Annotated in this window: 50 protein-coding genes (1 of these 50 running past the window's edge); 29 read left to right on the top strand and 21 right to left on the bottom strand. The window is 62.6% G+C overall.

Annotation, left to right across the window (positions count from 1 at the left end; genetic code table 11):
- From recF to NKJ26_RS23695, 7 genes are all read right to left on the bottom strand, one after another.
- On the bottom strand, nt 1-605 hold the 5' portion of the coding sequence (gene recF, locus NKJ26_RS23725) for a DNA replication/repair protein RecF (RefSeq protein WP_352697500.1). 541 nt of this gene lie to the left of the window's left edge; only the first 605 of its 1,146 coding nucleotides appear in the window; the start codon lies at nt 603-605; the stop codon falls past the left edge of the window.
- Between the two features lie 177 nt (nt 606-782).
- Nucleotides 783-1,901, bottom strand: a complete 1,119-nt coding sequence (dnaN, locus tag NKJ26_RS23720; protein WP_027026589.1) for a DNA polymerase III subunit beta — start codon at nt 1,899-1,901, stop codon at nt 783-785.
- A gap of 305 nt (nt 1,902-2,206) precedes the next feature.
- Nucleotides 2,207-3,754 (bottom strand): chromosomal replication initiator protein DnaA, encoded by a 1,548-nt coding sequence (gene dnaA, locus NKJ26_RS23715; protein ID WP_352605620.1) that lies wholly within the window; start codon nt 3,752-3,754, stop codon nt 2,207-2,209.
- Between the two features lie 847 nt (nt 3,755-4,601).
- Nucleotides 4,602-4,868: a 30S ribosomal protein S20 gene (gene rpsT, locus NKJ26_RS23710; RefSeq protein ID WP_027026587.1), complete on the bottom strand. Its 267-nt coding sequence runs from the start codon at nt 4,866-4,868 to the stop codon at nt 4,602-4,604.
- 180 nt (nt 4,869-5,048) lie between these two features.
- Complete coding sequence (locus NKJ26_RS23705; RefSeq protein WP_352697497.1) at nt 5,049-5,822, bottom strand: enoyl-CoA hydratase; 774 nt, start codon at nt 5,820-5,822, stop codon at nt 5,049-5,051.
- Nucleotides 5,823-5,854: 32 nt separating this feature from the next.
- Nucleotides 5,855-6,745, bottom strand: coding sequence for a bifunctional DNA-formamidopyrimidine glycosylase/DNA-(apurinic or apyrimidinic site) lyase (gene mutM / locus NKJ26_RS23700; protein ID WP_352697495.1), 891 nt, complete (start codon nt 6,743-6,745; stop codon nt 5,855-5,857).
- The gene (locus NKJ26_RS23695) at nt 6,738-7,979 is read right to left on the bottom strand and encodes a phosphopentomutase (RefSeq protein ID WP_352697493.1); all 1,242 of its coding nucleotides are present in this window, start codon (nt 7,977-7,979) and stop codon (nt 6,738-6,740) included. Before NKJ26_RS23695 ends, mutM begins: the two co-directional genes overlap by 8 nt.
- Before the next feature lie 196 nt (nt 7,980-8,175).
- Here NKJ26_RS23695 and NKJ26_RS23690 point away from each other — a divergent pair, with 196 nt between their 5' ends.
- Nucleotides 8,176-9,096, top strand: coding sequence for a phosphate/phosphite/phosphonate ABC transporter substrate-binding protein (locus NKJ26_RS23690; RefSeq protein WP_352697491.1), 921 nt, complete (start codon nt 8,176-8,178; stop codon nt 9,094-9,096).
- A 6-nt stretch (nt 9,097-9,102) separates the two neighbouring features.
- Here the strand turns inward: NKJ26_RS23690 and NKJ26_RS23685 are convergent, their stop codons facing one another.
- The 3 genes from NKJ26_RS23685 to NKJ26_RS23675 all read right to left on the bottom strand — a co-directional run bounded on the left by NKJ26_RS23685 (nt 9,103) and on the right by NKJ26_RS23675 (nt 10,902).
- Nucleotides 9,103-9,726, bottom strand: coding sequence for a TadE/TadG family type IV pilus assembly protein (locus NKJ26_RS23685; protein WP_352697489.1), 624 nt, complete (start codon nt 9,724-9,726; stop codon nt 9,103-9,105).
- A gap of 35 nt (nt 9,727-9,761) precedes the next feature.
- Nucleotides 9,762-10,343, bottom strand: a complete 582-nt coding sequence (locus tag NKJ26_RS23680; protein ID WP_352605607.1) for a TadE/TadG family type IV pilus assembly protein — start codon at nt 10,341-10,343, stop codon at nt 9,762-9,764.
- A 136-nt stretch (nt 10,344-10,479) separates the two neighbouring features.
- Nucleotides 10,480-10,902 (bottom strand): pilus assembly protein N-terminal domain-containing protein, encoded by a 423-nt coding sequence (locus NKJ26_RS23675; protein WP_352605605.1) that lies wholly within the window; start codon nt 10,900-10,902, stop codon nt 10,480-10,482.
- Nucleotides 10,903-11,257: 355 nt separating this feature from the next.
- Here NKJ26_RS23675 and NKJ26_RS23670 point away from each other — a divergent pair, with 355 nt between their 5' ends.
- The 9 genes from NKJ26_RS23670 to NKJ26_RS23630 all read left to right on the top strand — a co-directional run bounded on the left by NKJ26_RS23670 (nt 11,258) and on the right by NKJ26_RS23630 (nt 20,393).
- A complete protein-coding gene (locus NKJ26_RS23670) occupies nt 11,258-11,434 on the top strand; it encodes a Flp family type IVb pilin (protein ID WP_352605603.1) in 177 nt (58 codons plus the stop codon).
- A gap of 183 nt (nt 11,435-11,617) precedes the next feature.
- Complete coding sequence (locus tag NKJ26_RS23665; protein ID WP_352605600.1) at nt 11,618-12,136, top strand: A24 family peptidase; 519 nt, start codon at nt 11,618-11,620, stop codon at nt 12,134-12,136.
- Nucleotides 12,137-12,352: 216 nt separating this feature from the next.
- Nucleotides 12,353-13,165 (top strand): Flp pilus assembly protein CpaB, encoded by an 813-nt coding sequence (gene cpaB / locus NKJ26_RS23660; RefSeq protein WP_352605598.1) that lies wholly within the window; start codon nt 12,353-12,355, stop codon nt 13,163-13,165.
- Nucleotides 13,162-14,706, top strand: a complete 1,545-nt coding sequence (locus NKJ26_RS23655) for a type II and III secretion system protein family protein (protein ID WP_352605596.1) — start codon at nt 13,162-13,164, stop codon at nt 14,704-14,706. The genes cpaB and NKJ26_RS23655 overlap by 4 nt, the downstream gene beginning before the upstream one ends.
- 14 nt (nt 14,707-14,720) lie before the next feature.
- The gene (locus tag NKJ26_RS23650) at nt 14,721-15,458 is read left to right on the top strand and encodes a CpaD family pilus assembly protein (protein ID WP_352605594.1); all 738 of its coding nucleotides are present in this window, start codon (nt 14,721-14,723) and stop codon (nt 15,456-15,458) included.
- Nucleotides 15,459-15,490: 32 nt separating this feature from the next.
- On the top strand, nt 15,491-16,777 hold the full coding sequence (locus NKJ26_RS23645) for a CpaE/TadZ family protein (protein WP_352605592.1): 1,287 nt from the start codon (nt 15,491-15,493) through the stop codon (nt 16,775-16,777).
- Nucleotides 16,778-16,806: 29 nt separating this feature from the next.
- On the top strand, nt 16,807-18,315 hold the full coding sequence (locus NKJ26_RS23640; protein ID WP_352605590.1) for a TadA family conjugal transfer-associated ATPase: 1,509 nt from the start codon (nt 16,807-16,809) through the stop codon (nt 18,313-18,315).
- Nucleotides 18,316-18,344: 29 nt separating this feature from the next.
- Nucleotides 18,345-19,358, top strand: coding sequence for a type II secretion system F family protein (locus tag NKJ26_RS23635; protein WP_352605588.1), 1,014 nt, complete (start codon nt 18,345-18,347; stop codon nt 19,356-19,358).
- 9 nt (nt 19,359-19,367) lie between these two features.
- Nucleotides 19,368-20,393, top strand: coding sequence for a type II secretion system F family protein (locus NKJ26_RS23630; protein ID WP_352697485.1), 1,026 nt, complete (start codon nt 19,368-19,370; stop codon nt 20,391-20,393).
- An 82-nt stretch (nt 20,394-20,475) separates the two neighbouring features.
- Here the strand turns inward: NKJ26_RS23630 and NKJ26_RS23625 are convergent, their stop codons facing one another.
- Nucleotides 20,476-21,297 (bottom strand): tetratricopeptide repeat protein, encoded by an 822-nt coding sequence (locus NKJ26_RS23625; protein WP_352605649.1) that lies wholly within the window; start codon nt 21,295-21,297, stop codon nt 20,476-20,478.
- Nucleotides 21,298-21,423: 126 nt separating this feature from the next.
- Between NKJ26_RS23625 and NKJ26_RS23620 the strand changes: the two genes are divergently transcribed.
- The 5 genes from NKJ26_RS23620 to pdeM all read left to right on the top strand — a co-directional run bounded on the left by NKJ26_RS23620 (nt 21,424) and on the right by pdeM (nt 27,498).
- Nucleotides 21,424-22,788, top strand: coding sequence for a leucyl aminopeptidase family protein (locus NKJ26_RS23620; protein WP_352697483.1), 1,365 nt, complete (start codon nt 21,424-21,426; stop codon nt 22,786-22,788).
- 157 nt (nt 22,789-22,945) lie between these two features.
- Complete coding sequence (locus NKJ26_RS23615; protein WP_027026568.1) at nt 22,946-23,296, top strand: MarR family winged helix-turn-helix transcriptional regulator; 351 nt, start codon at nt 22,946-22,948, stop codon at nt 23,294-23,296.
- A 27-nt stretch (nt 23,297-23,323) separates the two neighbouring features.
- Nucleotides 23,324-24,184: a C40 family peptidase gene (locus tag NKJ26_RS23610; protein WP_352697529.1), complete on the top strand. Its 861-nt coding sequence runs from the start codon at nt 23,324-23,326 to the stop codon at nt 24,182-24,184.
- Nucleotides 24,185-24,250: 66 nt separating this feature from the next.
- Nucleotides 24,251-26,785 (top strand): ligase-associated DNA damage response DEXH box helicase, encoded by a 2,535-nt coding sequence (locus NKJ26_RS23605; RefSeq protein ID WP_352697481.1) that lies wholly within the window; start codon nt 24,251-24,253, stop codon nt 26,783-26,785.
- Nucleotides 26,782-27,498 (top strand): ligase-associated DNA damage response endonuclease PdeM, encoded by a 717-nt coding sequence (gene pdeM / locus NKJ26_RS23600; protein WP_352697479.1) that lies wholly within the window; start codon nt 26,782-26,784, stop codon nt 27,496-27,498. The genes NKJ26_RS23605 and pdeM overlap by 4 nt, the downstream gene beginning before the upstream one ends.
- Before the next feature lie 2 nt (nt 27,499-27,500).
- On the opposite strand, the gene NKJ26_RS23595 is transcribed toward pdeM, so the two are convergent.
- Genes NKJ26_RS23595 through NKJ26_RS23580 form a run of 4 tightly spaced genes read right to left on the bottom strand, consistent with a single transcriptional unit; the run spans nt 27,501 to nt 32,429 of the window.
- Nucleotides 27,501-28,433 (bottom strand): dimethyl sulfoxide reductase anchor subunit family protein, encoded by a 933-nt coding sequence (locus tag NKJ26_RS23595; protein ID WP_352697477.1) that lies wholly within the window; start codon nt 28,431-28,433, stop codon nt 27,501-27,503.
- 5 nt (nt 28,434-28,438) lie between these two features.
- Nucleotides 28,439-29,173 (bottom strand): 4Fe-4S dicluster domain-containing protein, encoded by a 735-nt coding sequence (locus NKJ26_RS23590; RefSeq protein ID WP_352697475.1) that lies wholly within the window; start codon nt 29,171-29,173, stop codon nt 28,439-28,441.
- A complete protein-coding gene (locus NKJ26_RS23585) occupies nt 29,170-32,100 on the bottom strand; it encodes a molybdopterin oxidoreductase family protein (RefSeq protein WP_352697473.1) in 2,931 nt (976 codons plus the stop codon). The genes NKJ26_RS23590 and NKJ26_RS23585 overlap by 4 nt, the downstream gene beginning before the upstream one ends.
- A 2-nt stretch (nt 32,101-32,102) precedes the next feature.
- Complete coding sequence (locus NKJ26_RS23580; protein WP_352697532.1) at nt 32,103-32,429, bottom strand: hypothetical protein; 327 nt, start codon at nt 32,427-32,429, stop codon at nt 32,103-32,105.
- On the opposite strand from NKJ26_RS23580, the gene NKJ26_RS23575 reads away from it, so the two are divergent.
- A complete protein-coding gene (locus tag NKJ26_RS23575; RefSeq protein ID WP_352697471.1) occupies nt 32,379-33,281 on the top strand; it encodes a LysR substrate-binding domain-containing protein in 903 nt (300 codons plus the stop codon). The genes NKJ26_RS23580 and NKJ26_RS23575 overlap by 51 nt on opposite strands.
- 5 nt (nt 33,282-33,286) lie before the next feature.
- On the opposite strand, the gene NKJ26_RS23570 is transcribed toward NKJ26_RS23575, so the two are convergent.
- From NKJ26_RS23570 to NKJ26_RS23555, 4 genes are all read right to left on the bottom strand, one after another.
- Entirely contained in the window at nt 33,287-34,543 is a 1,257-nt protein-coding gene (locus NKJ26_RS23570) for an Hsp70 family protein (protein WP_352697469.1), read from the bottom strand.
- 195 nt (nt 34,544-34,738) lie between these two features.
- Entirely contained in the window at nt 34,739-35,530 is a 792-nt protein-coding gene (locus NKJ26_RS23565; protein ID WP_352697467.1) for a TIGR02186 family protein, read from the bottom strand.
- Nucleotides 35,530-36,453, bottom strand: coding sequence for a sulfite exporter TauE/SafE family protein (locus tag NKJ26_RS23560; protein ID WP_027027593.1), 924 nt, complete (start codon nt 36,451-36,453; stop codon nt 35,530-35,532). The genes NKJ26_RS23565 and NKJ26_RS23560 overlap by 1 nt, the downstream gene beginning before the upstream one ends.
- 189 nt (nt 36,454-36,642) lie before the next feature.
- Complete coding sequence (locus tag NKJ26_RS23555) at nt 36,643-40,722, bottom strand: peptidoglycan-binding protein (protein WP_352697465.1); 4,080 nt, start codon at nt 40,720-40,722, stop codon at nt 36,643-36,645.
- Nucleotides 40,723-41,175: 453 nt separating this feature from the next.
- On the opposite strand from NKJ26_RS23555, the gene NKJ26_RS23550 reads away from it, so the two are divergent.
- The 9 genes from NKJ26_RS23550 (at nt 41,176) to NKJ26_RS23510 (ending at nt 51,251) form a co-directional block, all read left to right on the top strand.
- A complete protein-coding gene (locus NKJ26_RS23550; RefSeq protein WP_081689647.1) occupies nt 41,176-41,637 on the top strand; it encodes a MerR family transcriptional regulator in 462 nt (153 codons plus the stop codon).
- A gap of 286 nt (nt 41,638-41,923) precedes the next feature.
- Nucleotides 41,924-43,735, top strand: a complete 1,812-nt coding sequence (locus NKJ26_RS23545; protein ID WP_352697463.1) for an acyl-CoA dehydrogenase — start codon at nt 41,924-41,926, stop codon at nt 43,733-43,735.
- 46 nt (nt 43,736-43,781) lie between these two features.
- Nucleotides 43,782-44,954, top strand: a complete 1,173-nt coding sequence (locus tag NKJ26_RS23540; RefSeq protein ID WP_352605561.1) for an acyl-CoA dehydrogenase family protein — start codon at nt 43,782-43,784, stop codon at nt 44,952-44,954.
- 31 nt (nt 44,955-44,985) lie between these two features.
- Nucleotides 44,986-46,194: an acetyl-CoA C-acetyltransferase gene (locus NKJ26_RS23535; protein ID WP_352697461.1), complete on the top strand. Its 1,209-nt coding sequence runs from the start codon at nt 44,986-44,988 to the stop codon at nt 46,192-46,194.
- Nucleotides 46,195-46,198: 4 nt separating this feature from the next.
- Nucleotides 46,199-46,789 (top strand): cysteine hydrolase family protein, encoded by a 591-nt coding sequence (locus NKJ26_RS23530; RefSeq protein ID WP_352697459.1) that lies wholly within the window; start codon nt 46,199-46,201, stop codon nt 46,787-46,789.
- 10 nt (nt 46,790-46,799) lie between these two features.
- A complete protein-coding gene (locus tag NKJ26_RS23525) occupies nt 46,800-49,019 on the top strand; it encodes a 3-hydroxyacyl-CoA dehydrogenase NAD-binding domain-containing protein (protein ID WP_352697457.1) in 2,220 nt (739 codons plus the stop codon).
- A 65-nt stretch (nt 49,020-49,084) separates the two neighbouring features.
- Complete coding sequence (locus tag NKJ26_RS23520) at nt 49,085-49,630, top strand: thioesterase family protein (RefSeq protein ID WP_352697456.1); 546 nt, start codon at nt 49,085-49,087, stop codon at nt 49,628-49,630.
- Between the two features lie 115 nt (nt 49,631-49,745).
- The gene (locus tag NKJ26_RS23515) at nt 49,746-50,390 is read left to right on the top strand and encodes a S24 family peptidase (RefSeq protein WP_352697454.1); all 645 of its coding nucleotides are present in this window, start codon (nt 49,746-49,748) and stop codon (nt 50,388-50,390) included.
- A 9-nt stretch (nt 50,391-50,399) separates the two neighbouring features.
- Entirely contained in the window at nt 50,400-51,251 is an 852-nt protein-coding gene (locus NKJ26_RS23510; protein ID WP_352605551.1) for a thermonuclease family protein, read from the top strand.
- On the opposite strand, the gene NKJ26_RS23505 is transcribed toward NKJ26_RS23510, so the two are convergent.
- Nucleotides 51,217-52,863, bottom strand: coding sequence for a lysine--tRNA ligase (locus NKJ26_RS23505; RefSeq protein WP_352697452.1), 1,647 nt, complete (start codon nt 52,861-52,863; stop codon nt 51,217-51,219). The two genes, NKJ26_RS23510 and NKJ26_RS23505, sit on opposite strands and share 35 nt — an antisense overlap.
- 206 nt (nt 52,864-53,069) lie before the next feature.
- Here NKJ26_RS23505 and NKJ26_RS23500 point away from each other — a divergent pair, with 206 nt between their 5' ends.
- On the top strand, nt 53,070-53,483 hold the full coding sequence (locus NKJ26_RS23500) for a tellurite resistance TerB family protein (RefSeq protein WP_352697450.1): 414 nt from the start codon (nt 53,070-53,072) through the stop codon (nt 53,481-53,483).
- A 45-nt stretch (nt 53,484-53,528) separates the two neighbouring features.
- Here the strand turns inward: NKJ26_RS23500 and NKJ26_RS23495 are convergent, their stop codons facing one another.
- Entirely contained in the window at nt 53,529-54,380 is an 852-nt protein-coding gene (locus NKJ26_RS23495) for an ABC transporter substrate-binding protein (RefSeq protein ID WP_352697448.1), read from the bottom strand.
- 257 nt (nt 54,381-54,637) lie between these two features.
- Here NKJ26_RS23495 and NKJ26_RS23490 point away from each other — a divergent pair, with 257 nt between their 5' ends.
- The 3 genes from NKJ26_RS23490 (at nt 54,638) to NKJ26_RS23480 (ending at nt 56,864) form a co-directional block, all read left to right on the top strand.
- Nucleotides 54,638-55,369: a helix-turn-helix transcriptional regulator gene (locus NKJ26_RS23490; RefSeq protein ID WP_352605543.1), complete on the top strand. Its 732-nt coding sequence runs from the start codon at nt 54,638-54,640 to the stop codon at nt 55,367-55,369.
- 95 nt (nt 55,370-55,464) lie between these two features.
- Entirely contained in the window at nt 55,465-56,103 is a 639-nt protein-coding gene (locus NKJ26_RS23485; protein WP_352605541.1) for an acyl-homoserine-lactone synthase, read from the top strand.
- Nucleotides 56,104-56,117: 14 nt separating this feature from the next.
- Nucleotides 56,118-56,864, top strand: a complete 747-nt coding sequence (locus tag NKJ26_RS23480; protein WP_352605539.1) for an enoyl-CoA hydratase-related protein — start codon at nt 56,118-56,120, stop codon at nt 56,862-56,864.
- The last annotated feature ends 105 nt before the right edge of the window (nt 56,865-56,969 follow it).

Here is a 56,969-nt window from a genome sequence, read left to right as displayed (position 1 = left end):
GCGGCGGCGATCGCGACGCCGGTTTCGGCCATCTGCGTCTCGATCGCGTCGAACCAGCGATCGTCCCGGGAGCCTTCCGTCAGCAGCCGGTTACGGCCGCGCATCGCTTTCTCGTAGTCGAGCGCTCGCTGGCCATGGCCGGGATCGATCGCCAGCACCAGCCGATCGACAAAACGCCGCCGATCCGCGGCCGGTCCCGTGAACAATGCATCCATGGCCGGCGTCAGCCACACCACGCGCAGCCATTCCAGCATGTCCTCGGCCGAACGCGCCGGAGCCCCGTTGATCCGCACCCGCCGGCCGCCTTCGCCGGCACTGTCGCCGCCGGAAACGCCGGTGCCGATCTCGACCTGGCCGTCAGGTCCATCGAGCCGAGCATGCAGGGCAAAGCCGCCGTCGCCGCCCTCGCGCGCGACGTCGGCGTAAGGAGCACGGCGCAGGCCGCGTCCTGGCGTCAAAAACGAAATCGCTTCGAGGAGATTTGTCTTGCCTGCGCCGTTGTCGCCGGAAAAGATCACGGCGCCCGGCGCAAGATCTATAGCCAACGTCGCGTAGTTGCGAAAGTTTGTAAGTATTAACTTACTTATATAGGTTTGTGCCGGCAACCGCTATCCGCCTATAGACCGGCTCTTCGTTTCACGAAAACGCAGAACCGTTCTATCTCTTTGTTTTGACGCAATTCGGGACGGAAAACCGCTTTTTCCTGGATTGCTCTGGAAGTCACCGAAAAATTATCGTCCTCGCTGCCGGTCCTGCGGCAGAACATGATGAGGCCGCGACGGCTACACCCGCATCGGCATCAGCACATAGAGCGCGGTTTCGTCAGCCATGTCATGGATAAGGGTCGGCGAACCGGCATCGGCCAGCATGAATTTGGCTTCCGAACCGGTCAACTGCGCGGCAACGTCGAGCAGATATTTGGCGTTGAAGCCGATCTCGATCGGGTCGGCCGAATAGTCGGCCGCAAGCTCCTCGGTGGCGCTGCCCGAATCCGGATTGTTGACCGCAAGTGTCACCTGACCCTCGCTGATCGACAGCTTCACTGCCCGTCCGCGTTCGGAGGAAATGGTCGAGACGCGATCGACAGCGGCGGCAAAGCTCTGGCGGTCGATGATCAGTTTCTTGTCGTTGCCGGTCGGAATGACCCGCTGGTAGTCCGGGAAGGTGCCGTCGATCAGCTTTGAGGTCAGGACGACACTGCCGATGGTGAAGCGGATCTTGGTATCCGACAATTCGGTGGTGACGGCAACGTCCGGATCATCGACCAGCTTCTGCAGCTCGCTTACCGTCTTGCGTGGAATGATGATGCCCGGCATGCCCTCGGAGCCCGCCGGCGCGTCGATCTCGGCGCGCGCCAGACGATGGCCGTCCGTCGCCACCGAACGCAGCTTCAGCTTGCCGCCGACCTCATGCGTGTGCAGGTAGATGCCGTTCAGGTAATAACGCGTCTCCTCGGTGGAGATGGCGAACTGGGTCTTCTCGATCAGGCCCCTCAGGGCAACCGAGTCGAGGCGGAATATATGCGAGAAAGACCCGGCCGAAAGCTCGGGGAAGTCGGATTGCGGCAGGCATTGCAGCCGGAAGCTCGAGCGGCCGGACGTCACCGTCATGGCATTGCCGTCCTCGTCCGTCTTCAGCATCACCTCGGCGCCATCCGAGAGCTTGCGCACGATGTCGTAGAGAAGGTGCGCCGGAACCGTGGTCGCGCCGCCGCGCTCGACCTTGGCGGGCGTTGCTTCCGTCACCTCGAGATCGAGGTCGGTGGCCTTCATTTCGAGACTGGCGCCCTCGGCGCTGAGCAGCACGTTGGACAGGATCGGTATGGTGTTTCGCCGTTCGACCACGCGGTGGACGTGGTTGAGCGATTTCAGGAGATTTGACCGTTCCAGGATAACACGCATGACGAAACAGGCTCGCTTGAAAGAATGAGCGGGTCCCCGGCTGGCGGCGCCCCGCGAAACGTCTGAATAGGCTCAGAATCTACCCAAACTGACAGGAAAAAACCAGCAAACGCAAGCCCGCGCCGCCGGTTCGGGCCGGCGGCGGAGGCTTTCTGGGGATAAAGGCGGCGAAGTCCCTGAACCCATCGCATGAATCCGAAATCCGGATCGCCGCCAAGCAGCGCAACCGGCCGGTTTTGGGCCTATGGCCGGACAGGCAAGCCATTGAATTCCAATGGTGTTCTGGCTTGCCCGTGCCGAACTGGTCAGGCCTGGTCGTTGATCAGCCGCCTCAACAGCTCGAGTTCCTGTGCCAGCGTGTTGTCGTTGCCGGAAAGATCCTCGATCTTGCGCACGGCATGCAGCACCGTGGTGTGGTCGCGGCCGCCGAAGCGCCGCCCGATCTCGGGCAAGGATCGCGGCGTCATCACCTTCGACAGGTACATGGCGACCTGCCGTGGCTTGACGATGGTGCGCGTGCGCCGGTTGGACAGCAATTCGGTCTTCGACACATTGTAGTGGCGCGCGACGATGCGCTGGATATCCTCGATACGCACCCGCTTCGGTTCGCCCGTGCGATAGATGTGGCCGAGGATCTCGTCGATGCGGTCGATGGTGATCTGCGGCTCGAAAGACTGGCGAAACAGCAGCTGATTGAAGGCGCCTTCCAATTCGCGTCCGCTGCCGGTCACTGTGCGGGCGACGTGGTTGAGGATTTCCTCCGAAATATCGAGCGATGCGTCGTCGGCCCTGGCGGTGGCGAGGCGCAGTTTAAGCATGCCGAGGCGCATGGCGAAATCGGGCGCCGACATTTCGAGCGCGACGCCGCCATTGAGACGCGAGCGGACCCGCGGTTCGAGCGATTCCAGTTCCGACGGCGGCCGGTCGGCGGCAACGACCACTTGCTTGGCACTGTCGAGCAACATGTTGATCAGGTGGCAGAATTCGTGCTGGATCGACTTGCCCTGCAGGAACTGCATGTCGTCGATGATGAGCAGGTCGATGTCGCGCAACTGCTCCTTGAGCGTCAGCGCATTGTTGTCGCGGATCGCGGTGGCGAAGCGCCACATGAAATATTCCGCCGTGAGATAGACAACGCGGGATTTGGGGTTCTGCTTCAGCGATTCCGCGGCGATAGCCTGCAACAAGTGTGTCTTGCCGAGCCCGACGGTGGCGTGCAGGAAAAGCGGATTGAAGCGCACCGCGCTCGATTGCGATTCAGCGACGGCCCTGGCGGCGGCGAAGGCTACCCGGTTCGACGGGCCCTCGATGAAGGAGCCGAATGTATAGCGCGGATCGAGCGGCGAACCGAGCACATTGTGCCGGAACTCGCTCTCGACCGCGGCGCCCGGCCGTGGCGCTGGGGATCGCTCCACCCTGCCGGGGCTTACAGTGCCAGCGGCGAGGGCTGTTTGCGTCTGCCGCGTCATCTTGCGCGCCGGGGCCAGTTCCGGCTCTACATGGCTGCGCCCCTGGCGGGTGGCCGTGCGCACCACGATCTCGATCTTCAGGATTTCGGGGTCCTCATGCTTCCACAGCTCGGAGATGAGGTCGTGATAATGGCCGTTGATCCACGAGCGCAGGAAAGCGGTCGGCACCGAGATACGGACGATGCCCTTGGAAGCCTCCGCGACCTTCATGCGTCCGAACCAGCTTGAATAGACTTCGGTTCCCAGCCGCGCCTTCAACTGGGCCTTGACCCGGTCGAATTTCTGCTCCGCGTCGCTGGAAGCCGCCATGTCGCTTGCTCCGATCAGATTTCCTGGAAATGGGAGTTCGCTTGTGAGCTCCCTTTCGATGCCGCCGCTCTGCATGATCGAGTTCCTTATCTTTGTACCTGTTTTCCGCCGGGGATGCGCCTCCTGCATCCGTGTTCCGGCGACTGCGCTTCGCTACGATGCCCGGTTGCCGCCGCCGGCACATGAACATCGCCCATTATCCAGGGAGAACCGGTGCCGGCCTATGAAGCCAGTCCGCGTTGGGTATGTCAGGCAATACAACACCGTCCGGCGAAAACGCCGGCGCGCTGTCGAGCTGCCATGTCTAGTTACGCCAGTCCCCTACCGTACCGAAAAAGAGCAAACCAACCCGTCCACGGACTTGATCCGCGTCGCAAATCCCGCCGATTTAAGCTGGCCCGATTCAGGCTGGGTTATGGGCTGGAGGCCCGTCCCTTTCGATGGATCGACATTACCGAAATCGCTGTGGATAGGGCAAGGCCACCTCTAACGGATTTTTAAGGAATCTGGTTAGCGTAGCCAGATCGGACCGCCATGCCGCAACGATGTATTTTGACAAAGCCATTGTGATTCAAACCCTTTTCCGGCGAATATGAAAAAGCCGGGCTGGCGTGAAATTTTCTGAAATAATTCGCTTGACAGCCAATTGTCCCCCATCGCTTCGCGGCTATGTGAACAAGCTGTGGACGACCGTCTGTAACTATTTGAAAAAAAACAATTATCTCTGAGGGCAGAGAGTCTTTTGGTCGGCCGTTTTCATGTCTGTCGACCAACAGCCGGCACACATATGCCGGCAAAGCATTTCGAACCGCGAAATCCGCGTTCGACGCTATTTCCGAGTATTCTTTTTAAGTACTTGCCGGCAAACGAAAAAACCCGGCGCGATAGGCCGGGTTCGAAGAAGATCAATCTGAAGTGGATGTCAGGCCGACAGCACTTTTAGACGCTGTGCGAGGCGCGACACTTTGCGGGAGGCAGTGTTCTTGTGGATCACGCCTTTGGTCGCGGCGCGCATCAACTCGGGCTCCGCGGCCTTGAAAGCGGCCTGTGCGGCAGCCTTGTCGCCGGAGGCGAGTGCCTCCTCGACCTGGCGCACATAGGTGCGGACACGCGACCGGCGGTTCTTGTTGATCGCCGCGCGGCGGGCGATCTTGCGCGTAGCCTTTTTGGCCGAGGATGTATTGGCCATGATGCCTCTCTTCTGATCTGGTCGGCGCATGCGGCATGCCGCAGGGCGCAAAAAACAAACGGGCAGCCACGGGGCCGCCTCGGTTGGTGGGGCTTATAGTTCAGCTTTTCCGGCGCGTCAACGCTGCCCGGCGTTCTTTTTGGCTGGCGCGACGGGTTTCACGCGCCAGCCGGTGGCGCTCTACCGGTTGGTGAAGTTGGGCTTCCGTTTTTCGACGAAGGCCGCCATGCCTTCCTTCTGGTCTTCGAGCGCGAAAAGCGAGTGAAACAGCCGGCGTTCGAACCGCAGTCCCTCGGCAAGCGTCGTTTCATAGGAGCGGTTGACGGCTTCCTTCGCCATCATCACCGATGGCAGTGAGAGATCGGCGATCTTGGCCGCCACCCTCACGGCCTCCTCGACGAGCTCGCCGGCAGGCACGACTCGCGACACCAGGCCCGAACGCTCGGCTTCCGCGGCATCCATCATGCGTCCGGTCAGGCACATGTCCATCGCCTTGGACTTGCCGACGAAACGGGTCAGGCGTTGCGACCCGCCCATGCCGGGAATGACGCCAAGCGTGATTTCGGGCTGGCCGAATTTCGCCGTGTCTGCGGCAATGATGAAATCGCACATCATCGCCAGTTCGCACCCGCCGCCCAGAGCATAGCCGGCCACCGCCGCGATGACAGGCTTCCGCACTCGCGTAAACTCTTCCCAGCCGACGAAGAAGTCCTGGCTGTAAGCGTCGACATAGGAGATCGCCTGCATCTCCTTGATGTCGGCGCCGGCGGCGAACGCCTTTTCGGAGCCGGTCACGACCATGGCGCCTATGCCTGCATCGGCGCTGAAATCCTGCACCGCGGCGACCAGCTCGGCCAGCACCTGGGAATTCAGCGCATTGAGCGCCCTTGGCCGGTTCAGGGTGATCAGCCCGACCTTGCCGCGCGTCTCGATGATGATCGTTTCGTAGGCCATAGCTGCTTCTCCTCGCTCGACTTCGGTCCAACCTAGGCCTGGCACGTGCGGCAATAAAAGGTCGAGCGTCCGCTCTGCACGACGCGCTCGATGTGACCGCCGCAGCCGGGCTTAGGGCAAGGGCCGCCCTCGCGGTCGTAGACGGCGAAGGAATGTTGGAAATAACCAAGCGATCCGTCGGTCTGCACGTAGTCGCGCAGCGAAGACCCGCCGGCTTCGATGGCGTCGGCGATGACCGAGCGGATTGCCTCGGCGAGGCGTTCGCTTTGCTCCCTGGCCTTCTTGCCAGCCTTGGCGATCGTGCCCGCCTCGCGCAATGGCGACAGCCCGGCGCGCCAAAGCGCCTCCGACACATAGATATTGCCGAGCCCGGCGATCAGCCGCTGGTCGAGAAGTGCTGCCTTCAGCGGCGATCTCCGGCCTCTCAGCAGCGAGGCGAGCAGCACTCCGTCCAGCGCATTGCCCGTAGGCTCGACGCCCAGGCCGGCCAACATAGGATGGGATTCCGCCAGCCCCTCCGAAAACAGCATGAAGCCGAAGCGGCGCGGGTCGTTGAAGATCACCCGAGATCGGGCTCCGGCCGCGGTTTCGACATGGAACACGACATGGTCGTGCGTCGTGCTTTTCGAGCGTTCGTGCTGGAACGCGCCTGGTATCTCGCTGTCGTCGTCGCTCTCGATGCGAAAGGAGCCCGACATGCCCAGATGGCAGATCAGCACCGGGCCGTCTTGAACGTGCATGGTCAGATATTTGGCCCGGCGGCCAAGCGCCGTGACCGTCCTGCCGCTCAGCCGCTCCGAAAACCGGTCGGGAAACGGAAAGCGAAGATCGGGCCGTCGCGCCTCGACCCTGGTAAGGCGGGCACCTTCCAGAACCGGCTGCAGCCCGCGCCGGACCGTTTCAACTTCGGGCAATTCAGGCATGGCCGCCGATCGCCGGGTAGAAAGAAGTGCCATGGCGACCGCGCGCCAGTCCGAGGTGCTCGGCCACGGTCTCGCCGATATCGGCGAATGTTGTCCTCAGCCCGATGTCGCCGCCTTTGAAACCGGGTCCGGTGCCGATCACCGGGATCCGCTCCCGCGTATGATCGGTTCCGCGCCAGGTCGGGTCATTGCCGTGATCGGCCGTCAATATGAGAAGATCGCCCTGCCTCAGCCTTGCGAATGCCTCGGGCAGCCGCCGGTCGAAAGCCTCGAGCGCGGCGGCGTAGCCTGCAACATCGCGGCGATGGCCGAATTCGGTGTCGAAATCGACGAAATTGGCGAAGACGAGATCGCCGTCGCCTGCGTCGTCCATCGCGCCAAGCGCCCTGTCGAACATGGCCATGTTGCCCGCCGCCTTGCGAACTTCCGAAATCCCGCGATGGGCGAAGATGTCGCCGATCTTGCCGATGGCAATGACGCGGCTTCCTCGCGCGGTCAGCCGGTCGAGCAGGGTCGGCTCCGGCGGCGGCACGGCATAGTCGCGGCGATTATGCGTTCGCTCGAAAGTAGCGCTGGTTTCGCCGACGAAAGGCCGCGCGATCACTCGCCCGATCTTCAGCGGATCGACCAGCCTGCGCACCACCTTGCAAAGTTTATAGAGCCGCTCCAGGCCGAAATGGACTTCGTGCGCGGCGATCTGCAGAACCGAATCGACCGACGTGTAGCAGATAGGTTCGCCAGTGCGGATGTGTTCCTCGCCGAACCGCTCGATGATCTCGGTGCCAGGCGCATGGCAATTGCCGAGAATGCCGGGCACCTTGCCCTCGCCGATGATCGCCTCGGTCAACTCTGCTGGAAAGGCGGGAACCGTGTCCGGGAAATAGCCCCAGTCGAAGCGCACCGGCAGGGCGGCGATCTCCCAGTGCCCGGACGGGGTGTCTTTGCCGCTCGAAACTTCCTGCGCCGCGCCGTGGAAGGCATTGGCGAGCAGATCCGTCCCGGTGCTGGCGAAGCCCAGCCCCGTCGCTGTCTCTGCGGCCTCGCCCAATCCGAGCGAGGCCATATGGGGAACGAACAGCGGCCCTTGACGAAGCCCTTCGCGATCCGCGCGGCCCTCTGCGCAGGCCTCGGTGATATGCGCGAAGGTGTTGGCTCCGGTGTCGCCGTAGCGGTCGGCGTCGGCCGCGCCGCCGATGCCGAAGGAATCCAGGACGAAGAGGAAAGCACGCGCCATTGGGTCATTGTTGCCAGGTTGGATATCCAGACATAGGGTTCCACGGCGGCATTGGCAATTCGCAAACCAAACGGCAACAGCTTGGCGCGATGGTCAGGCGCAGGTCGCCCAAGGTGCCTGGGCTTTGGGGCAACGACAAGGACAAGTGTCTTCACATGTCGGGCATGGATCAAAGAAGACAGACGGCGGTCCTGTCATGAAACCTGCGCTGAAGGCGGGTGCTGTCTTGATGGCCATGCAGGGGGCGGTCTGGTCTGGCTCCGCCCAGGCCGACTGGCGCGACGATGTCGGCACGTTTCGCATCGGCATCGTCGCCGAGCCCGGCGCCGGCAACACCGTTCCGGGATTGCCGCTGCTGACCCAAGCCTTTGCCAATGCGATGGGCATGAAGGTGGAGTTCGTCGTCGCGCGCGACTATGGCGCGCTGATCGAGGCGCAGACCGACGCCCGGATCGAGTATGCCGTCTATTCGGCGACCGCCTATGCAACGGCGCTGCAACGCTGCGGATGCATCGAGCCGCTCGTGGCGCCGGTCGATTCCGATGGCGCGGTCGGTATCCGCGCGGTGCTGCTGACGAAGGATGGCAAGGTGCCTAGCCTGGCGGCGATGGAAAGCCACCGGATCGCCATGGCGCCGGCGGACAGCATCGGTTCTCTTTTGCCATTGGCTGGGCTGGCCGCCGAGCACGTCAGGATCGCCGAGGATGCATCGTTTCTGGTCCAAGCCGATTCGGCTGCGGCGGCCGAGACGATGCTCGTCGACGGCAGGGCCGACGCCGTGTTCGGCTGGGTGAGGGCGGCGGCCGATGGCCAGCCGCAACTATTCGGCGGCACGCAAGCGCGCCTCGAAGCGGCCGGCCTCTCGCCGTCCGCCCTCCAGGCCGTGTGGACGTCCGATCTGCTGAGATATGGTCCCCACGCGGTGCGCAACGATCTCGACCCGGAGGCCAGGCGTCGGTTGACCGTGTTCCTGACCAACCTCAAATCGACGACGCCGGATCTCTACGACCTCCTGGAATCGAAGCATTCGGGTGGTTTTGTCACCGTAGACGCCAAGGATTACGCGATGGCGGAAGCCATCGTGCGGTTGGTGGCGACTGGCGGTGGCCGACAATAGACGTCTTCAACAGTCGCCGCAGGGGATCGTCAGGCTTCTGCGGGGGCGCAGATAGTAGGTCTCGCCCATCGATATGTTCTTGATCAGGCTGGGGGTCATTCCAAGCTTCTGTTGGCTGTCCGGCGCCCAGCCGAAGATCGGCGCGTAGCCCAGATTGCTGTCGACGCGGATAAGGAAAGTGCCGGCCACCCTCAGCGTTGTCGGGACCGTGGCGGTCGTGCCTGCGGTAGGACCGACGCTATAGACGCCGTCGACCATTTTGCGCGACCACGCCACCAGGACCTTGGGCGGCGTATCGGTGGTGACGTTTATTGCCGTGATGGTGATGCTCGGCGCCGAGCGGTTGTAGGGTTGAAGGGTGGAGGTGCCGATCTTCATGATGGCGTCGAGATCGGCCTTGGAGATGGTCGGCTGTTGCGTGATGAGATCGGCGACCATGCTGCCGACACGACTGACCTTCTTGCTGGTCTCGATGGCCTGCGAAGCTTCCATGGTCATGAAATACATGACCAGCAGGATAGGCACGATAAGGGCGAATTCGACCGCTGCGACGCCACGGCGATTGGACCAGAAGCCTACCGCCTTGCCCCAGATTCCTGCAATTTTCAGATGTGCCCCCGCACGCATCATTGCCCTGCCTTTTTTCTTGTTGGTGCTTTTCGAACTCAGTTGTTGAACGGCTCGTTCTGCCAGGTCACCGAGGCAAAATGCAGTGTCTTGTTGCCGCCCATCGACTGAGCCAGAAAATCGGTCATGACAGGCCATTTGTAGAAGACCCGCAGCATGTTTTTCGATTCTGCCAGGCCTGGTGAATTTGCGAACGGCTGCGAGTTGGTGCCTTGCATCAATATGACGTTGCTACCCTCTATCTTGAAGGTCGCCGAGGCCGCGTCTGCGAACGTCGGATACTCGCGAAGGTCCACGTCCATCTGATTGGTGCAATCTTGGGAGACTATAACCTGCAGTTTCGCGCAGATCAGGCCCTTCAATTTGTCCCCGGCGACGTCGACCGCCCTCAACTGGCCCGTGCGCAACTGGCGCGCGATGTCGTCGGTCGCGTTGGCCATCACTTCCTGGCCGGCAAAGGAGATGCAGCTTTCCAGGATGGCAAAGACGAGAAGGGCGAAAGGCAATGCAAGCAGCGCGAATTCCACAGCCGTGCTGCCGCGGCGGTCGCGACCGAAGTGTTTGAAAAGCCTGGCGTGCCTCGTCTTGCGCTGATCCGCCGAACCGAATTCCTTGCTCATGTCCTGTTCCTGCCCATCTCCAGACGGTTCCGGCAGGTCATTAGCGCAAACCAATTGAGGTCCGGTTTGGATGATCGTTAAAGTCGCCGCGAGCGTCTTAACCAGTCGATAACCCGGGCGGCGGCCGACGGCGCGGCTATCGGCTGACGTTCATCTCTGCTTCGGAGGATTTCTCCGCGTCGCTCTTGTAGGAACTTTCGCAATAGGGCGTACAAGACATCGTCTGCACTTCGGCACGCCTGTAGATGCGAACCGAAGAAGCCGCCTGCCGCACGACGGTAACTTGCGCGTCGACGATTGGGCTACCCTCCTGGTCGAGAACGACGAGATTGGTGATGCCGAAGCCCTTGCCGGTGAGCACGATCGTCGAGGCGTCCTGAACGGAAGCATCGGCGATTGCCGGGTTGCCGACGACGATCGTGTCGGCTGGGCGCGACAATTTCACGATCTTGGCCTGGTTCATGGTGACTTCGATGCCAGTGCCGGCACTGGCGGGCATGGTGAAGCTCACGGCGGCAAGAAGCACGGCAATCAGGATTGAGAATCTCGGCTCGGCCATCAACGCGCTCCACGCAAGGCAGACTGTTCAACGGAACATGAACGAGATTGGTGAACCAACGGTTAAGTCGGTCCTCTGCTGCCGGAAGTAGCGAGCGACATGGCTGCTCGCATGACCGGATCCACTCGGGACGCCAGCTCCCCACCCGCACCTTTTGCAGGCATTGCCCCCGGAAACACTACATTAGCCAGCGCTTAGTATGGAGTTAACCACGCAATATGTTGGAGCCCGGAAACGAATCGGTAAGGCTGTTTATTAAGCCGATCGAAAGAGCTTCTCCCTAGATTGGCAGCATCCGATCAACCATCACAGAAGTTGACGGAAGTGCTGTAACACGTGGAGTAGGAGCTCTCGAATGTCTAATCTCATTGCACGTTTCGTGAAGGACGAATCCGGCGCGACCGCTATCGAATATGGTCTGATCGCCGCTCTCATCGCGCTCGCCATCATCGCCGGCGCCGGCGCCCTTGGCAATGCAATCAACGCCAAGTTCTCCGCCATCGGAACTACCTTGAACACCACCGGCGGCTGATCTGCATATTGCTTGACGCTCAGATTGTGTTCTGGACAGGGGCCGCCATGTGGCGGCCCCTGTTTTATGCAGTTCATATTGTACCGCCCATAACGGTCATCTTTTCATTCCAGGCCTCATCAATCGTTAATCGAAGATGCCTAGGCTGACGTCATTGGAATTTGAACCATAGGCACGGCGCCGATGCTTGAAGCCCTGATCTTCGTCGTCTTTCCCTTCTGCATGCTGTTTGCCGCTATCTCCGACATGCTGTCGATGACGATCGCCAATCGCGTGCCGGTGCTGCTGGTTGTCGTCTTCGCGCTGGTGGCGCCGCTGACGGGGATGGAATGGGCAGCTTATGGTTGGCATTTCGCGGCCGGTGCTCTTGTTCTTGCCGTGACGTTTGGCCTGTTCGCAATGGGTGGCATGGGAGGTGGCGACGCCAAGCTGCTGGCCGCCACCGCCGTGTGGATGGGACTCAACATCCAGCTCGTCGAATATCTCGTGGTCTCGACCTTCATAGGCGGCTTGCTGACGCTTGCCATTCTGTTCTACCGGAAGTCGCCGCTGGCGGTTTTTACCAGCCAAAACCCATTCCTGCGTCATTTCGCGGAACAGTCGGCCGGCATTCCCTACGGAATCGCGCTCGGCCTGGGCGGGCTGCTGACCTATCCGGATTCGCCCTTGATGGTGTGGGCGCTGGAAAGACTGGCGAACTGAACACGATCCGAGTTTCGTTACCTTACTTGTATTGCCTGCATCGGCTTTGAAGAGAGGCGGGGCAGGCTCTTTACCCCTGTGGCGGCATAATCCAGCTAATTTATGTAAACCTTAAATTAATCACGATCGTAAGCATTACATTAACCTTGTTTTGACGATTGCCGCTGCAAAGTCCGGCTTGGCTGTGTGGTTTGCCAAGGGCGAGGGTTCGGACAGATGCCAGCATCCCGATTGATTATTCTAGGCGTGGCGGTAGCCGCGGCAGGTGGCGCTGGCTATGTCGCGAAAAACATGGTCGCCACGCCGCCGCCGATCGTCGTCGAATCCGGCCCCGCAGCTCCCGCGGTCGCCCTGCAAGACGTGCTTGTGCTCTCGGGCGATGTCGCGATGGGCAACCCGCTCGAGAACAGCATTGCCTGGCAATCCTGGCCGGCTGACGGCATCAACGCGAATTTCATCACCAAGGCGACTGCTCCCGACGCGCTGGAAAAACTAAAGGGCTCGATCGCCCGTGTAGCGATGTACACAGGCGAGCCGGTGCGGCGCTCCAAGCTGATCGGCGAGGGGCAGAGCTTCATGTCGTCGATCCTGCCTTCCGGCATGCGGGCGGTGGCCACGACTATATCTGCCGACACCTCCGCCGGCGGCTTCATCCTTCCAAACGATTTCGTCGATGTGATCATGACCCGCAGGGCCGACGCCAGCAGCGGCAGCGCCGGTTTCAACACCGAGACAATCCTCAAGAACATCCGTGTCCTGGCGATCGACCAGACCATCCAGGAGGACGAGGAAGGCAAGAAGACCAGAGTGGGCCAGACCGCCACGCTGGAGCTGACGCCAAAGCAGGCCGAAATCATCACGGTCGCCCAGCAGATGGCGGATCGATTGACCCTGGCGCTGCGCGCGGTCACCGACACCCAGGAAAAGAGCGTGGACCAAGCCGACTATCTCGTTTCCGGCAATGGCCGCAGGGGAACGGTGAGGCTGATCAAGTCGGGCGAAGTTTCCGAAGTAGGGGCAAGGAAATGAAGCTAAGCGGTAAACTGCCTGCGATCGTGGCCGCGGCATTCGCCCTGCTGCTGGTCGGAACGAATGTGCGGGGCGTCGTCGAGGCGAAGAGTACGCAAGTGACGGCCACGACGGCCACCCAGCGCGTCAAGCTTGGTCTCAACAAATCGGTAGTCATAGACCTGCCGAGCGATGCCTACGACATTCTTGTCGCCAACCCGTCGGTTGCCGATGCCGTAACCCGCACTGCAAGACGCATCTATCTGTTCGGCAAGGCGGTCGGGGAGACCAACATCTTCGTCTTCGGGCCGAACGGCGAACAGATCGCCAGCCTGGATCTGGCCGTCGAACGCGATGTCGCCGGCCTGGAGGACTATATCAGGCGCTTTATTCCGACGTCCGCCATCAAGGTTGAACTGCTCAACGACAACGTCGTCCTGACAGGAACCGTCGACACCCCGCTGGACGCGAAGCGGGCGGTCGACCTCGCGACGATCTTCGTCTCGGGCGGTGAAGCGACGACGGGACAATATTCGCAGACCGCGGCGGGCGGCTCGGCCCAGAGCGGTGTCGACATCGACAACCCGGACCAGGAACGTCGCACCAGCAAGATCGTCAACCTCCTGCAGATCATCGGCGACGACCAGGTCACGCTCAAGGTGACTGTCGCCGAAGTCAGCCGCTCCGTCATGAAGCAGCTCGGCGTCAACATGATTGGCAGCGGCTCCGCCAACGGCATTTCTTACGGTGCGACGAGTTCGCCCAACTTGGGTTTAGGAAAGCCGATTTCACAGACATCCGGCTTGTTGCTGGGAGACGGCATCGGGAACGGTATCCAGGCCTACATCAATGCCATGGAACAAAGCGGTGTCATGAAGACATTGGCAGAGCCGACCCTCACTGCCGTTTCCGGCGAGAAGGCTACATTCAAGGTGGGTGGTGAGTACAATCTGGTCACCGGACGCTCAAGCAACGTGTCGACTGATAACCAGACCGGCCTGACCACATACAGTTTCGATAAAATAGAATACGGCATCGGCCTCGAATTCCAGCCGGTTGTGTTGTCGGCCGGGCGTATAAGCCTCAAGGTCAGAACGTCCGTTTCGGAGCCGACCACGACAGGTGGGGCGACCCTCGAAGGAGGGGGAAGTAGGCAAAGCATCACTACGCCTGGCATGACGATTTTGTCGATCCGTAAGAGACTTGCCGACACCACTGTCGAATTGCCGTCAGGAGGGTCGATGATGATTGCCGGCTTGGTCCAGGACGATATTCGCCAAGCTGTCGCAGGATTGCCGGGCCTGGCCAAGATCCCAGTGCTCGGAACGCTGTTCCGCAGCAAGGATTTCGTCCGCAACGAAAGCGAACTCGTCATCATCATCACGCCCTATCTGGCGCGGCCGGTGGCGCGCAACGACCTTGCCAAGCCGGACGACAATTTCAACGCCCCGAGCGATGGCGCCGGCATGTTTCTTGGCCGCGTCAATCGTGTCTACGGCACCATGCAGACCGACAAGCCCAACGGCCGCTATCACGGCGTTGTCGGCTTCATCTACAAGTGAATGGGGAAGCGGACATGTCTCAGTCAGCATTGAACGCAAGCACCATCCTCACGACGATGCGTACGGGCCGTTCGCGGATCCACCTGCGGGCCCTTCCGGTCCTGGCGGTAGCCGTATCGGCGCTGCTGGCCGGCTGCGCCCATCGCGACAGCGTCACCGTCGGCGCCATTCCGGACGACTATCGCACCAACCATCCGATCGTCATCGCCGAGAAGAATCAGAAGATCGATCTTCCCGTCGGCGCCGGCGACCGCGGCATGACCGGCTCGCAGCGCGACACCCTTCTGGGGTTCCTCGACGGTTATGACAGGAGTGCCGCCCCGGCGCTGACGATCCAGATCCCAAGCGGGTCGGCCAACGAGGTCGCCGCGACGGCGGCCGGCCGCGATTTCGCCCGGCTCGCCGTCGCCAGCGGCGTCAAACGCAACCGGATCGTCGTCACCTCCTATCAGGCCGCCTCCAGCGAAATATCCGCTCCGGTGCGCGTCGCCTACATCGCGGTGAAAGCCCAGACCGACAAATGCGGACGCTGGCCCGACGACCTCACGGAGACATCGGAAAACAAGCACTATGCCGACTTCGGCTGCTCCTATCAGAACAATCTTGCCGCCCAGATGGCCAACCCGGCCGATCTGATCGGTCCGCGCAAGTCCACCACCATCGACGCGGAAAATCGCGGCGCGGTGATAGACGTCTATCGCAACAGGGGCATTTCGGATGAATTCCTCGGCAATTCGGAAGTGAGCTACTAAGCCGCCCCAGGAAGAGAAGTCACGGAAAGAGCATGACCATGAGCAACCTTGCCTACGACGCCCCCGTGGACAGCGGCGACAGCTCGGCGCAGGACATCGCCGCGATGCAGGCGTTGCGGCCGATTCCGCGCATCTCGATCCAGGCATTCTGCGAGACCGAGGGCGTTGCCAATCCGGTCGAACGCGCCGGCGAGGATCGGCGCATGACGAAGGCGCATCTCAAGGTCCATATGGGTGGTGTCCCCACCGCGATCGAATTCTATCAGTCGGCGCCGACGCCGAACCTGATCCTGCTGGAATCGCGCAGCGAGCCGAAGCAATTGCTGGAGCAGCTCGCTCAGCTCTCGGAATACTGCGATCCGTCCTCGAAAGTGGTGGTCATCGGTCACTACAACGACGTCGGTCTGTATCGCGAACTCATCCGCTCCGGCATCTCCGAATATGTCATCGCGCCGGTGTCGATGGCCGACATCGTCAGCGTCGTTTCGTCGATCTTCGTCGATCCGGAAGCCGAACCGCTCGGCCGCTCGATCGCCTTCGTCGGCGCCAAGGGCGGCGTCGGCTCGTCCACCATCGCCCACAATGTGGCCTGGGCGATGTCGACCTTGTTCAAATCCGAGGTCGTCGTTGCCGATCTCGATCTTGCCTTTGGCACCGCCAACATCAACTTCGATCAGGACCCGGCACAAGGCATCGCCGAGGCGGTGTTTTCGCCCGAACGCATCGATGAAGTCTATCTGGACCGGCTGCTGACCCAGTGCGCCGAGCATCTGTCGCTGCTGGCGGCGCCCTCGACGCTCGAACGCGTCTATGATTTCGATCCCGATGCCTTCGCGCAGCTTGTCGATACCGCGCAGCGCAGCGTGCCGCTCCTGGTGCTCGACGTTCCCCATGTCTGGACCGGTTGGGCCAAGAATACCTTGGTCAAGGCCGACGAGATCGTCATCACGGCAACGCCGGAACTGGCCAATCTGCGCAACACCAAGAACCTTGCCGACATGCTCAAGCGACTTCGTCCCAACGACCCGCCGCCGAAGCTGATCATCAACCAGGCCGGTGTCCCCAAGCGCCCGGAGATTTCACCGTCCGACTTCGCCGAGCCGCTCGGTCTGTCGGCGATGTCGGTCATCGGCTTTGATCCGGTGCTGTTCGGCAACGCCGCCAATAACGGACGCATGCTCGGCGAAATGGATGCCAAGAATCCGGTTGTCGCCATGATCAACGAGATCGCCCATGTGCTGACCGGGCGCAGTGAAATAAGGGCGAAAAAGAAAGCTGGCCTCGGCAATCTGCTGGGCAAGTTCTCGCGCAAGAAATGACGCTTTGGCAGTGAGATCGGTAGTCGACCATGTTTGGTAAAAGAGGCGACGACAACGGCAACCGGTTCAAGCCGGAATTCCGCCAGCCAGCACCGGCGCCGACCGCGCCGGCAGCCGCGGGTTCGGTGGACACCGCGGTCCTTGACCGGCCCCCGGCACCGCTTCAGTCCAGCGCAGCTGTGGCGCCGCCGGCTCGCCGCGCGGTCGAGGCGCCGCCCATGGCACCGGAGCCACGGCGAGCCCAGCGTGAGAAGAGCGAAACCTACTACGACACCAAGAGCCAGGTTTTCTCGGCGCTGATCGACACCATCGACTTGTCGCAGCTCGCCAAGCTCGACCCGGAAAGCGCGCGCGAGGAAATCCGCGACATCGTCAACGATATCATCGCGATCAAGAATTTCGCGATGTCGATCGCCGAGCAGGAGGAACTGCTCGAGGACATCTGCAACGACGTTTTGGGCTATGGGCCGCTCGAGCCGCTGCTCGCCCGCGACGACATCGCCGACATCATGGTCAACGGGTCCAAGAACGTCTACATCGAAGTCAACGGCAAGGTCGAACAGACCGGCATTCGCTTTCGTGACAACCAGCAGCTTCTCAACATCTGCCAGCGCATCGTCAGCCAGGTCGGCCGCCGTGTCGACGAATCCAGCCCGATCTGCGACGCCCGTCTTCCCGACGGTTCGCGCGTCAACGTCATCGCGCCGCCGCTCGCCATCGACGGCACAGCACTCACCATCCGCAAATTCAAGAAGGACAAGCTGACGCTCGATCAGCTGGTCAAGTTCGGCGCCATCTCGCCGCAGGGAGCCGAAGTTCTCAAGATCATCGGCCGTGTTCGCTGCAACATCGTCATCTCGGGCGGCACCGGCTCGGGCAAGACGACGCTGCTCAATTGCCTGACCAACTACATCGACCGCGACGAGCGCGTCATCACCTGCGAGGACTCGGCCGAGTTGCAACTGCAGCAGCCGCACGTCGTGCGCCTCGAAACCCGTCCGCCCAACCTTGAAGGCGAAGGCGAGGTGACGATGCGCGACCTGGTCAAGAACTGCCTGCGTATGCGGCCCGAGCGCATCATCGTCGGCGAAGTGCGCGGACCCGAGGTGTTCGACCTTCTGCAGGCTATGAACACCGGCCATGACGGTTCGATGGGAACGATCCACTCGAACAGCCCGCGCGAATGCCTGAACCGCATCGAATCCATGATCGCCATGGGCGGCTATTCGCTGCCGCAGAAAACCGTGCGCGAAATCGTCGTCGGCTCGATCGACGTGATCATCCAGGCGGCGCGCCTGCGCGACGGATCGCGCCGCATCACCCACATCACCGAGGTGATCGGGATGGAAGGCGACGTCATCATCACGCAGGACATCGTCCTCTATAATATCAAGGGCGAGGACGCCAATGGCAGGCTGCTGGGAGAGCATGTATCGACCGGCATCGGCCGCCCGCATTTCTGGGACCGGGCTCGTTACTATGGCGAGGACCAGCGCCTCGCCATTGCGCTCGAGGCGATGGAGAAACGCGCTGACTGACGCATGCACAGGCGTGAAGGTTTTGGTCGATGTTTGGAATTGACGGCACCGTATTGGCGTTTATTGCGCTCGCCGGCTTCAGCGCCGGCGCGGTCGCTTATGCATTCCTGTTCAACCGGATCACCAATGAGAAGCAGGCCGGCAAGCGGCTTCAAACGATTAAGACCGCCGAGACGGATCGCTCCATTGTCAAGGCCTCGCGCGACCGTGTGGCCGAGGCTGCCAAGCGGCGCAAGTCAGTTCAGGATTCGCTGAAGGACCTTGACGAGAAGCAGAGAACCAAGGACAGCGCCGTCAAGAGGCCACCGCTGAAAGCTCAGCTTCGTCAAGCCGGTCTCAAGGTTCCCATCGAACGTTTCTATATCTACTCCGCCGTATGCGGCCTGGCGCTGACGGTAGTGGCCTATATGGCCGGTACGCCGCTGCTTGTCTTGCCCGGCGTTCTGATGGCGGGCGCCCTTGGTCTGCCGCGCTGGTTCGTTTCTTTTCGCCGCGCCCGCCGCGTCAAGGCATTCCTCAACGAATTCCCCAATGCGCTCGACATCATCGTGCGTGCGGTCAAATCCGGCCTGCCGCTGAACGATGCCGTGCGCCTGATCGCCAACGAATCCTCCGAGCCGGTGAAGGGCGAGTTTCGCCGCATCGTCGATTCCCAGCAGATGGGCCTGTCGATTCCCGACGCGACCTTGCGCATGCCCGAAACCATGCCTTGCACGGAGGCGAGCTTCTTCGGCATCGTCATCCAGATTCAATCCCAGGCCGGCGGCAATCTCTCCGAGGCGCTGGGCAATCTTTCGCGCGTGCTTCGCGACCGCAAGAAGATGAAGGCCAAGGTCCAGGCACTGTCTATGGAAGCCAAGGCGTCCGCCGCCATCATCGGCGCGCTGCCTTTCATCGTCGCGTTTCTCGTCTATCTCTCCAGCCCCAACTACCTGATGCCGCTGTTCAACACCAGCGTTGGCAACCTGATCCTGGGGGTTTCCGCCGTCTGGATGTCGATCGGCATCCTCGTGATGCGCAAGATGATGAACTTTGAAGTCTAGGGCCGCGGCATGACCGAACAAGTCATCAAATCACTCACGGATCCCGGCCTCCTGATCGCGCTGCTGGTCGGCATCGCCGTGTTCGCGACGGTCTTCACCTTGCTGCCGGCATTTGGCGGAAACCAGCTCAAGGCGCGCATGAAGTCGGTCGCGCTGGAGCGCGACGAATTGCGTGCTAGGCAGCGCGCGCGGCTTGCAAGCGAGGCGGATCGCCGCCGCAAGGGCTTGCGCGAGGAACAGTCGGTCGGCATGCGCAACATCGTCGATCGGCTCGATCTGCGGCGCGCATTGGCTGACGAGGGCACTTTGCAGAAGCTCAAGGTTGCAGGTTTTCGCGGACAGAATCCGCTGACGCGCTTTCTCTTCTTCCGCCTCGTGCTTCCGTTCGTCGGCTTCGCGTTGGCGCTGGTTTACATCTTCGTGCTCGGTGGATTGCCCGACAAGCCATTGATCATCAGGCTGTTCGTCTGCGTCCTCGTTGCCTATGCCGGCTTCTACGCACCGATCGTCTACGTCAATAACCGCGCCACCAAGCGAAAGCAGTCGATTCAGATGGCATGGCCGGATGCCCTCGACCTGATGCTGATCTGCGTCGAGTCGGGCATGTCTGTCGAAGCCGCGCTGCGCAAGGTTGCCGACGAGATCGGCGCGCAGTCGGTGGCGCTGGCCGAAGAGTTCATCCTGACCAATGCGGAGCTTTCCTATCTCCAGGAGCGCAAGCAGGCTTACGAAAACCTGGCCAGCCGCACCGGGCTGGAATCGGTCAAGTCGGTGTCGCAGGCGCTTGTCCAGGCCGAACGCTACGGCACGCCGGTGGCGCATGCACTGCGCGTGCTTGCTAGCGAAAGCCGTGACATGCGCATGAACGCCGCCGAGAAGAAGGCCGCCGCCTTGCCGCCCAAACTCACCGTGCCGATGATCCTGTTCTTCCTGCCGGTGCTTTTCGCTATCATCCTGGGCCCCGCCGGTATCCAGGTCAGCCAACGCGGTATCTTCGGCGATCATTCAGGGGCGGCAGCGTCAGGTACCCAGTAACGCCGCGACCAGACCTTGCACGAACACAAAAGCCGCACCTGCATTGCAGTGCGGCTTTTCACCGTATCGGCAGGATCACGCGTCAGTTGGTAGCGGGCTTCGCCTTGTCCTGATCCTTGAGCTGGCTCCAGGCATTCTGCTGAGCCAGCATCTGCCTGAGGTAAGCGACATTGGCCTGCGCCTGTTCGGGCGAGAGCTCCTGCGAAGCAATTTTCTCGGCTTCGTCGAACCGGCCCTGCAGGCCGACCACGAGCGCCAGGTTCTGACGCACGCGGCTGTCGGCATTCGGCTGCTGGGAGGCCGAGCGCATATAGGTCTCGGCGGTGCGCAGGTCGCCTTCCAAAACATAAGACATGCCCAGATTGGAGAGAACCGAGGGCTCGTTCGGCTTGAGTTCGAGTGCCTTGCGGTAAAGCTGGCGGGCATCGTTCTTCTGGCCAAGCTGGTCGAGAATGGCCGCCTCCGCGGACACCAGTTTCCAGTCGGGATATTCCGGCGTCTGTGCACGGCGCACGGCGTCGAGCGCCGCCTCGAACTGACCATTGGCGGCCAGCGCCTTGCCGTAGGCGGCCAGCACGTCGCGGTCCTTGGGATAGGCGATGGCCAGCTTGCGCATCACCGCAAGCGACTGGTCGGCATCGCCGTCCATCTGCAGCGCGGCGGCGAAGTTGGTTGCGATCCGCCTGTCGTTCGGGTTCCTGGCGTAGGATTGGCCAAGTGCACCGGTGGCGTTGTGCAGTTCTCCGGCCGACATGGTTTCCAGCGGCTTGCCGTTGGTGCGTCCGATCGAGCCGGTGGTGAGCTTGCTGGTCCCGCAGCCGGCGATGCCGGCCGCGAGCGTCAGCATCAATGCCGTGGTGACGAACCGCCTTCTCCCGGTGTTCATCGTGCGGTTGGTCGGCATCGGCACCGGGCCTCCATTCATGCGCGGCCATTGCATGGCCGTCTTCCCTCCCGCAGAAATATTCTGTTAACCCTAACGGAGAGTTAAGAAACGCCGACTCGCAGTGGGTCGGCAGGAGAACATCGAATGCCTGTCGAACTCGTCGAAAAGAAACTGCAAGGCGCGCTGCCGGTCCATCTGGTTGCCAAGAATGGTCTGGAAGCGGCCGGCCTGCCGCCATCCACGATCGCCTGGGCCAGGGCCAACGGCTTCTCCGGCGAGACGGGCAGGACGCTGGCTCTGCCTGGCGAAAACGGAACGCTCGGCGGTGCCTTGTTCGGCATGGGTGACGATGACGACGCGCTGGCTCTCGGAGCGCTGGCGAAAGCCCTGCCGGAAGGCGACTGGCATTTCGCCTCCACGCCGGCCGAGCCGGAACTTGCGGCAATCGCGTTGGCGCTCGGCGGCTATGTCTTCACCCGCTATGGCAAGAAACCCGGCAAGACGCTGCGCTTCGCCTTGCCGGCCGGCGCCGATGCAGGTCGGGTTCGCCGCATCGTCGATGGTGTCTTTCTGGCGCGAGACCTTGTCAACACGCCGACCAGCGACATGGGACCGGATGATTTGGAGAGGGCGGTGCGGGCCGTGGCCGAAGCCCACAAGGCCCATGTCTCGGTGATCAAGGGCGACGATCTGCTCGCGCAGAATTTCCCGATGATCCATGCCGTCGGCCGTGCGTCCGTCGGCGCGCCACGGCTGATCGATATGATATGGGGACAACAGGGCGCACCGAAAGTGACGCTGGTCGGCAAGGGCGTCTGCTTCGATACGGGCGGTCTCGACATCAAGCCCTCATCCGGCATGCTGTTGATGAAGAAGGACATGGGCGGCGCCGCCAATGTGCTGGGTCTGGCCTCGATGATCATGGCTGCCGGGCTCAACGTGCGGCTGCGCGTGCTCATTCCTGCGGTCGAGAATTCGATCGCCGGCAACGCCTTCCGGCCCGGCGACGTGCTGGCGAGCCGCAAGGGCATGTCGGTCGAAATCGGCAATACCGACGCCGAGGGACGGCTGGTGCTGGCCGACGCCCTGGCGCTGGCCGACGACGAGGAGCCGCAGCTTCTGGTCGACATGGCGACGCTGACCGGAGCGGCGCGTGTTGCGCTTGGGCCCGACCTGCCACCTTTCTACACCGACGACGAAGCACTGGCGTCCGACTTGGCGGCGGCTTCCGTCGCCGTTGAGGATCCGCTGTGGCGCATGCCGCTGTGGCGGCCCTACGATGCAAAGCTGTCGTCGAAGATCGCAGACATCAACAACGTAACCACCGACGGTTTCGCCGGTTCGATCACCGCGGCGCTGTTTCTCAAGCGGTTTGTCGAGAAGACGCCGAGCTGGGCGCATTTCGACATCTTCGCCTGGAACCCCGCTGACCGTCCGCATGGTCCCGCCGGCGGCGAGGCGCAAGGCATTCGCGCGCTGGAGCGGATCATCTCGAAACGCTTTGGCTGATCATGATCCCCAAAAGGGACCCGGTTTTCGGATAAGATCCTGGTCCAACAAGACCATGGTCCCGAAAAGTGGGAGCCGGTTTTCGGATGAGATCATGGTCCAACAAGAACGCCGAGACTGAAACGGAACCGAAACAATTTGCCGTCATGCTGGGTTGATGTCGATAGCGATGCGCCCGAGCCAGGCCTTGCGACTGTGGCAGCAAGTGATGCTGTCGCAGGTGCGTGACGACGCGCCCGACCTCACCATGCGCCAGACGGCGATCCTGTTCACCATCTATCTCGATCCGCCGCCGCACACGGTGCGCGGGCTGGCGGCGCGGCTCAACGTCACCAAACCGGTGATCACCCGGGCGCTTGACACGATGGGTGCATTGAAGCTTGTGTCGCGCCATCGCGACGAACTCGACAAGCGCAATGTGCTGATCAAGCGCACCGTCGAGGGCGCGCTCTTTGTCGAGCGGTTTGGCGATGTTATCATTGCCAAAGCCCACGAACTGCCGATCTGATTGACCAATCTTGACCGAGTTGCCGATTTGACTGCCAGGGATGCACGCCTTCACGCTTTCCGCTCCGATCTCGCCGACGCGCGTTTGAAGGGCGAGGTCGCCGCCGACCGCTTCGTCGCCGGTCGGCCGGCGCGGGTCGCTGCACCCGTGGCCGATGTCCGCAAGGCACCGCGTCCGGATGCCGGCGTCAACACGCAGCTCCTGTTCGGCGACGACGTCCTGGTCTTCGAGGAGGCCGAGGGCTGGGCTTGGGTCCAGGCCGAACGGGACGGCTATGTCGGCTATGTCGCCGAAACCAGCCTGGGCGGACGAAACCATGCGCCCACCCACGTCGTCATTGTGCCCCGAACCTTTCTCTATCCCGGACCGGATCTGCGCTTTCCGATCGCGGGACAGCTGTCGATGGGATCGACCGTGACGGTGACGGGGACCACCGAAACGCGCGGTACGCATTATGCCGTGCTGACCTCCGGCGAGACGTTGATTGCCGGCCATGTGCGACAGGTCGGCGAAATTGCCTCCGATTATGTCGCGGTTGCCGAGACCTTTCTTGGAACGCCTTATCTGTGGGGAGGCGTTTCCGGCTTCGGCATCGACTGTTCGGGCCTGGTTCAACTTGCGATGCGCATGACCGGCAAGGAGGTGCTGCGCGATTCCGACATGCAGGCTGCTTCCATCGGCGAGCCGCTCGATCCGGGTCCTGATTTCTCGGGACTGCGCCGCGGCGACCTGGTGTTCTGGAAGGGCCATGTCGCTATCATGACCGACGCTCAAACCATGATCCATGCCAATGGCCACACCATGCTGGTGTCGCGCGAGGGGCTAAAGGACGCCGTCGCCCGTATCGGATATCTCTACGGCGGCCCGACCGGGTTCAGACGGCCTTAGAACGCCCGATCCCCTTTTGTTCCGATTTTTCTTGGCGATTGACTGCCGCCGCGCTACGTCTGGCGGGTGACAGAGCAGCCGCGCCTCGCCGACCAGAATGCCGCCGTCGTCCTGCCCGAGCCATTCGTCAGATGGTTCGGGCAGAAGGGCTGGTCGCCGCGCGCTCACCAGATCGAATTGCTGGCAAAAGCCCAGGCAGGGCAATCGGTGCTGTTGATCGCGCCGACCGGCGCCGGCAAGACGCTTGCCGGATTCCTGCCTTCGCTGACCGAACTGGCCGGCCGGCCAAGGCGAAGGCCCGGTCAGGCGCAGCGCGGCATCCATACGCTTTACATCTCGCCGCTAAAGGCGCTGGCCGTCGATATCGAGCGCAATCTCGGCAAGCCGGTCGAAGAGATCGGGCTGCCTCTCACCATTGAGACTCGCACGGGCGACACGCCGGCGCACAAACGCCAGCGGCAGAAGCTGGTACCGCCCGACATCCTGCTCACCACGCCCGAGCAATTGGCGCTGCTGATTGCGGCAGGCGATGCAAGACGCTTCTTCGAGGACCTGCGCTACGTCGTGCTCGACGAGTTGCATTCGCTGGTGACGTCGAAGCGGGGCCATCTGCTGGCGCTCGGCCTAGCGCGGCTGCGCAGTTTTGTCCCCGGCCTGCAGACAATCGGCCTGTCGGCGACGGTGGCTGAGCCGGATGAATTGCGGCGCTGGTTGGTCAGCCAGAATCCACCCGGCGATATGGCCGAACTGATCGTCGTCACCGGCGGTGCGAAGCCCGACATATCCATCCTCGATTCGGAAGAGCGGGTGCCGTGGGCAGGACATTCGGCGCGCTACGCCACGCCCGAAATTTACCGCGAGATCAAGCGCCACAAGACCACCCTGCTGTTCGTCAACACCCGCAGCCAGGCCGAACTGCTGTTCCAGGAATTGTGGCGGGTCAATGAGGACACCTTGCCGATCGCACTGCACCACGGCTCGCTTGACGTAGCCCAGCGCCGGCGTGTCGAAAAGGCGATGGGCGAGAACGCGCTGCGCGCCATCGTCGCCACCTCGACGCTCGACCTCGGCATCGACTGGGGCGATGTCGATCTGGTCGTGCATGTCGGCGCGCCGAAAGGTGCCAGCCGGCTGGCGCAGCGTATTGGCCGCGCCAACCACCGCATGGACGAACCGTCCAAGGCGATCCTCATTCCGGCCAATCGCTTCGAGGTGCTGGAATGCCGGGCGGCGCTCGACGCCAATTATCTCGGCGCGCAAGACACGCCACCGTTGGTCAATGGCGGCCTCGATGTGCTGGCGCAGCATGTGCTGGGCTGCGCCTGCGGCGCGCCGTTCCGCGCCGATGACCTGTTCGAGGAAGTGCGAACTGCGGCACCCTATGCCGGCCTCGATCGGCCGACATTCAACCGCGTCATCGATTTCGTCGCCACCGGCGGCTACGCGCTGAAGAACTACGAGCGATATGCTCGCATCCGCCTGAACAAGGACGGGCTGTGGCGGGTGTCCAATCCGCGCGTTGCCCAGCAATACAGGCTGAATGTCGGCACTATTATCGAGGTGCCGGCACTCAACGTTCGATACGTACAGGCTGGCAGCAAAGGCTCGGCTTCGCGTGGCGGGCGGGTTCTCGGCAAGATCGAGGAGGCCTTCCTCGAAACCCTGACGCATGGCGATACGTTCATGTTTGCCGGCAAAGTTCTGCGCTTTGAGGGCATTCGCGAAAACGAATGCTTCGTGTCGAACGCGCCCGGCAGCGATGCCAAGGTGCCTTACTACGGCGGCGGCAAGTTTCCGCTTTCGACATATCTTGCCGAGCAGGTCCGTATCATGCTGGACGACCCGCGACGATGGAAGAAGCTGCCGGAGCAAGTGGCCGACTGGCTGCGGTTTCAGGCCGACAAATCGGTGCTGCCCAAACGCGGTGACCTGCTGGTCGAAACCTTTCCACGCGGCAATCGGTATTATCTGGTCGCCTATCCCTTCGAAGGCAGGCTGGCCCATCAGACGCTCGGCATGCTGCTTACCCGCCGTCTCGACAGAGCGGGTGCCAGGCCTCTCGGTTTTGTCGCCACCGACTATGCGCTGGCCATATGGTCTCTGGGCGACATGGGCACGATGTTCAGGGCTGGCAAACCTTCGCTCGGCGCACTTTTCGACCAGGACATGCTGGGCGACGACCTCGAAGCCTGGCTGGCCGACAGCTGGCTTCTCAAGCGCACCTTCCGCAACTGCGCGCTGATTTCGGGACTGATCGAGAAGCGTCACCCGGGCCAGGAGAAAAGCGGCCGGCAGGTCACCGTGTCGACCGATCTGATCTACGACGTGCTGCGTAGCCATGAACCCGATCACATTCTGCTTCAGGCGACGCGTGCCGATGCGGCGACCGGTCTGCTGGATGTCAGCAGGCTTGCAGACATGCTCTCACGCATCCAGGGTCGAATCGTGCATAAGAACCTCGAACAGATATCACCGCTCGCCGTGCCGATCATGCTCGAGATCGGCAAGATGCCGGTGAACGGCGAAGCCGATGAAACACTGCTGATGGATGCGGCGACACTGGTTGAGGAGGCCATGGGGCCGGGAATGAGTGAGACATGAATTTTTCGCTGGCGCGCGCATCGCTGATCGCCGAGGCCGACTTGGTCGGCATCGCCGGCGAGCGTGCGGTCTGCGACCCGCGCGGCGTGCTTTATTTTCCCGAGTTCAGGCTGCTGGCCGTATCCGACCTGCATCTCGAAAAAGGCTCGTCGCTGGCCAGGCGCGGTGCGCTGATCCCGCCTTATGACACCGGCGCGACCTTGCTCAGATTGCAGGCCGTCATCGCCGATTACCAACCGGCGATCGTCATCAGCCTGGGCGACTCCTTCCACGACGGCGACGGCGCCGCGCGCATGCACGTAAGTTTTCGCGAAAGATTGGAAGCGTTGATGGCGGGCCGCGACTGGTTCTGGGTCGCCGGCAACCACGATCCGGAAGCGCCGGCGGATCTGCCTGGTGAGACAGTGCGGGAACTCGCCATCGGCTCATTGCTGTTTCGGCATGAGCCATCCAAGCTGCGCGTCGAGGGCGAGATATCGGGCCATCTGCATCCTTGCGCGCGGATCGTGCAACAGGGCCGCTCGGTGCGCAGGCGCTGCTTTGCCGGCGACGGCGGCCGCATGATCATGCCGGCTTTCGGCGCCTATACCGGTTCGCTCAACGTGCTCGATCGCGCCTATGCCGGGCTGTTCCGTCTGGACACGCTGATGGCTTACATGCTCGGCGCGGAGCGTATCTTCGCCATCTCCAGCTCGATGCTGCGGCCAAATTGACCTTAACGTCCATAGTAGAGCGTCACCGTGTGCTTCGCCTCCGCGAAGAACAGCCAGCGTTCGACCAGCATGCCGGCGAACTGGGCGATTGCGGCGAGCAGGGACAGTACCGCCGCAAAGGGCCATGACAAGGCGAAGGAAGCGGCGAGCAGCAGAACGGGCAAGGCAAAAGCCAGAAGCTGCGTGATCCGGCGCAGCCGCGCGCTGTGCTTGCGCGCGATGCGAAAACCCATTTCCTTGAGCAGGTAATTTTCCTCGGTATGGGGCCATTCCAGCGACCGCACCGTGCCGCCGGCTAGGCCGGTGGCAGTGTTGGCATTGGTGGGGATTTCAATCTGGTCGTTGTGGCGCCAGGTCGCCAGCTTCCAGCCCCAGCCAAGCAAGGTCAGCAGTACGCAAGCCGCCAGCATTTTCGAACCGAGGGCAAAGCCCTGCAGCAACGCATTCAACAGCACGCTGCCGGTCATCGCCGAGAAGATGAGATAGGCGGGCAGCGTGAAGCGGCTGTGCCACTGGGCGATTGGCGCCAGCGATGCGTAGATCATCCCTGTGGTGCAGACGGTGACGACGGCGCCAACAGCCGCCAGCAATCCGGCGATGCCGACCCAGCCATCGGTGCGGCCGAAGAATACCCAGCCGATACCGAACAAGCCTGCCGGAATGAAAGTCGCGACCGAGGCGACGCCTTCACGCGACAGCCACGAACTGCGCCATTGCGAGAACGCCCGCCAGGCGCGTTCGGGTCTGCCGAGATGGCCGGTCGACGACAGCAGGCCGGCGGTGATCAGGCCGAGCGCCAGGCCCATGCCGATGAGGCCCAACCAGAAATCGGGCGGGATGATTTGGAAGCCTCCGAGCACGCCCATCAGCGCCAGCAGCCCATAGCCGGCACCGGTTGCTGCGGTGAAGAAGACGACAGAAAAGGCTGGATGCATGGAGGTCAGTTCGAAAGCATGCGGTCGACCCAGCCGAGGAAGCCGCCTTCGGCTCGCACCGGCTCCAGCGCGGGTGCGGCCACCGATGCGGCGCGCTGCGTATGGGCGCGTGGCGGCAGGTATTTGTTGGTCGGATGATAGCCGAGCTCAGGCATCAGGTCGACACCGCCGCGCTCCGCCACCAGTTGCGACACAGCCGACAGGGGATCGCCGAGATCGCCGAAATGCCGGGCGCTGGTCGGGCAGGCGGCGACGCAGGCCGGCACGCGGTCTTCTTCGGCCAGATTGTTATTGTAGATGCGGTCGATGCACAGCGTGCATTTCTTCATGACGCCGACATCGGTGTCGAACTCGCGCGCGCCATAGGGGCAGGCCCAGCTGCACAGTTTGCAGCCGATGCACTTGTCCTCGTCGATCAGCACGATACCGTCCGAGGCTCGCTTGTAGGAGGCGCCGGTCGGGCAGACCGTGACACAGGCCGGCGTGTCGCAGTGCAGGCAGGAGCGCGGGAAATTCACCGTGCGACCGCCCATCCCGGTTGTGTGTTCGTAGCTGTGCACGCGGTTGAACCAGACGCCGTCTGCATGGCCGCCATAGGGGTCGATATCGGTCAGCGGTGCCATGTGGCCGCCGGTGTTCCATTCCTTGCAGGCGGTGACGCAGGCTTGGCACCCGACACAGGTGTCGAGGTCGATGACGAGGCCGAGCTTTTTGTCGGTGTGAACGGGAAGGCAGGTCATTCGGCGGCTTCTCTGTTCACGCGAAACTCGGCGCCGAAACTCAGTCTGCCGGGCGACGGCTCGAAATGTGGCGGCTGCTGGAAACGCTCGAATTGCGGCTCGGTGAAGCCGGCTTCCTCGGCCGCGCATTTGACGATGCGCACGCGAAGGTCGAACCACGCCGCCTGGCCGGTCACGGGATCGGAATTCGAATAGCGCTTGCCGTTGGTATCGGCCGAGGTCTGGTCGCCGATGATGTGATTGAGCAGGAAGCCGCGATTACTCTCGGCGGCATCGTCCTTCAGGCCCCAGCTGCCGCGTCTTTTGCCGATGGCATTCCAGGTCCACACCGTGCTCTCATTTACGCCGTCGACCAGCTTGATCTGTCCCTTTACCCTGCCGTTGATGCTTTCGATCCATACCCAGTCGTCATCGGCAAGGTCGAGGCCGGCGGCGGTCCGATGATGCACGAACAGCCGGTTTTGGCTGGTGATCTGCCTGAGCCACGCATTCTGCGAGCCCCAGGAATGGTACATGTGCATCGGCCGCTGTGTCAGCGCGTGCAGCGGATATTTCCGGACATCGACCACCGCTTCCTCGAAGGGCGTGTACCAGAACGGCAGCGGGTCCATGTAGATATCGATGCGCTGGCGCTCGCTTTCCGGCGGCAAAACGCGGCCATGGCCACGCGCGGCCAGACGGAAGCGCTGCAACGGCTCGGAATAGAGCTGAAAGACGATCGGCTCCGCCTTGGGGATGAAACCCATCTGCACCGCGAAGTCGAGATAGGAGCGGTTGGCCATCTTGTAATAGCGCTGGTCCTCAGCGAAATCCCGATGCCAGAAACCACCATTGTCGATGTAGCGTTGCAACTGGTCCGGATTGGCTTCGCCCCTGCCGATCGAGGCGCCGTCCTTGCCGCGCCAGCCGGCGAGTGGGCCGATGCCCGGCGTGCGCTCATGGTTGACGATATAGTCGGCATAGTCGCGGTACTTGGCCGTGCCGTCTTCATCGACGAAGCCGGGCAGACCGAGCCGGGCGCCGAGTTCGATCAACACCGACTGGAATGGTCTGACGTCCCGGTCCGGCTCGACGACGGGATGGCGTATGGCATCACCCGGGCCGTCGGCATGGCTGATCGGCCGGTCCAGCAGGCTGATGCAGTCATGGCGCTCCAGATATGTCGTGTCCGGCAGCACCAGGTCGGCGAACGGCACCGTTTCGGAATAATAGGCATCGGAATAGATGATGAAGGGGATCTTGTAATTGCCGGCCCCGTCGTGATCCGTCAGCATCGCCATGGTCTCGACGGTGTTCATCGAGGAATTCCAGGCCATGTTCGACATGTACATCATCAGCGTGTCGATCCTGTAGGGATCGCCGGCCCAGGCGTTGCGGATGACGGTGTGCATCAGACCGTGCGCGGCCAGCGGGGCATCCCAGGAATAGGCTTTGTCGATACGGGTCGGCATGCCCGCCCCATCGACCAGCAGGTCATCTGGCCCGCAGACGAAACCGAGCGGCATGCCGTCGAGCGGCGTCATCGGCTTGGTGGTCTTGCCCGCCGGTTTTGGTCCGGGTGGCGCCGATCTGGGATAGGGCGGCTTGAAGCGGAAGCCGCCTGGAACATCCACCGTGCCCAGTAGCACTTGGAGGAGATGGAGGGCGCGGCATGTGTGAAAACCGTTCGAATGGGCGGAGATGCCGCGCATGGCGTGCATCGAGACAGGCCGCCCCTTGATCGTCTCGTGCCGGCGCCCGGCCCAGTCGGTCCATGCAACAGGAAGTTCGATCATCTGTTCGAAGGCGACATGGGCGAGTTCGGCGGCGATCCTGCGGATCGTATCCGCGGAAATCCCGCACCGCTCCGCGACCGCGTCGGGCGCATAGCTCTCGTCGAGGTAGCGGTCGGCGATCAGCTGGAATACCGGAACGCAGCGGCGCCCGTTTATCGTGAAATTGCCAGTTAGCGCCGGCTTTGCCTCCGGATCGGTTGCGTGGACCGATGTCTTCGCCACCCTGTCCCACGCCAGCGGATTGCCATCGCCGTCGCGCACGAACAGCCCGTCATCGGCCGAACGCGGCTCCTGGATGACGAGGGTATGGGCATTGGTGTAGCGCAGGAGATAATCGAGATCGACGCGGCCGGCCTTCAGCAATTCGTGGATGAGGGCAAACACGAACAGGCCGTCGGTGCCGGGCCGGATGCCGATCCAGTCGTCGGCGATAGCATTGTAGCCGGTGCGGCATGGATTGATCGACACCACCTTGGCGCCGCGTGCCTTGAGCTTGCCGAGACCGATCTTGATCGGGTTGGAATCGTGATCCTCGGCGACGCCGAACAGCATGAAGTATCTGGTGTTGTCCCAGTCGGGCTCGCCGAATTCCCAGAAGGATCCACCGATCGTGTAGAGACCGCCGGCCGCCATGTTGACCGAGCAGAAGCCGCCATGGGCAGCAAAGTTGGGTGTCCCGAACTGGCTCGCCCACCAGCCAGTCAACGATTGCGATTGATCCCGCCCGGTAAAGAAAGCGAGTTTCTTCGGGTCGGTCCGGCGCATGGCCGAGAGCCGCTCCGTAGCGATCGAGAACGCTTCCTCCCACTCGATCTCGCGGAATTCGCCCGAGCCGCGCGGGCCGGTGCGCAGCAACGGTTTCTTCAGCCTGGCCGGGCTGTAGTGCTGCATGATGCCGGAACTGCCCTTGCCGCAGATCACGCCGCGATTGACCGGATGGTCCTTGTTGCCGTTGATGTAGCGGATCTTGCCGTCCTTGATGTGCACGTCGATGCCGCAGCGGCAGGCGCACATGTAGCAGGTCGTCTTGGCGACGCTGTCGAAAACGCTTGGCGACGTGTCGACGCCGTCGCCTTCATCAGGTGCGCTGGTGTCGGCAAGCGGGCGTTGCGATGGTGCCGAATTCGCGCCGCGAAGCAGTCCCTGCGTCATGATCAGGCGGTGCCCACGCCGCCGGTGGATTTGGCTCGCGTCTTCGTCCCGGGACCGCGCATGTAATGTTCTTCCGGATGATAGCGATCGCCGGCCAGTCGCCGTCGAATGCCGCGGGTCCAATGCGCAAGCAGAGATTTGAACCGCCCGACCATTCTGTTCTCTGCGATCTTCTGGCGAATTTTTTCTAACTTCGCGTGAAAAGGTAGAACAAAGCGATCGATCCGTCTAATCAGTTGTTCTTGTAAATTCGATCGATATTGGTTTTTAATGCGCGCATGACCCTGGACCAATTGCGGATTTTCGTAGCTGTCGCCGAGCGCGGCCATATGACCAAGGCGGCGGAGTTGCTGGGCATTTCCCAGTCGGCGGCCTCGGCCGCCATTCGCGCGCTTGAGGAACAGCACGGTGTCCATCTGTTCAACCGGGTCGGCCGCAATATCGAGCTCGCCCAGACCGGTCACCGGTTCCTGCCGGAGGCCAAGGCCGTGCTTGAGCGAGCCGCCGCGGCCCGCAACGTGCTGGAGCATGTCTCGCAGACGGTGGCTGGCAGCCTGTCGATCGCCGCCAGCCTGACCATCGCCAGCTACTGGCTGCCGCGCCGGCTGGCTTCCTTCCACGAAGCCTATCCCGCCGTCAGGCTGAGCGTCACCATCGGCAACACAAGGCAGGTCGAGGCCAATGTCCTCGACGGCGCGGCGGATCTCGGCCTGGTCGAAGGGCGCACCGAATCGGACATATTGCGCCGCGCCAAGGTCGATGTTGACAGGCTGGTGCTGGTCGTCGCCAGCTCGCATCCCGAGATCGCCGAAATCGCACCTGGCCGTCCCGATATCAGAGGCCTGCGCTGGATCATCCGCGAGGGCGGTTCGGGCACGCGCGAGGTGTTGGAGGATCTGGCGCGCCGCGAGGGGATTTCACTCGCGGACTTGCAGGTGTTTCTGGTGCTGCCAAGCAACGAGGCCGTTCGCCAGGCGGTCGAGGCGGGCGCTGGCGCCACTATCATTTCGGAACTCGTCGTCGGGCGCGCCGTGGCCGAAGGCAGTCTGCGGTCCGTGCCGCTCGAATTGCCAAAGCGCGACTTCGCCATGATCACCCATCGCGACCGCCAGGAAAGCCTGGCCCAGATCGCACTGAAGGCACATCTCGGCGCCGAAACCCTTGGAAGCGACGCTACCTAGCAGGATCAGCGGAACTTTCGCTGCGCATCGAGTGCCAGGCCAAGTCCGACCGAACCGAACATATCGCCTTCGATGACGGATGCCTGCGGCACCAGCGACAGGATCTCTCGCCTTGCCAGAGGGATCGCGGTCGATCCGCCGGTCAGGAACACCGCGGTGATGTCTGATGGCTTGACTTGCGCGTCCTTGATGGTCTGCGTCACAGTTTCGGTGACCCGCTCGATGTCTCTGGCGATCGTGGCGTCCAGCCCGCCGCTTGTGATCTCGGCGGCGAACGCGGCGCCGGGCAGCTTCACCGCGACTTGAGCCGACGGTCTGTCGGTCAACTCGATTTTGGCCTTCTCGACAAGTGCAGCCAGCGCGTGACCGTAACGGTGCTCGACGATGTCGATGAAGCGGTCGACCAGGTCGGCACGCTCGGCCTCGTAGCGGATCTGGCGCAGATGCGTCATCGCCTTGGCGGTGTAGACCAGGTTGATGCGCTGCCATGTTGCGAGATCGATGAAGTAGCTGGCCGGCAGATTGCGCTTGCCATCCTTGGTCGGGGTGAGATAGCCGAGCCGAGGCATGACATGGGCGATGCTCAGCAGCCGGTCGAAATCGGTGCCACCGATGTGGACGCCCCGGCTGGCCAGGATGTCGTCCTTGCGGTCCGGCGACCGGGAGCGCTCCGGCGAGACGCGCACGACCGAAAAGTCCGACGTGCCGCCGCCCATGTCGATGATCAGCGCCAGTTCCTCGCGCGTCACCTTCTGCTCATAGTCGAGTGCCGCCGCGATCGGCTCGAACTGGAAAGCGATGTTCTTGAAGCCTTGGGCGCGAGCGGCTTTTTCGAGTTCGCCTTGGGCATTCGCGTCGGCTTCGGCATCGTCATCGACGAACTGCACCGGGCGGCCGAGCACCACCGTCTCGACCACGTCTCCGGCGTCGTGCTCCAGCTTCTCCTTGAGATGCCCGAGGAACAGGCCGATGATCTCCATGAAACCGATCGAGCGCGCCTTGATGCGCGTCTTTTCATGGGCCAGCGAACTGCCGAGCACGCTTTTCAGCGAGCGCATGAGCCGGCCTTCGACGTTGTCGGTGTAGTTGGCGATGGCGTGGCGGCCGAAACAGGTGCGGTTGTCCTCGAAGTTGAAGAACACCGCGCTTGGAAGCGTGACCTGGCCGTCTTCAAGCGCGACGAGACGAGGCTGCCCGTTGCGGACCACGCCAACGGTTGAATTCGAAGTGCCGAAGTCGATGCCGGCGAATGCTGGTCGCACCGCAGCCTCCTGTGATTATCCCCGGCAGTGGATTCGGCGCGCCGTCGCAGCGCGCGCTGTCGCCCCGGGCGACCCGGACCGCTCTGCCAGATTGATTGTGCGTGTTTGCCCGTCGGGCTGGGAGGGGCGGTCTATAGCATGATCGGCGAAAGGGAAACCTCTTTTTGGGAGGCCCGTGCCACAGGATTGGAAGCCTCAGTCCTTGCGGAAGATCAGCCTTCCGAGCCAGCCTGTGATCATGGCCAGCGACACCGCGAAGAAGCCGTAGAGGAACGAGTAGTCGTGGGCGACGCGGAAGATCGACTGTTCGAAACCGGATTTGCGGATTTCGAGCTGGGCCGAGCTCTCCTTGATGAACAGGCCGCTCTTGAACAGGAAGGCGCGCGCCTTGTGGGTTCCGACCGGCACATTCGGCGCCAGCCGGACTGTGGCGCGGAACAGGTTCTGCGACAGGAACTGTACGCCGCCGACATTCTCGCTGTAGAGGCCGGCGGCTGCCTTGCGCTCACGCAAGGCAGCCGTGAATTCCTCGATCGTCACCGGGCTGTCGCCGGCATCGGCGGGTTGCATGTAGAGGTTGGAGGCGCCGAGCGACAGCTGCTTGTAGCTGTTCGGTTCGGTGATGTCCTGTAGCGGCCGCGTCGTCGCCACCGAATAGGAAACCGGCACGTTCTCGAATGTCTCGGACTCCAGATTGACCCAGACGCCGAGCACCCGGTCCTTGCGGCGCACCACAACCGGCTTGGGCGGCCCTTCGAGCACGACGATGACGTCGTAGCGCCCTTGGCGCGCGACCAGCGGATCGGGATTTTCCAGCGAACCGAAAATGGTCAGGTCGGCGCCCGAGAAGCCGGCGGTGATCGACACCGCGTCGGTGGAAAGGCCGATCTGGATGCCTTCCGTCGGGGGCGTCTGCGCCATCGTCGGCGCGGCGGCCGCAATCAGCGACAGGAGACTGGCGGCTGCGAGCGTTCTCAGGCCCTTCATCAGTCGAGGCCCACGCCGGACAGCGAGTAAAGGTTTGGCGGAGTGACGAAGAGGCCGATGGCAAGCCGGATGGCCACGGCCAGAACCAGCAGCGCCAGCAGTGCCCTCAGTTGCTCGCCGCGCAGCTTCTGGCCGGCCTTGGCGCCATATTGGGCCCCTGCCACGCCGCCCGCCATCAGCAGGAAGGCGAGCATCACATCGACCGTCTGGTTGGTCGTGGCATGCACCAGCGTCGTATAGGCGGAGGTGAAGATGATCTGGAACAGCGAGGTGCCGATGACGACATTGGTAGGCACCTTCAGGAGATAGATCAGCGCCGGCACCATGATGAAGCCGCCGCCGACACCCATGATCGACGACAGGAAGCCGATGCCGGCGCCGAGGCCAAGCACCGGGATGACGCTCACGAACAGTTTCGACGCCCTGAACCGCATCTTCAGCGGCAGGCGGTGGATCCAGTTGTGCTGGCCGGATTTCTTCAGAACTGGTGCCGCGCCGCTGCGCGTGGCGCGCAGCGCATTGATGCTTTCGACCAGCATCAGCCCGCCGACGGTGCCGAGCAGCACGACGTAAAGCAGCGAGATGAACAGGTCGAGCTGGCCGAGCCTGCGCAGGAAGGCGAAGACGTAGATGCCGCCGGTGGACCCCACAACGCCGCCGGCAAGCAGCACCCCGCCGAGCTTGAAGTCGAGCGTGCCCCGCTTCATATGCGACAGCGCGCCGGAGAAGGAGGAGGCGATGACCTGGTTGGCGCCGGTTGCGACCGCGATCGCCGGTGGAATGTTGTAGAAGATCAGCAGCGGCGTGATGAGAAAACCACCTCCGACGCCGAACATGCCCGACAGGAAACCCACCGCGGCGCCCATGGCCAGCAGCACGAAGACGTTGACGGAAATTTCCGCAATCGGGAGATAGATGCCCACCCGTCAGTCTCGATCGGTTTGCCTGCCGACGGCGCCGTCCGTTGCGGACGTCTCCACCGAAAAGCCTTATCGTTCTTGCGCCGGCAACGTGGCCAAGTCAAACCACGCCACGCCACCGAAACAAAACCATCTCAATCTGTTAACAGGCAAATGTGTGGCAAGAGCATCGTGGAAGCGACGCTTCTGCCGTTATTTGCGCGCCAGCAATGCCCTGACAAGTTTCTCGTCGACCGTGCCGGTGGCCGGCATCTTGTTGTCGGTCTGGAAAGCGATGATTGCGGTCTTGGTTTTCTCGCCCATGACGCCATCCGCGCCGCCGGCATCGTAGCCGTTCTTGTTAAGGATGAGCTGGATGTTCTTGACCGCCTTCTTCATGTCGATACTGGCGGTGGTCTGCGGCGTGCCATCCTGCCAGGATTCGGGAATGTCGACCGAATTGGCTGCCGCGTTGAGCGGCTTGGCCTTCCACAATTCGGCCGCGGCACGCGCGCGCTCGAGCTGCTCGGGCCGCAGCGCGTTGGCGATCTCGTCGCGCTTGGCCGCCGCATCCTTGTCACCGGTCTTGGCCACGAGCGCGAACCATTTGTAGGATTCCTCCAGGTTCTGCTTCATGCCGACGCCTTTGGCGGCGAGGATACCGAGATTGAACTGGCTGTCCTTGACACCGAGGTCGGCGGCTTCCTGGAACCAGTGCGCCGCCGATTCATTGTCGGTCACGCCGTCCGCAGCCATGGCGAACAGCACCGCCAGATTGTGCATGGCGCTGGCGTTGCCCTGTTCGGCGGCGAGCTGGTACCAGGTCTTCGACTTCTTGATGTCGCGCGCGACGCCGATGCCCTTCTCATAGAAATTGCCGATGCGGTACTCGGCCGGCGCGAAGCCGAGTTCCGCCGATTTCCCGTACCATTTTGCCGCTGCCGCCATGTCTTCCTTGACGCCGCGCGACTCGGCGTAGCGCGAGCCGACCTCGAACAGTGCCTTGGCGTCGCCACCGCCGGCAGCATCGCGCAAGGCGGGCGGACCGGCATCGGCTGGAATGTCGAATTCGGCCGTGGCGGTGACCGCGGAGTTGCCCGCGGGCGTAACGGCGCCGGTGGTATCCGTGGCCGCTGCCGCGGTCGGCTCCGTGGCGGTGTGGGCATCCGTCGCTTGCGTGCCCGCGGCAGCGGCCGGCGCCGAAGCGGCAGAGCTCGGACCAGCGGAAGGTGGGGCGGCAGAGATTGGAGCAACGGCGGCAGGTTCGGTCAAAGCCATAGTGTCCGAGGCGGTTGCGCCCTGGCCGGAAGGTGTGGCCGAAGCCGCAGTCTGGGCAGTCTCGACCGCCGGCGCTGCGACCGGCATCGCGTCGGTGTCCGACGGCATGACCAGGGCGGTCTGCGCAACCATATCGTCCTTTGTTGCCGGCGCGGATGGCTCCGCCTGCCTGACGGCCTGGGCCGCTGCGCTGTCCGTGGCCGCGGGGTGGGCTTCCGTCTTCGGCCGGCTTGAGGCGTCGGCGGAAGCCGTTTCCACCGGTTGCGAGGCGACGATCGGCGCCGGGTCGCTGCTCGCCACCTGGGTGGGGTCGGAGAAGAACGCCTTGCCGAGCTGCAGGCCGGCAAGCGCCAGCATGATCGCGGCCGCCGCCATCAGGATCGGCTTGCGCCGGGCCTTGAGCAGGTCGCCGATCCTGAGCGCCTTCACCGGCCCCTTCATTGTCGACTGGCGCTTCAACGCATCGGCCTCGGCAGCGGCGGCCTGCGCGGCGCGCCGGGCCGCCGCGATGAAATCCGATTTCGCGGCGTCGCCGCCGCTGAGCTTTGCCGGTTGCCCGCGCTCATCGCGTACACGCTTCATGATGGCGTTGAGGTCAGGCGCACCGGAGCCGGGCTCCAGCGGGCGATTGGCCACTTTCGGATCGAGCGGCTCATCGAGATCGACGCTCGAAACGTCGGCGGTAGGCGCCGAGCCGGCCAGCGGCGGAACGTCGGCCTCCTTTTTGCCCTTGAAGGCGCGTGCCAGCCCGCCGAACATCGACTTGCGGCGGCTTGCCGGCTCGCCTTTTTCGGCGAGCGCGTCGGAACCGAGCGCGGCCATGGCGGCCGCAGCGGCGGCTTCGGCGGGTGAGCGCGTACCCAGGTCGCTGCGCGTACCCGGGTCGTTGCGCGTGCCCAGGTCGCTTCGCGTGCCCAGGTCGCTGCGCAGCGAGGCGGCGGCGCGGCCATCGAGATCGGCGATGTCCCCGGTCAACGGAACAGGCTCATCGATGTCCATCGACGGCGCTGCCACCGCCATCTTGGCAGCACGCATGCGGCGCCTGCCGACCGCCTCGTCCGGCCGTGTGTCCAGGAGTTCGCTTACCGCCTCGGATGGTTCGCTGGTCTCGAGGGAGCCCAGCCTGTCGACGATCTTGAGCAGCGTGTCGTGGATGGCCTCGAAGGTTCTCGAATTGCGCTCGTCGGAACGACGCGTCAGCGTCTCGAGCGTCTTCAGGTCCTGGGCAAGGCCGGAAACGGCGGTCGTGTTGGCGTCTGAACCGGCCAACGAACGCACCGCGCTTTCGGCCGCGTCGCGTGCCGCGCCGAGGATCGAATCGCGGGTGCCCGCCAACGCCTTTTCGATTTCGTTGAGGCGCGGGCTGATATCCTCGAATTCCGGCAGCGGAGTGCTGGGCTTGGACAGATGGGCGGAAAGGCCGGCAACTTGTGCCTCCAAGCTGCGGATCAGTGCCGGATCGATACCGGCGACCTGTGCGGCCGACGCATCCAGCCGGCGTGAAATGTCCTCGAGCCGGCTCTCCAAGCCACGGATCGCCGCTTCGCCGGCGGGATCGGGAATGCGTGTCTCCATCCGCTTGGCGAGCGCGGTGAAGCGGGCGTCGATGGCATCCATGATGCCGGCGCTGTCGACTTGCGGCATGCGCTGGTCCAGCCGGTCGGCGACCTCGTCCAGCCGGCGTTCGAGATCGCGGAACAGAATATTGCCCTGTTCGATGGCGTCGCCCTGGCGGCGTTCCATCATGCCCGACAGCACGTCGAAGCGCTGCTCCAGCCCGTGGAAGATATAGTCGGCGTCGGGCATGGCAGGCGCCTGGTCGATCTTGTCGGCGATGAGCGCGATCTGCTTGGCCAGCCGTTCCATCGCCTGCTCGGGCAGGTTGGCGCGGCCGGCGAGCTCGTCGACCCGACCTGACAGCGTGACCAGCCGATCCATCACCGCGTTGCCCGGATGATCCTGCGCCACCTCCTCGATCTGCTTGGCGAGCGAATCGATCCGCTTCTCGATGCGCGCGAAGGCTTCGTGGTCGACTGAATTGGCTTGTGCCGCGACGGTCGACGCAACGATGGCACGGGAAATCTCGTCCAGCCGCTCGTCGATCAGAGCAAGCGTGTCGCCGCCGCGATTGTCCTGCCGGCTGGCGAAGTGATCGACTGCGCCGGCCAGCGTGCGCACCTTTTCCTCCAGCGAGCGTAGCGACAGCGATTCAGGCAGGTTGTTGACGGCGTTGCTGATCTGCTCCAGCCGGTCGGTCAGCGCCGAAAGGGCGGGGTCGCCTGAACGTTTGCGCTGGTCGGCGTCGACACGGTCCTCGAAGGCCGTCCAGCGGCGATCGAAATCGTCCCAGCGGCGGTCGACCTTCTGCACGCTCTCCTCGCGCGCCAGTGTGTCGAGCGCCGCCTTGACCTGTTCGAGCTCAAGCCGCAGCATGTTGACGCTTCGGTCGTCGCTCCTCTCGGCAAGCGTCTGGATGGCGCCCGAAAGCCGTTCGAATTCGACGCCGAGTTCGGCGCTGCCCTTGGCCAGGACGCCCGATGGGGCGCCTGGCTTGGCGTTTGACTGGAAGGCGCGGTCGATATCCTTGCGCAGGACCTCGAATTCGCGTTGCAGTCCGGCCGTCATCTGATGGCGCAGTTCCTCGCGCATGCCGCGCAGCTCGCCGGCGATCTTGCCGACAATGGCGACGCCGTCTTCCTGGCTGCGCACGCGGTCGATGTCGCGGGCAATTGCCTGATAGTTCTGCTCGAAGGTGGGAGCCTGCGACGGGCTCTTCGCGCGTGGCGTCGGCTGCGGATCTTCGTACCAGCGCTGCTGGCCGGTGGCCTGAGCGGCGGGATAGCGCGGATCGGTCGCGGGATAGCGCGGATCGGGACGTCCCATCGTGTCCTCGCGCGTCCGCTCCAGGCGCTGTTCCAGCGTCTCCAACGAGCGGTTCAACTGCTCCAGCGTGGTCTGCGGCTTGCGCTGCCTGCCGGCGTTGAGTGTGTCGAGATAGGACCGCTTGCTGTTCATAGGTGCGTCCGTCTTTCAGATTGGCCGGTTGCGACCAGTTCCCAAGTCCCTGTCGGAACGAAGGCGACCGCGCTTGCCTGCAACGGTGGAAGACAAGCTTCCCGGGGTTTCGCCCGCGCTCCGAAAAACCGTGAAAAGTTCGATACAGGATAACCACGGGTAGCCGACATGCGCACATTTCGCCCAACGTAGTAAACAACGCGTTAACCAAGCTTAAGAAGTTGCAAGGAAGTGATTGTCGCCGTCTGCGTGCGGCATAAAGCACCGTTCACTGAACGCCCTTGCGTCATGCGGCGGCTATCGGTATAGAATTGACGTAAACGTAAAAGGCGCATCGAGTGTGCCGTTTGCGATTTGTTTGTCGAAACCACGGCTGAAGGCACGCCCCCGCTTTCAGTCAGGCGACGCATGGTCCAGGACCGCGACGCCACCAGACGGGGAAAGCCAGTGACCATGAAGCTTATCTCGGCCGGCGAGACCGCGGCCAATACCAATAACGTACCTGCCGAAGCCGGCGAGGACCTTGTCCGCATCGGCGAGATGGCCAAGAAATACGGCGTGACGCTGCGCACGCTGCGTTTTTATGAAGACAAGGGCCTGCTCAACCCGCAGCGTGACGGTTCGACCCGTCTCTACACGCGCCGCGACAAGGCCCGGCTGAAGCTGATCCTGCTCGGCCGCAAGGTCGGGTTCTCGCTGCGCGACGTCAAGCAGATGATGGATCTCTACGACCCGACCGGCTCCAACACCAAACAGCTGCGTCTTGCGTTGGACAAGTCGGAAAAGCAGCTTGCCCGTCTGCAGAAGCAGCGGGCGCTGATCGACGACGCCATCAACGAGCTGAGCGGCTCGATGACGGCCGTGCGCCAGATGCTGGCCGAGCGTTCGGCACCGCAGGCGAGCGTCGCCGGCTAAGCCGATCGGCTGATTCCGACACTGTCAGACAGCTGACTATCAAAGCCGCGTGGCCTGCCGCGCGGCTTTTTTGTTGTCTTGCTCCCGCATTACTCTTCACTGTTGCTCGGTATGGCGCCTGCCGATCTGCTATGCGCGCGGCGCTGCGAGCGGAAATCTCGTCGCCGAAAAATTGACGTTTACGCAAACGTCAATTTTTGCTATCTCGATCTCAACATGGGTCCGCATGCTGCCTGACCATGACTTCGGCGGCTTTCGGATCAGGTTCGCAGGGTGGAGAAAAAGCATGCCGACATACAGGGCTCCGGTCCAGGATACGCTGTTCGTGCTCAACGAGGTGCTGGGCTACCAGCGTTATTCGAACCTTCCCGGATTTGCCGATGCGACGCCCGACGTGCTGGAAGCAATCCTCGCCGAAGGCGCCAAGCTTGCCGAGAACGTCATGCATCCGCTCAACCGCGTCGGCGACATCGAAGGTTGCGTCCGTCATGATGACGGCTCGGTGACGACGCCGAAAGGCTTCAAGGAAGCATTCGACCAGTACCGCGAAGGTGGCTGGATGGGGCTGGCCGCGCCTGTCGAGTTCGGCGGCCAGGGCCTTCCTTATGCGGTGCACACGGCGGTCGCCGAATACATGGTCTCGGCCAACATGTCGCTGATGATGTATCCGGGCCTCACGCAAGGCGCGATCGCGGCGATCATCACCCACGGCACCGACGAGCAGAAGGCCAAATGGTTGCCGAAGATGGTCGAAGGCGCCTGGACCGGCACCATGAACCTGACCGAACCGCATTGCGGCACCGATCTCGGCCTGCTGCGCACGAAGGCGGTGCCGAACGGCGATGACACATACAGGATTTCAGGCCAGAAGATATTCATCTCGGCCGGCGAGCACGATATGTCGGACAACATCGTCCATCTGGTGCTGGCCCGCATCGAGGGCGCGCCGCAAGGCGTGAAAGGCATCTCGCTGTTCATCGTACCGAAGCTCAAGCTGGACGCCTCGGGCAATCCGGGGACAAGGAACGCCGTTTCCTGCGGCTCGATCGAGGAGAAGATGGGCATCCACGGCAATTCGACCTGCGTCATGAACTATGACGAAGCCGAAGGCACGCTGCTCGGCGAGGCCAATGGCGGCCTCAAGGCGATGTTCACGATGATGAACGAGGCGCGGCTCGGCGTCGGCCTGCAAGGCCTGTCGCTGTCGGAGATCGCCTACCAGAACGCCGTTGCCTACGCCAAGGATCGTTTGCAGGGCCGTTCGCTATCGGGGCCGAAGGCGCCGGACAAGAAGGCCGATCCGATCATCGTCCATCCCGACATCCGCCGCTCGCTGATGACCATGAAAGCCTTCAACGAGGCCGGCCGCGCGCTGGCGCTTTGGACCGCGATCAAGTCCGACATCGCGCATCGCTCCGGTGACGACAAGGACCGCCAGGCGGCAGACGACTACACCGGCCTGATGACGCCGGTGGTCAAGGGCGTGCTCACCGACAAAGGGTTCGACCACGCTGTCGCGGCACAGCAGGTGTTCGGCGGCCACGGCTATATCGAAGAGCATGGCATGAGCCAGTTCGTGCGCGATGCACGCATCGCCATGATCTATGAGGGCGCCAACGGCATCCAGGCGCTGGATCTCGTCGGCCGCAAGCTTGGTTTGAATGGCGGCCGCGCCGCGCAGGCTTTCTTCAAGGAGGTCGGCGAATTCTGCGAGGAAAACCGCTCCGACGAGAAGATGGCGCTTTTCACCAAGGCCTTGAAAAAGGGCCTCAACGATTTGCAGGCGGCAACCATGTGGCTTGTGCAGAACGGCATGGCGAAACCCGACAATGCGGGTGCCGCCTCGACCGACTACATGCATCTCTTCGGCCTTGTCGCGCTGGGCTACATGTGGGGCCAGATGGCAAAGACGGCACTTGGCAAGACCGGCGCCAACGGCTCCCAATCTTCCCATGAAAACAACGTGGCCTTCTACGACAACAAGGTGGTGACGGCGCGCTTCTTCATGGAGAGGATCATGCCGGAGACCTCGGCGCACCTCGCGCGCATTTCGAGCGGCGCCGATACGCTGATGGCTCTCCCGGCCGAAGCATTCTAAGCTCAATCTCGTTAGCCTTTCTGCCTGTCGATACGTGGAGGAAATCGTGGCGACAAATCCCGCCGAAGTGCTCTCTTTGCCGAAGCCCGCCTGGGCGGCGGATGAGGTCGGCATGCTTTACGACATGGCAACACGCTTCATGTCGGAAGAAATCGCGCCGCGCTACGACGAGTTCGAGAAGAACGAGATGGTCGACCGCGAGAGCTGGCTGAAAGCCGGTGCGGCCGGCCTGCTCTGCGCCTCGATGCCGGAGGAATATGGCGGCTCCGGCGGCACCTTCGCGCATGAGAGCGCCATTATCGAGGCGATCGGCCATGTCGGCGTCGACGGCTTCGGCATCGGTCTGCACAATTCGATCGTTGCCCCGTACATCCTTCACTACGGCTCCGAGGAGCAGAAGAAGAAATGGCTGCCGAAGCTCGCCACCGGCGAATTGATCGGCGCCATCGCCATGACCGAGCCGGGGGCCGGCTCTGATTTGCAAGGCGTGAAAACGCGCGCCCAGAAGGATGGCAACCAGTACCGGATCAACGGCTCCAAGACCTTCATCACCAATGGTCAGCTGGCCAACTTCGTCATCGTCGTCACCAAGACCGATCCGGAGAAGGGTGCCAAGGGCACCTCGCTGATCGTCGTCGAGACCGACGAGGTCGAAGGCTTTCAGCGCGGCCGCAACCTCGACAAGATCGGCTTGAAGGCCAACGACACGTCGGAACTGTTCTTCAACGACGTGCGCGTGCCGACCTCCAACCTGCTCGGCCACGAGGAAGGGCAAGGCTTCGTCCAGCTCATGCAGCAGCTGCCGCAGGAGCGGCTGCAGATCGGCACCGGTGCCATCGCCATGATCGAGCGGGCGCTGGCGCTGACCATCGACTATGTCAAGGAGCGCAAGGCCTTCGGCAAGGCGATCATCGATTTCCAGAACACCCAGTTCAAGCTGGCCGAGCTGAAGACCGAAGCCACCATCGGCCGCGTCTTCTACAATGATTGCGTCACCCGCCACATCGATGGCGGCCTCGACCCGGTGACGGCGTCGATGGCCAAATACTGGCTCAGCGACCTGCAGGGAAAAGTCGTCGACGAATGCCTTCAATTGCATGGGGGCTATGGCTACATGAATGAATATCCGATTGCCCGCATGTTCCGCGACGCTCGCGTCCAGCGCATCTACGGCGGCACCAACGAGATCATGAAATTGCTGATCGGACGCTCGCTCTGAGCTGCGTTCGGTAAACCCAAGGAGCAAGAAGATGACTGACGCTTATGTCTATGACGCGGTGCGCACGCCGCGCGGCAAGGGCAAGAAGGACGGTTCCCTGCACGAGGTGCCGGCGGTGCGGCTTGCCGCCAAGGCACTCGAGGCGCTGCGCGATCGCAACGGGCTCGACACCGGCAATGTCGACGACATCATCTTCGGCTGCGTCGATCCGGTCGGCGAGGCGGGCTCGGTCATTCCGCGCGCCGCCGCCTTCGAGGCAGGCTACGACACCAAGGCGCCAGGCATGCAGATCTCGCGCTTCTGCGCCTCCGGTCTCGATGCCATCAATTTCGGCGCCGCCAAGATCGCGCAAGGCGCCGACGAGATCGTCATTGCCGGCGGTGTCGAATCGATGTCGCGCGTCGGCATGGGTGCTTCCGGCGGTGCCTGGTTCATGGATCCTTCTGTCGGCCTGCCCGGCTGGTTCGTGCCGCAAGGCATCTCGGCCGACCTGATCGCCACCAAGTATGGATTCTCCCGCGACGACGTCGATGGCTATGCGGTCGAGAGCCAGAAGCGCGCGGCAAAATCCTGGGCGGAAGGCCGCTTCAAGAACTCCGTCATTCCGGTCAAGGACCAGAACGGCCTGACCATCCTCGACCATGACGAGCATATGCGGCCCTCGACCGACATGCAGTCGTTGGCGTCGCTCAATCCCTCCTTCGTCATGCCTGGCGAAATGGGCGGCTTCGATGCGGTCGCGGTGCAGAAGCACCCCGAAGTGGAAGAGGTCAACCACGTCCATCACGCCGGCAATTCGTCCGGCATCGTCGACGGCGCCGCCGCCGTGCTGCTCGGCTCGAAGAAAGCCGGCAAGGCAATGGGGCTGAAACCACGCGCGCGCATCCGCACCTTCGCCAATATCGGCTCGGAGCCGGTGCTGATGTTGACCGGGCCGGTCGACGTCACCGAGAAGCTCCTGAAGCGCGCCAAGATGAAGCTGTCCGACATCGACCTGTTCGAGCTCAACGAAGCCTTCGCCTCGGTTGTGCTGCGCTATATGCAGGCCTTCGACATCCCGCACGACAAGATCAACGTCAATGGCGGGGCGATTGCCATGGGCCATCCGCTCGGCGCCACCGGCGCGATGATCTTCGGCACGGTTCTGGACGAACTTGAGCGCCGCGATCTCAACACAGCACTGGTGACACTGTGCATCGGCGCCGGCATGGGCACCGCAACCATCATCGAACGGGTCTAGAAGCATGCCTTCGAAACCCGCTTTGATCCTGCCCGCCCTGATCCTCGTCGATGCGCAAATGGCATTCGTCGAACGGGAGCGCGCCGGCCAGCGGCGAAACAATCCGGACGCGGTCGGCAACATGGCCCGTCTGCTGGATATGTTTCGCCGACGCGACCTAGCGATCTTCCATATCCGCCACGCCTCGACCGAGAAGGATTCGGCGCTTCGGCCGGAGCGCAGCGGATATCAACCGATACAGCAGGCAGCTGAACGCGTCGGCGAACCGGTGTTGGTGAAGCACGTCAACTCCGCCTTCATCGGCACCGATCTGGAAAAGCGGTTGCGGGATGGCGGTCACAAGACGCTGATCATTGCCGGCATCACCACCAATCATTGCGTTGAGACGACCACGCGCATGGCCGGAAATCTGGGGTTCGAGGCGCAGCTGGTTCGTGACGCCTGCTACACGTTCGATCGTGTTGGGTTCGACGGCCGAACGGAAAGCGCCGAGGCCATACACGCCATGACCCTGTCCAATCTCGATGGCGAATTTGCTTCCATCGTAACCACCGATGCCGTGCTCGCGGCCCTCGCTGACACCATCGCCGCCTAAGGAGGTTTAGATGACCTATACCAATTTCACAGTCGACACCGACGCCGACGGCATTGCGCTGGTCACCTGGGACATGCCCGACCGTTCGATGAACGTCTTCACAGAAGAGGTGATGACCGAGTTCGACAAGATCATCGACCAGGTCGTTGCCGACGCCTGGATCAAAGGCGCGGTGATCACCTCGGGCAAGGACAGCTTCTCCGGCGGCGCCGACCTGACCATGCTGCAGAAGATGCTGACGGTCTTCGCCAGGGAGAAGGCCAAGGATCCGGAGAAGGCGGCCAGATTGCTGTTCGACAATGCCGGCCGTATGGGCGGCCTGTGGCGCAAGCTTGAAACCTCGGGCAAACCCTGGGTTTCGGCAATCAACGGCACCTGCATGGGCGGTGCCTTCGAACTGTCGCTGGCATGCCATGGTCGCGTCGCAGCCGACAGCGACAAGGTGAAGATGGCGCTTCCCGAAGTGAAAGTCGGTATCTTCCCGGGTGCTGGTGGCACCCAGCGCGTGCCGCGCCTGACCGATCAACAGCAGGCGTTGCAGATGCTGACCTCCGGCCAGACACTGTCGCCGAAAAAGGCCAAGTCGATGGGCCTGATCCATGAAATCGCCGAGCCGGCCAAACTGATCGAGACAGCCAAGGCGATGATCAGAAACGGCCTCAAGCCGGTGGCGCCGTGGGACGAGAAGGGGTTCAAGCTTCCTGGCGGTCCGATCTATTCGGTGGCGGGCGCCAATCTGTGGCCACCGGCCATCGCCATCCTGCGCCGCGAGACCCATGGCAATTATCCGGCCGCCGCCGCTATCTTGAAATGCGTCTATGAAGGCTTGCTAGTGCCGTTCGACACCGGTTTGCGCATCGAGCAGCGCTATTTCACCGAGATCATGCAGACGAAGGAGGCGGCGGCGATGATCCGCTCGCTGTTCGTGTCATTGCAGGAACTGAACAAGGGCGCACGCCGCCCGGCCGGCATGCCGGAAACCAGGTTCAAGAAGATCGGCATTCTCGGCGCCGGCTTCATGGGCGCCGGCATCGCCTATGTCACCGCCAAGGCAGGCATTCCGGTCGTGCTGCTCGACCGAGATTTGGAGTCGGCCGAAAAGGGCAAGGCGCATTCCGACAGCCTGGTCTCCGACCAGGTGAAGAAAGGCCGCGCCAAACCCGAGGAGAAGGAAAAGCTGCTGTCGCTGATCACGCCGACGGCCGATTATGCCGATCTTACGGGCTGCGATCTGGTGGTCGAGGCGGTGTTCGAGGATTCGGCCGTCAAGAAGAACGCAACCGAACAGGCGGAAGCCGTGCTGAAATCGTCGGCGATTTTCGCGTCGAACACCTCGACCATTCCGATCACAGCTCTGGCGAAGAATTCAGCGCGGCCTAAGAATTTCATCGGCATCCATTTCTTCTCGCCCGTCGACAAGATGATGCTGGTCGAGATCATCCTTGGCAAGAAGACCGGCGACAAGGCTCTGGCGATGGCAATCGATTTCGTGCGCGCTATCAAGAAGACGCCGATCGTCGTCAACGACACGCGCGGTTTTTACGTGAACCGCTGTGTACTGCGCTACATGTCGGAAGCCTACAAGATGCTGATCGAAGGGGTGCCCGCACCCATGATCGAGAATGCGGCCAAGGCCGCCGGCATGCCGGTCGGACCACTGGCGCTGACCGACGAGACGGCCATCGACCTCGCGCAAAAGATCATGAAGCAGACCATCAGGGACCTCGGCGACAAGGCAGTCGATCCCAGGCAGATGGCGCTGATCGACACTATGGTCGATGCGCACGGCCGCTTCGGTCGCAAGAACGGCAAGGGCTTTTACGACTATCCGCAAAAACCGGCCAAGAAGAAGCTCTGGCCGGGGCTCAAGGATCTCTACCCGCAGCTCGCGCCCGAAAAAGTCGACTATGAGGAGCTGCAGCAGCGGCTGCTGGTCACCATTGCGCTGGAGGCCGCGCGCGTGATGGAAGAGGGCATCGTCACCGATCCACGCGAGGCGGATGTCGGTTCGATCCTGGCTTTCGGCTTCGCGCCTTACACCGGCGGGGCGCTGTCTTATATCGACGGCATCGGTGCCAAGGCGTTCGTCAGGATCGCCAAGACCTTGCAGAAGAAATACGGCGCCGAGTTCAAGGCGCCCAAGCTGTTGCTCGATTTGGCAGAGAAGGGCGAAACTTTCTACCAGCGCTTCGATCCCTACGCCAAGGGCGACGTGAAGCAGGCTGCCTGACGCATGGGGAAAATCGAGAGTGTCACAGCGCCCTTTGCGCGTCCAAGAGGGCGAGTGGCGCTGTAATGTATGTCTGGGCGCGTATGGCGCGCATGCTCGCCACGACGCGAAGCCGTGGTCCCTATGCGATGGGCGGTGAAAGCCGACTGGCTTTTCGCTGCCTGCCGACCGACATCGATTTCAACATCCATCTCAACAATGCGCGCTACATGATGCTGGCCGATCTCGGCCGCATCGACCTGTTTGTCCGCGCTGGCCTCATCACGCTGGCGCGCAAGAATGGCTGGGCGCCGATGATGGGCGGGTTGCAGTCGGTCTATGCGCGCGAGATCAGGCTGTGGCGTCGCTTCCAAGTGGTGTCTTCGATCGAGACCTGGGAAGGCACCCAGGTCATCGGCAAGCATCGTTTCGTCCTCGACAATGGCGAGACGGCCGCCTTGATTCTGACGACGGCCGGCGTCTACGATCGCAAGGCTCGCCGATTTCTCGACATCAACGATGTCGTGGCGGCGCTTGGCCGCGCGGTAAACCCGCGACCGCTGACGCAATCGGAGCGGATCTTCATGACGTCGCATCAAGGTTTGCGCAATCTGGCCAAGGGCGTTGATTGACCCGGACTCTCCGCAGCTGATGGAAACGCATGGTGGTGGAACGCAGCCTGTGGACAAACCGGCATTCGAGGGTTAGAAGGAAAAAGGCATTTTTTCCTGTTCGAAGGAGCACGACATGCTCACGCACGACCGCGTCTGGGCTGCCATCGATGCTCTTGCCGCGCGTTATTCGCTTTCGGCTTCGGGCCTGGCGCGGCGGGCAGGACTTGATTCGACCGCTTTCAACAAATCCAAACGCCTGTCGTCGGATGGTCGACCGCGCTGGCCCTCGACCGAATCGCTGGCCAAGATCATCGATGCGACCGGCGCTTCGCTCGACGAATTCACCGACTTGATCGAAGGCCGGACCGGACCCGACGCTCCGCCGGCTCACAAGCGCGCCGTGCCATTGCTTGGCTTTGCCCAGGCCGGCGCCGGCGGCTTCTTCGACGATGCCGGCTTTCCGGCGGGACAGGGCTGGGATCTGGTCGAACTGCCGGCGCAATCGACCGAAAGCTCCTATGCGCTGCAGGTGCAAGGCGATTCCATGTTGCCGCTCTATCGCAATGGCGACGTCCTCATAGTCGAACCGGGCGCGGTCACCCGCAAGGGCGATCGCGTTGTCGTCAAGACCACCGCCGGTGAGGTGATGGCCAAGGTGATCGAACGCCAGACGGCGAAGTCGATCGCGCTGGTCTCGCTCAATCTCGATCATCCGGACCGCGAGATCCCCATGCACGATGTCGAATGGGTGGCGCGGATTGTCTGGGCAAGCCAATAGGTACGGCGGGTGCGACTCCCTTATCTTGTCCTGGCGGTTGTGATGGTCCCCGTGATGGCGGCCCTGGTCGTCGCCGGCGGTCGCACGCTGAAAGGAAGCGACAGTGTCGTCACGGTGGATCAGATCGATCCGGGCGCCGATACGATTGCGCGACAGGGTGCCGGAACTGTGCCCGAAGAGCCGGCCACGTCTGCAATATCTGTACCGCAGCCGCCAAAGCCGGCGCCGCATTCCAGGGCGATCGATCCCGAAACGATCGCGCCGCCGGATCTGCCTTCCGAGGAACTCCAGCGGGTCGAGCCGCGCGAACCGTTGAGCAAGCTGGCGCTCGCGATGCCGCCCAAGCCGAAAATGCCTGATGACTGGAACGGCACAAAGCTGTTCCAGCCGGTAGCATCCGCCGCCGGGCTGATCGAGGCGAAAGGGTATTCGGTCGCGGTCTCCGGCATCGATGTCGTCCGGCAAGACGAGACCTGCACCGTGGACGGCAAATCCTGGCCGTGCGGCGTTCGGGCGCGGACGGCATTCCGCGCCTTCCTGCGCGGTCGCGCGGTGGCCTGCACGGTGCCGCCCGAGGGCGGACGCGACCTGATTGGGGCTGAATGCCGGATCGGCAAGCAGGATATCGGTCAATGGTTGGTCGAAAATGGCTGGGCGCGCGCCGCCAAGGGCGGGCCTTATGTCGATGCCGGCGAAAAGGCGCGTAGCGCCAGGAAGGGTATTTTCGGCCCGGCACCGAATCTGTCGGGTGTGCCGTCCGTGCCGGCGGTTTCAGCCCCGGCGCCTCAGGCGCCGGGCTCGATCCTGGAGGAGGTCGACGGCAACCTCAAGCCAACTGGCCAGCCAACGCCTTCCGAATGAGCGTACGGGTCTCGGCCACGCCGTAGAGCGCGGCGAATGATCCGAAGCGTGGGCCACGCTCTTGGCCGATCAGCACCTGATAGATCATCTGGAAGAAGGCGCCCGAAACGCCCGGACCGCCTTCCGGGCTCTGCTTGGAGTGATCCTGATACCGTTCGACCTTGCGGGCGACGTTGAGCGCGGCGTTCTGGATCGCTTCGCCGCTGGCACCCGCCGGCAGTGTGCCAAGTGCCGCCTCCAGCGCCTCCAGCGCCTCGCGCTCGACGGCATCGGCCGGGCGAAATGTCTTCGTCGGCTTCACGAAATCGTCGAAATAGCGGATCGCATAGCCCGTCAGCCTGTCGAGCTCGGGATGGGTCGCCGGCGTCACGCCAGGCACGTGGCGCAAGATGAAGCCCCACAGCACATCCTTGTTTTGCGCGTTTGAGGCGCTGACGAGATTGAGGAGCAGCGAGAACGGTACCGGCATGTCGACCGCGGGCGGGTTGCCGTCGTGCATGTGCCAGACCGGGTTGCCCAGCCGCTCCTTCCAATCCTGCCTCGGATAGGCGGCGAGGAAGGTGTAATACTCGTCCACGGCCCTCGGAATGACGTCGAAATAGAGCTTCTTGGCCTGCCGCGGCCGCTGGTACATATAGAGCCCGAGGCTCTCGGTCGGCGCATAGGTCAGCCACTCGTCGATGGTCAGGCCGTTGCCCTTCGACTTCGATATCTTCTGGCCGTTCTCGTCCAGGAACAGTTCATAGACGAAATGTTCCGGCGCCCGCCCGCCCAGAATGTCGCAGATGCGGTCATAGACCACCGCATTGGTCTGGTGATCCTTGCCGAACATCTCGAAATCCACGCCAAGTGCTGCCCAGCGCATGCCGAAGTCCGGCTTCCATTGCAGCTTCACCTTGCCGCCGGTGATCGAGAGCGTGGTTTCGGTGCCCTCGTCGTCGAAGGTGATGGTCCCGGCCTTGGCGTCCACATGCTTCATGGGGACGTAAAGCACACGCCCGCTCTTTGGTGAAATCGGCAGGAAAGGACTGTAGGTCGCCTGCCGCTCTGCCCCGAGCGTCGGCAGCATCACCGCCATGATCTGGTCGTAGCGTTCGGCGGCGCGCAGCAGCATCGCGTCGAAACGGCCCGACTTGTAATATCGCGTCGCGCTGGCAAATTCGTAGTCGAAGCCGAACGTATCCAGGAAACGGCAAAGCATCGCGTTGTTGTGGTCGGCGAAACTCGCATAGTCGCCGCCGAACGGATCAGGGACCGAAGACAGCGGCTTGTGCAGATGCGGCTCCAATGCCGCGCGATCGGGCACGCTGTCGGGTATCTTGCGCATGCCGTCCATGTCGTCGGAAAAGCACAGCAGCTTTGTCGCAACCTTGTCCTGGGTCAGGACGCGGAAGGCGTGACGCACCATCGAGGTGCGCGCTACCTCGCCGAACGTGCCGATATGCGGCAGGCCGGACGGACCGTAGCCGGTCTCGAACAGGATTGTCTCGGGGAAATCGGCGCCCTTGTAGCGCTCGATGATTTTCTTGGCTTCCTCGAAAGGCCAAGCCTTGCTTTCGGCCGCGGCCGTGAGCAGCTCGGGATTGAGATCGATGATGTTTGATCCCGCCATGGTACTGTCTTCCAAATTATTTCGCCGGCCAAGCCGTGCGTCGGCCGATCCGTTCGCCGGCCAAGCCGTTCGCCGGCATGACCGCAAGTGTGGATTTTCAATCGGTCTCTAGGCGTGCCTGGCCGGAGCGTCAACGAGTGGGCCGCTTTTTCCTTGCGACGCCGATAACCCGTTCCTACCTTCGAGACCCGCTCAAGGAGTTAACAATGCCGTTGCCGACGCCGCATGAAGCCCTGATCTATCTGATGGTCATCACCTCGGCCTCCGACCGCGACATGACCGATGTCGAGTTGGCGAGGATTGGCGATGTCATCCGCTCATGGCCGGTATTCGAAGATTTCAACCACGAGCGCCTGGTTGCCGTGGCCCAGGATTGCCAGAAGATGCTGCATGAAAAGGGTGGGCTGGAGGGCGTGCTCGAGACCGTCGCCGAGGCCTTGCCGGAGCGCTTGCGCGACACCGCCTATGCCGCCGCCTTCGAAGTGGCCTCCGTCGATCTCGAAATGCGCATGGAAGAAGTGCGGGTATTGCAGCTCATCCGCCGCCAGCTCGACCTCGACACATTGACCGTTGCTGCCATAGCCCAGGCGGCCAAGGCGAGGTTGCGCACGCTCACCTGACAGGCAGGCGCTGCTGTCGCGTCAAAGAATCTGACCGGAACCGGATCAGAAAAAGCTGACCGGGAAATAGCGCAGGTAGAATTCGGCAAAGGTACCCTTCATCGATATCTCCTGCAGCGCGTAATCGAGTGCGGCAGCCAGCGCCGGATCGTCCGCTCTGGTGGCGATAGCCATTCCCGTGCCCAGATACTCGGGCGCCAGATATGGACCGCCGGCAAAGCGGCAGCAGCCAGCCGCATCCGAACCGCCCAGCCAGAAGGCGAAGCGCATGCCGTCGCCGAAGGCGGCGTCAACCTTGCCCGCCTTGAGATCGCTGTAGAGGGCCTCCGGTCCGTCGAACGTGACGACCTGGACCATTTTGAAATAGTCGCGCAGCATGCGCTCATGCGCCGAGCCTGATATCACCCCGACGCGCTTGCCTTGCAGTTTGTCGAAGACGGGTTCCGTCAGCGCCTTGCCCTTCGGCATGATGAAGCGTGCGGGGAACTGCAGATAGGAGCGCGAGAAGGCGTAGGTCTGGCGTGACTGCGGCGTTGCGGCGACGCCGGCGATGATCGCTTCGCCTTCGCCTTTTCGCAGCGCGCCTTCGAGTTCGGCCCAAGGCAATGCCTGGATCTGGCATTTGTCGGCGATGCCGAGTTCCGCGCAGATGGCGCGCGCCAGATCGATGTGGAAACCGGACAATTTTCCCGCGCCGTCGAGGAAGTTGAAGGGCGGGAAATCCGTGGTCGTCAGGAACCGCAGCCGTGGCAGCGCGGAAAGGTCCGGCTTTGGCAGTCGCTCCTTGGCGTCCCACAGTACCGGCATCTGCGGTTCCGCCGCGCGTGCCCCATGGGCGAATGTCGGTGCGCCAATCAGCATCGACGCCAGGACCAGGGACCTCCACCGGAACGCCACGATAAAACTCCGCGCACTCGTGCTGCACCGGTTTTGGTACGAAAACGGCACAGGCACAATCCTTTTTGATTTCAACGCGGCGATTTCAGGATATGGTTTGGCGGGTTTGCAAAAACAGTGGCTGCCCTGGTTGGGGGACCAGGGTCGAGAACCACAACCGGAAGCGAGTGCTTTGCAATCCGTGGTCGGTGGCGAAGTGCCGATAAGGCACGGACCATTGGCCGCAATGCAAGAGGCAACATGGGGTTGATGTTGCGATGAGTCAGTTCGATCGCACGCTGGAATACATAGATCAGCTGCAGCACGCCGGAACGGCGGCGGCGGTTTGCGAAAAGCTGCTGGGCATAACGTCGGATTTCGGCCTGACCGCGCTGATGGCCGGAACCGTTCCGCAGCCGGGCACGCCGGCCGGCCAGCAAAAGCAGCATGTGCTGCTTTGCGACTGGCCCGTGGAATGGCTTGAGCGCTACGTGGCTCGCAACTATGTGGATCACGATCCGGTGGTCAGCCACATGAAGCAGTTGCAGGCGCCGTTTCAGTGGCGCGATGCGGCGCAGGGCGGCAGTATCGACAAGAGCAGCGGCAAGGTGATGGGCGACGCTGGCGCCTTCAAGCTTCGCGACGGGCTGGCTTTCCCGCTGATCACGCTCGACGGGCAGATCGTCATGGTGTCGCTGGGCGGCGAAGCCGTGGAACTGTCGGCGGCCGAGTTCGGCCTAGTGTCGCTGGTGTCGACCTATGCGGTCGGCCGCGCCATGCAACTCCACACCATGGCCAACAAGACCATCGACCACATCGAACTGACGCCGCGCGAACGCGAATGCCTGCAATGGGCGGCCGTCGGCAAGTCCGAATGGGAGATTTCGCAGATTCTCGGCATCTCCGAACACACGTCGGAGAAACACCTTCTTAACGCCAAAAGCAAACTCGGTGCCGTCAACCGGGTGCAGGCAGTCGCGGAGGCGATCAGGCGCGGCTATATTAGCTAGGTCGGCCGTGCCGGCCTAGAAATTCCTGCCTACGTGATCACGTAATTTTCTCGTCTATGCCCGGCCGTATCTTCCTCTTGAACAGGAGACGGCGAATGCTTTTTTCCCTCACAACCCAGGAATTGATGGAACGCCCACATCTCTGGGAGGCCGTCCATCGGCTGCGCTACCAGATTTTTGTCGACGAGATGGGATGGGACGACCTGCGGCGCCCCGACGGGTTCGAGGTCGACCAGTTCGATCATGACGAGGCGGTGCATCAGATAGTTATCAGAGGCAACGAAGTCGCGGGCTATCAGAGAATGTTGCCGACCACGCGGCCGCATCTGCTCACCGAGGTATTGAACGACCTTTCAGAGGGAACACCGCCATCGGGTGCAAACATCTGGGAATTGACCCGTTATGCGGTCGCTCCCGGCTTTCGCGACGGCCGTCGCGGCGTCTCGACCGTCGGCACGGAGTTGATAGCCGGCTTCGTCGAATGGGGGCTGAAGCGCGGCGTCGACAAAGTGATCATCGAATTCGAGCCGATGTGGGTCCTGCGTGCATTGCAACTGCATTTCCTGGCGACGCCGCTGGGCTACCAGCGCACCTACGGCAACCAGCAGGTCGTCGCGACGCTGCTCACATTCAACGAGCACACGCTGGACGTGGTGCGTTCGAGGCGCAATCATTTTGCCCCGGTTCTGGCCAGGGGATATCCCGATATGTTCGGGCAAAGGCGAGCGTCGTGAGATCGGGGACGGCCATGAGCCAGCACCCGCAACCCGAACTGCGCAACCACACGCTGATCGTCACCGTGTCGTCGAATGACGGCCGGCCGGTGCTCGACAGAAAGGCCTATGAAAGCCTTGCCAAGACGTTCCATGACGCCGCCGAGAATGACGAGGTGCGTGTCGTGGTGCTGCGTGGCCTGGCAGGTTGCTTCTGTCTCGGCGGCGATTTTTCCGAATTTCTCGACGCTTCCAAGCATCAGAAGCTGATTGCCGCCGTAACCGACATGTTCCGCACGCTGGCGACGTTTCCCAAGCCCATCCTGGCCTGCGTCGATGGCGATGCCGTCGGCGTCGGCTGCACCATCCTGTTCCATTGCGACATGGTGATCGCCTCGGCCAAAAGCACCTTCAGGGTGCCATTCGTCGATTTCGGTCTTGTGCCGGATGCGGCGACCAGCATTCTTGCACCGCAGAAGCTCGGCTATGCGGGCGCCTTCCGCTTCTTCTGCCTTGGCGACACGCTTCGCGCCGAGGACGCCAGGGCGCTTGGCCTGGTCGCCGAGATCGCCGACGAGGACGTGGAGCAAGCTGCTCTCGGCCGGGCAAGGCAACTCGCCAGGAAGCCGGTCGCCGCCCTGCTGCAGACGCGCGGCCTGCTCAAGGGCAACACCGGCGAGCTTTGCGACCGGATCGACCAGGAGATATCGCTGTTCCAGCAAGCGCTGCAGGACGACACCACGCTGCGGCGATTGCAGCGGATTGCCAGGCTGGCGGCCTGACACGTCGAGATGACCTTGCGCCGCGCCGGGGTGTGGGCCCGGGGGGGGAAACGGGGGGGTTTTTTTTAACGGCCCCCCCCCCCTGTTGGGGGCCCCCCATTTGGT

The organism is Mesorhizobium sp. M0152, assembly GCF_040322415.1.
Taxonomy (GTDB): Bacteria; Pseudomonadota; Alphaproteobacteria; order Rhizobiales; family Rhizobiaceae; genus Mesorhizobium.
The sequence above is the reverse complement of the archived record's forward strand: the minus strand, read 5'-3'. Positions and strand labels throughout refer to the sequence as shown.

What these genes read in the sequence shown, in the direction of transcription:
- NKJ26_RS23695 (WP_352697493.1), bottom strand. Translation starts at nt 7,979, where the DNA reads ATGGCGCGTGCTTTCCTCTTCGTCCTGGATTCCTTCGGCATCGGCGGC.
- dnaA (WP_352605620.1), bottom strand. Translation starts at nt 3,754, where the DNA reads ATGCAGAGCGGCGGCATCGAAAGGGAGCTCACAAGCGAACTCCCATTT.
- NKJ26_RS23615 (WP_027026568.1), top strand. Translation starts at nt 22,946, where the DNA reads ATGTCGATAGCGATGCGCCCGAGCCAGGCCTTGCGACTGTGGCAGCAA.
- NKJ26_RS23655 (WP_352605596.1), top strand. Translation starts at nt 13,162, where the DNA reads ATGAAGCTAAGCGGTAAACTGCCTGCGATCGTGGCCGCGGCATTCGCC.
- NKJ26_RS23630 (WP_352697485.1), top strand. Translation starts at nt 19,368, where the DNA reads ATGACCGAACAAGTCATCAAATCACTCACGGATCCCGGCCTCCTGATC.
- rpsT (WP_027026587.1), bottom strand. Translation starts at nt 4,868, where the DNA reads ATGGCCAATACATCCTCGGCCAAAAAGGCTACGCGCAAGATCGCCCGC.
- NKJ26_RS23530 (WP_352697459.1), top strand. Translation starts at nt 46,199, where the DNA reads ATGCCTTCGAAACCCGCTTTGATCCTGCCCGCCCTGATCCTCGTCGAT.
- NKJ26_RS23590 (WP_352697475.1), bottom strand. Translation starts at nt 29,173, where the DNA reads ATGACCTGCCTTCCCGTTCACACCGACAAAAAGCTCGGCCTCGTCATC.
- NKJ26_RS23635 (WP_352605588.1), top strand. Translation starts at nt 18,345, where the DNA reads ATGTTTGGAATTGACGGCACCGTATTGGCGTTTATTGCGCTCGCCGGC.
- NKJ26_RS23650 (WP_352605594.1), top strand. Translation starts at nt 14,721, where the DNA reads ATGTCTCAGTCAGCATTGAACGCAAGCACCATCCTCACGACGATGCGT.
- NKJ26_RS23520 (WP_352697456.1), top strand. Translation starts at nt 49,085, where the DNA reads ATGTATGTCTGGGCGCGTATGGCGCGCATGCTCGCCACGACGCGAAGC.
- NKJ26_RS23680 (WP_352605607.1), bottom strand. Translation starts at nt 10,343, where the DNA reads ATGAGCAAGGAATTCGGTTCGGCGGATCAGCGCAAGACGAGGCACGCC.
- NKJ26_RS23515 (WP_352697454.1), top strand. Translation starts at nt 49,746, where the DNA reads ATGCTCACGCACGACCGCGTCTGGGCTGCCATCGATGCTCTTGCCGCG.
- NKJ26_RS23645 (WP_352605592.1), top strand. Translation starts at nt 15,491, where the DNA reads ATGACCATGAGCAACCTTGCCTACGACGCCCCCGTGGACAGCGGCGAC.
- NKJ26_RS23705 (WP_352697497.1), bottom strand. Translation starts at nt 5,822, where the DNA reads ATGGCCTACGAAACGATCATCATCGAGACGCGCGGCAAGGTCGGGCTG.
- NKJ26_RS23620 (WP_352697483.1), top strand. Translation starts at nt 21,424, where the DNA reads ATGCCTGTCGAACTCGTCGAAAAGAAACTGCAAGGCGCGCTGCCGGTC.
- NKJ26_RS23555 (WP_352697465.1), bottom strand. Translation starts at nt 40,722, where the DNA reads ATGAACAGCAAGCGGTCCTATCTCGACACACTCAACGCCGGCAGGCAG.
- NKJ26_RS23550 (WP_081689647.1), top strand. Translation starts at nt 41,176, where the DNA reads ATGAAGCTTATCTCGGCCGGCGAGACCGCGGCCAATACCAATAACGTA.
- NKJ26_RS23685 (WP_352697489.1), bottom strand. Translation starts at nt 9,726, where the DNA reads ATGATGCGTGCGGGGGCACATCTGAAAATTGCAGGAATCTGGGGCAAG.
- NKJ26_RS23480 (WP_352605539.1), top strand. Translation starts at nt 56,118, where the DNA reads ATGAGCCAGCACCCGCAACCCGAACTGCGCAACCACACGCTGATCGTC.
- NKJ26_RS23625 (WP_352605649.1), bottom strand. Translation starts at nt 21,297, where the DNA reads ATGCCGACCAACCGCACGATGAACACCGGGAGAAGGCGGTTCGTCACC.
- cpaB (WP_352605598.1), top strand. Translation starts at nt 12,353, where the DNA reads ATGCCAGCATCCCGATTGATTATTCTAGGCGTGGCGGTAGCCGCGGCA.
- NKJ26_RS23485 (WP_352605541.1), top strand. Translation starts at nt 55,465, where the DNA reads ATGCTTTTTTCCCTCACAACCCAGGAATTGATGGAACGCCCACATCTC.
- NKJ26_RS23525 (WP_352697457.1), top strand. Translation starts at nt 46,800, where the DNA reads ATGACCTATACCAATTTCACAGTCGACACCGACGCCGACGGCATTGCG.
- NKJ26_RS23585 (WP_352697473.1), bottom strand. Translation starts at nt 32,100, where the DNA reads ATGACGCAGGGACTGCTTCGCGGCGCGAATTCGGCACCATCGCAACGC.
- NKJ26_RS23640 (WP_352605590.1), top strand. Translation starts at nt 16,807, where the DNA reads ATGTTTGGTAAAAGAGGCGACGACAACGGCAACCGGTTCAAGCCGGAA.
- NKJ26_RS23675 (WP_352605605.1), bottom strand. Translation starts at nt 10,902, where the DNA reads ATGGCCGAGCCGAGATTCTCAATCCTGATTGCCGTGCTTCTTGCCGCC.
- dnaN (WP_027026589.1), bottom strand. Translation starts at nt 1,901, where the DNA reads ATGCGTGTTATCCTGGAACGGTCAAATCTCCTGAAATCGCTCAACCAC.
- NKJ26_RS23595 (WP_352697477.1), bottom strand. Translation starts at nt 28,433, where the DNA reads ATGCATCCAGCCTTTTCTGTCGTCTTCTTCACCGCAGCAACCGGTGCC.
- NKJ26_RS23545 (WP_352697463.1), top strand. Translation starts at nt 41,924, where the DNA reads ATGCCGACATACAGGGCTCCGGTCCAGGATACGCTGTTCGTGCTCAAC.
- NKJ26_RS23670 (WP_352605603.1), top strand. Translation starts at nt 11,258, where the DNA reads ATGTCTAATCTCATTGCACGTTTCGTGAAGGACGAATCCGGCGCGACC.
- NKJ26_RS23575 (WP_352697471.1), top strand. Translation starts at nt 32,379, where the DNA reads ATGACCCTGGACCAATTGCGGATTTTCGTAGCTGTCGCCGAGCGCGGC.
- pdeM (WP_352697479.1), top strand. Translation starts at nt 26,782, where the DNA reads ATGAATTTTTCGCTGGCGCGCGCATCGCTGATCGCCGAGGCCGACTTG.
- NKJ26_RS23490 (WP_352605543.1), top strand. Translation starts at nt 54,638, where the DNA reads ATGAGTCAGTTCGATCGCACGCTGGAATACATAGATCAGCTGCAGCAC.
- NKJ26_RS23505 (WP_352697452.1), bottom strand. Translation starts at nt 52,863, where the DNA reads ATGGCGGGATCAAACATCATCGATCTCAATCCCGAGCTGCTCACGGCC.
- NKJ26_RS23535 (WP_352697461.1), top strand. Translation starts at nt 44,986, where the DNA reads ATGACTGACGCTTATGTCTATGACGCGGTGCGCACGCCGCGCGGCAAG.
- NKJ26_RS23665 (WP_352605600.1), top strand. Translation starts at nt 11,618, where the DNA reads ATGCTTGAAGCCCTGATCTTCGTCGTCTTTCCCTTCTGCATGCTGTTT.
- NKJ26_RS23565 (WP_352697467.1), bottom strand. Translation starts at nt 35,530, where the DNA reads ATGAAGGGCCTGAGAACGCTCGCAGCCGCCAGTCTCCTGTCGCTGATT.
- NKJ26_RS23690 (WP_352697491.1), top strand. Translation starts at nt 8,176, where the DNA reads ATGAAACCTGCGCTGAAGGCGGGTGCTGTCTTGATGGCCATGCAGGGG.
- NKJ26_RS23580 (WP_352697532.1), bottom strand. Translation starts at nt 32,429, where the DNA reads ATGGCCGCGCTCGGCGACAGCTACGAAAATCCGCAATTGGTCCAGGGT.
- mutM (WP_352697495.1), bottom strand. Translation starts at nt 6,745, where the DNA reads ATGCCTGAATTGCCCGAAGTTGAAACGGTCCGGCGCGGGCTGCAGCCG.
- NKJ26_RS23500 (WP_352697450.1), top strand. Translation starts at nt 53,070, where the DNA reads ATGCCGTTGCCGACGCCGCATGAAGCCCTGATCTATCTGATGGTCATC.